Origin of the sequence: Streptomyces sp. NPDC050423 (assembly GCF_040655445.1) — a bacterium.
GTDB lineage: Bacteria > Actinomycetota > Actinomycetes > Streptomycetales > Streptomycetaceae > Streptomyces.
Genome location: NZ_JBFAJY010000003.1, coordinates 57,672 through 114,259, shown reverse-complemented (window position 1 = coordinate 114,259; position 56,588 = coordinate 57,672). Strand labels below are relative to the sequence as shown.

Here is a 56,588-nt window from a genome sequence, read left to right as displayed (position 1 = left end):
CGGCTCCGACGCGGTGGCGGTCGCCGCGGGTACGGCGAGCAGCAGGGCGGCGAGTACGGCCGTGACCGACAGCCGTCGGGGCCTGACTCTTCGGTTGCGCATGAGGTCCTCCCGGGGCGGGGGGTGGGGGTTCCAAGGAGCGCGTCCGGACGCTGCCGAGGAGCATCAACCGTTGTCGGGAACGGGTCAACACGCTTCAATGCGGGGGAACACCGCGGTGTGAACGCCAGGGGCGGACGCGTGAACGCCTCCCCCTGGCCACCTGCGGACCGGCATCCGTCGGCGCGGCCCCGCTCCCGCACGACGTGAACGTTCACCTGGAGGACCCATGCAGCACACCGAGGCCGAACTGGCGCAGGTGCTGCACACCGGCCCGTTCCACCTGGCGCTGCGCACCGCGCTCTCGGTGCGCGGACTGCCGCTCCAGCGGGTGCAGCACCATCTGGCGCACCTCGGGGTCAAGGTCGGTGTGACCAGCCTGAGTTACTGGCAGCAGGGGGCCAGGCGCCCGCAGCGCCCCGAGTCCCTGCGGGCCGTGAAGGCGCTGGAGGAGGTGCTGGGGCTGCCGGGGAACTCGCTGCTCGGGCTGCTGGGGGCCGGGGAGCCCCGCACCGAGGCCGACCGTCCGCCGGCCCGCTCGTACCGTTCCCTGGTGGACGCGTCCGGCGCGGTCGAGCGGCTGCTCACCACGATGGAGTCACCCGCGGACGGCGGGCTGCACACGGTGGGGCACCAGGAGCGGGTACGGATCGGGCCCGGCCGCCGGATGCAGCGCCGGAGCTCCCAGCACGTGGTGCGCGCCCACCGCGACGGGATCGACCGCTATCTCGCCGTGTACCGCGGCGATCCGGGCTGCGATCCGGCCCGGGTCGGGGTGAGCGCCCGGGAGAACTGCCGGACGGGGCGGATCCGCTGGGACGCGGAGACGGGGGTGCTGGTCGCCGAGCTGCTCTTCGACACCCGGCTGCGGGCGGGCGAGACGTACCTCTTCGGCTACGGCTTCGAGGACGGTACGGGAGGGCCGTGCGGCGAGTACGTGCGCGGCTTCAGCTTCGGCGGCGGGCAGTACGTGCTCCAGGTCCGGTTCGACGAGGAGGCGCTGCCGGTACGGTGCCGGCGCTTCGCCCAGGTGTCCACGGGCGCGCCGCGCGGCGCCCGGACGGACCTCACCCTCACCGGCCGGCACCGGACGGTCCATCTGGTGGAGCAGGGGGTGCGGCCCGGTCTGGTCGGCATCGACTGGGACTGGGAGTGAGACGGGCCGCCGCCGCTGCCGGGCCGGCCGGTTCAGGCCTTGGGGCCCACGACCAGCCGGCCGCCCTCGACCCGGACCGGGACGGAGGGCAGCGGCACGGTCGCCGGACCGTGCACGGCCTTGCCGGTGGTGGTGTCGAAGAGGCTGCCGTGGCAGGGGCAGTGCCCCTCGTTCTCCTCGACCTTGTCCAGCAGGCAGCCCGCGTGGGTGCACTGGGCGCTGAACGCCTTGTACTCGCCCTTGGCCGGGCAGCTGACGATGACGCGCTGCTCGCGGTAGAGCTTGGACTGGCCGACCTGGATCTCGTCCGGGGCGCCGAGCTCGACAGGTGCGGTGGGGGTCGGCGTCTGGGCGTGCCCGAGCTTCGAGTCGGTCGAGCAGGCGGCCGCTCCCAGCCCGGCGACGCCCGCGAGAGCGGCGCCCTTCAGCACGGTACGGCGGGCGGCGGGCAGGCCGGGCATGCGGTCTCCACTGGTCGGAGGGGATTTCGGTGCGCCAGAGGTGCCCGGGACAGCAGAGCCAGCGGAGGCATCGGTGACGTAACCGACGATACCGGCGGAGACCGACGCCCCTGCGCCCGGCCCGGTCACACCCGGTCGTGCCTGGTCAGAGCCGTGGCCGTCGGGCCGGGGCCCCGTGGCGGGCCGGCCGGCTCCGGGCACACGGCGAGGCGGTGGCTCCCGGTGCCGGGAACCACCGCCTCGCCGGCCGTCAGGCCTTGCGCGCGCCGGCCGCCTTCTTCGCGGCCGTCTTCTTCGCCGCGGGCTTCTTCGCCGCGGCCGTTCCGGCGGCCTTCGCCGTGGTGCTCCGGGCCGTCTTCGCTGTCGCCGTCTTCCTGGCGGGGGCGGAGGTCGCGGCGACCGCCTTCTTCGCGGCCGTCCTGCGGGCCGGCTTACGGGCCGGGGGAACGGCCGCCTCGCTGACCCGGTCCGCGTCCAGGATGCCCTGGAGGAACTTTCCGGTGTGGCTGGCGGGGACACCGGCCACGTACTCCGGGGTGCCCTCGGCGATGACCAGACCGCCGCCGTTGCCCCCTTCGGGACCCATGTCGATGACCCAGTCGGCGGTCTTGACGACATCGAGGTTGTGCTCGATGACGATCACCGTGTTGCCCTTGTCGACCAGCCCGGAGAGCACCTTGATGAGCTTGGAGATGTCCTCGAAGTGCAGACCGGTGGTCGGCTCGTCGAGCACGTACACCGTGCGGCCGGTCGAGCGCTTCTGGAGCTCGCTCGCCAGCTTGACCCGCTGTGCCTCACCGCCGGAGAGCGTCGGCGCGGACTGGCCGAGCCTGACGTATCCGAGCCCGACCTCGTTGAGCGTCCGCAGATGCCGCGCGATGGTCGGCACGGCCTCGAAGAACGCGAGGCCCTCCTCGATCGGCATGTCCAGCACCTCGGCGATGGACTTGCCCTTGTAGTGGACCTCCAGGGTCTCCCGGTTGTAGCGCGCTCCGTGGCAGACCTCGCACGGAACGTACACGTCCGGCAGGAAGTTCATCTCGATCTTGATGGTGCCGTCGCCGGAGCAGTTCTCGCAGCGGCCGCCCTTGACGTTGAAGGAGAACCGGCCCGGCAGGTAGCCGCGGACCTTGGCCTCCATCGTCTCCGCGAACAGCCTGCGGACGTGGTCGAAGACACCGGTGTACGTGGCCGGGTTGGACCGGGGCGTACGGCCGATGGGCGACTGGTCGACGTGCACCACCTTGTCGACGAGATCGTCCCCGTCGACCCGGGTGTGCCGGCCGGGGACCGACTTGGCGCCGTTCAGCTCGCGCGCCAGGTGGGTGTAGAGGATGTCGTTGACCAGCGTCGACTTCCCGGAGCCGGAGACACCGGTCACGGCGGTCAGCAGACCGAGCGGGAAGGAGACGTCGATGTCCTGGAGGTTGTTCTCCCGGGCGCCGTGCACCGTGAGCAGGCGCGAGGGGTCGACGGGACGCCGGACGTCGGGCATCGCGATCGACCTCTTGCCGGTCAGGTACTGACCGGTGATCGACTTGTCGTTGGCCAGCAGTTCCTTGAGCGATCCGGAGTGGACCACCTTGCCGCCGTGCTCACCGGCGCCGGGGCCGATGTCGACGATCCAGTCGGCGACCTTGATGGTGTCCTCGTCGTGCTCGACGACGATGAGGGTGTTGCCCATGTCGCGGAGCCGGACCAGGGTCTCGATCAGCCGGTGGTTGTCGCGCTGGTGCAGGCCGATGGACGGCTCGTCCAGCACGTAGAGCACGCCGACCAGGCCGGAGCCGATCTGGGTGGCGAGCCGGATGCGCTGGGCCTCGCCACCGGACAGGGTGCCGGCCGCGCGGTTCAGCGAGAGGTAGTCCAGGCCGACGTCGACCAGGAACTTCAGCCGTTCGTTGACCTCCTTGAGCACCCGCTCGGCGATCTTCTTGTCCCGGGCGTTCAGCTTCATCCGGCCGAGGAACTCGGCGCACTCGCTGATCGACATCGCCGCGACCTGGGCGATGGACTTCTCCATCACCGTCACCGCGAGGACGATCGGCTTGAGCCTGGTGCCCTCACAGGTGGGGCAGGGCACCTCGCGCATGTAGCCCTCGAAGCGCTCCCGGCTGGAGTCGCTCTCCGCCTCGGAGTGCCGCCTCTTGACGAACTGCACCGCGCCCTCGAAGGAGGGGGTGGTGTAGGCGCGCTCGCGCCCGTACCGGTTGCGGTAGCGGACCTCGGTCTGGATCTTGTGGCCGTGCAGCAGGGCCTTCTTGGCGCGCTGCGGCAGCCCGGCCCAGGGGATGTCCGTACGGAATCCGAGGGCTTCGGCGAGCGCGTTGATCTGCCGCCCGAAGTACTCCTTGGTGTGGCCGTGCGACCAGGGGTGGATCGCGCCCTCGTCGAGGGACTTCTCCTCGTCCGGGACGATCAGCTCCGGGTCGACCTCCATCCTCGTACCGATGCCCGTGCAGTCGGGGCAGGCGCCGAAGGGCGAGTTGAAGGAGAAGGAGCGCGGCTCCAGCTCCTCGAAGGAGAGGTCGTCGTACGGGCAGTAGAGGTGTTCGGAGTACATCCGCTCACGCTCGGGGTCGTCCTCGGGGAGGTCGACGAAGTCGAGCACGACCATGCCGCCGGAGAGGCCCAGCGCGGTCTCGACCGAGTCGGTCAGCCGGCGCTTGGCGCTGTCCTTGACGGTGAGGCGGTCGATGACCACCTCGATGGTGTGCTTCTCCTGCTTCTTGAGCGCGGGCGGCTCGGAGAGCTGGATGGTCTCGCCGTCGACCCTGGCCCGGCTGTAGCCCTTGGTCTGCAGATCCGCGAAGAGGTCGACGAACTCGCCCTTGCGCTCGCGCACCAGCGGCGAGAGGACCTGGAAACGGCTCCCCTCGGGCAGGCCGAGCACCTTGTCCACGATGGCCTGCGGCGACTGGCGCGAGATCGGCCGGCGGCACTCGGGACAGTGCGGCTTGCCGATCCTGGCGAAGAGCAGCCGGAGGTAGTCGTAGACCTCGGTGATGGTGCCGACCGTCGAGCGCGGGTTGCGCGAGGTCGACTTCTGGTCGATGGAGACGGCGGGCGACAGACCCTCGATGAAGTCGACGTCCGGCTTGTCCATCTGGCCGAGGAACTGCCGGGCGTACGAGGAGAGCGACTCCACGTAACGGCGCTGCCCCTCGGCGAAGATCGTGTCGAACGCGAGCGACGACTTGCCCGATCCGGAGAGCCCGGTGAAGACGATGAGGGAGTCGCGGGGAAGGTCGAGCGAGACGTTCTTGAGGTTGTGCTCGCGAGCGCCACGGACGATGAGACGGTCGGCCACGCCGGTCCGCACCTTTCTAGAGAGAAGCGGGGGAACTGAGCCCCTGCCCCAGGGTATGGGGGGTGCCACAGCGTTGTACGGAGCTTTCGACTCCGAGCGTATAGCACGCGCATTCGATTTACGGACGGCTGATAACTCCTTCACCCAAATGAGTGGCGGGGGGCTACGCTCGGCCCCATGATTGATCACGTGCACGACCTGGACGCCCTACGTGAAGCGACCGGACGGCTGCTCAGCGCCACGGAGAAACTGGACGACTCCGCGCTCGCCTCGCCGTCGCGACTGCCGGGCTGGAGCCGGGGTCATGTCGTCGCGCACCTCTCACGTAACGCCGACGCGCTCGTAAATGTTCTCCAGGGCCGGCCGATGTACGCAGACAGCGAAACCCGCGACCGCGACATCGAGCGCGACGCCCCCCGGCCGCGGGCCGAACAGCTGGCCGACCTGTCGGAGAGCGCGGCCCGCTTCGTGGCCGCCGCTTCGGCCCCGGCCGACTGGTCACGCACTGTCGCGCTGCGCAACGGTGTGACGGACTCCGCCTCCCTCATTCCCTTCCGCCGCCGCATCGAGGTCGAGATGCACCATGTCGACCTGGGGGTGGGGTACGAGCTGGAGGATCTGCCCGACGACTTCATCGCCCGGGAGATCGACTTCCTGGCCGAGCGGTTCGCCGGGCACCCGGACGTCGTGTCCACAAGCGTGGCCGACGACAAGGGCCGGTCCTGGACGACAGGCGGCGGAGCGGAGGGCGGCCCCGTCACGGTCCGCGGTACGGCCCCCGAGCTGCTCGGCTGGCTCAGCGGGCGCCGCGACGGGTCGGCACTGACCGTCGAGGGCGGGCACTCCCTGCCCGCGCTGCTCCCGCTATAGGCTGAGAGGCATGACGTACAGCGGAGCGGTCAAGGTCGGCGGGCGGGCGGACGTGCACGAGCTGACGGATCTGATGATCTCCAAGGTCGCCGTCGGCCCGATGAACAACAACGCCTATCTGCTGCGCTGCCGGGCCACCGGCGAGCAGCTCCTGATCGACGCGGCCAACGACGCCGGCACCCTGCTGGGGCTGATCGGTGACGACTCGATCGCCTCGGTCGTCACCACGCACCGGCACGGTGACCACTGGCAGGCGCTGGGCGAGGTCGTGGCGGCCACGGGCGCGCGTACGTACGCCGGGCGGTACGACGCCGAGGGGATTCCGGTCCCGACCGATGTGCTCGTCGAGGACAACGACACCATCCGGGTCGGGCGGGTCGCCCTGACCGCCCGCCATCTGGCCGGGCACACACCGGGGTCGATCGCGCTCATCTACGACGACCCGCAGGGCGCTCCGCACCTGTTCACCGGGGACTGCCTCTTCCCGGGCGGGATCGGCAACACGTTCGAGGACCCCGAGGCGTTCGTGAGCCTGCTGCACGATGTGGAGACCAAGCTCTTCGCCCCGCTGCCGGACGAGACCTGGGTCTACCCGGGCCACGGCAGCGACACCACGCTGGGCGACGAGCGTCCGAGGCTGCCCGAGTGGCGCGCCCGCGGCTGGTGAAACGACCCCGGTGACGTCCGCGCAGCGGACGTCACCGGGGTCGCACCGCAGGCGTCACCGGGCCTGACGGCCGGTTCAGGCGTTGATTCCGGCGTCCTTGTCCGCGCTGCCCTCGGCCTTCCGTGCCTCCGCCTCGGCCGTCTTCTTGTTGGCGAGGAGGCTGGTGATCGTGGTGATCACCAGCACGCCGCAGATGACACCGAGCGAGACCGGGATGGAGATCTCGGGGACGTGCACTCCGGACTCATGCAGGGCGTGCAGCACCAGCTTGACGCCGATGAACCCGAGGATGACCGAGAGCCCGTAGCTGAGGTGGACCAGCTTCTTCAGCAGACCGCCGATCAGGAAGTACAGCTGCCGCAGCCCCATCAGGGCGAAGGCGTTGGCGGTGAAGACGATGTACGGGTCCTGGGTCAGCCCGAAGATCGCCGGGATCGAGTCCAGCGCGAAGAGCACATCGGTGGTGCCGATGGCGAGCATGACGACCATCAGGGGCGTCAGGACGCGCTTGCCGTTGTTGCGGATGAAGAGCTTGGTGCCGTGGTACCTGTCGGCGACACCGAAGCGGCGCTCGATCGTCTTCAGGAGCCGGTTCTCCTCGAACTCCTCTTCCTCCTCGTCGGCCCGCGCCTCCTGGATGAGCTTCCAGGCGGTGAAGATCAGGAACGCGCCGAAGATGTAGAAGACCCACGAGAAGTTGGCGATGACCGCGGCGCCCGCGGCGATGAAGACCGCCCGCAGCACCAGTGCGATCAGTACACCGAAGAGCAGCACCCGCTGCTGGAGGTGGGAGGGCACGGAGAACTTCGCCATGATCAGCACGAAGACGAAGAGGTTGTCGACACTCAGCGATTTCTCGGTGATGAAGCCGGCGAAGAACTCGCCCGAGGCCTGAGTCTCGCCGAAGACGAGCAGGCCGAGCCCGAAGAGGGCGGCCAGCGCGATCCAGACGACCGTCCAGATTCCGGCTTCCTTCGTCGACACGTCATGGGGCTTGCGCCCGATGAAGAAGTCGACGGCGATGAGGGCGCTCAGACCAAGAATGGTCAGCGCCCAGAGGGTCCATGAAACGTCCACTGCGCCTCCGGCAGTTCGCTACGGCTACTGATCAGCGTCGTCGCTGCCGGAGGTCTCTTCCACCTGGGCGCGCGGGCTGCGCGCCTGGCCGGCGCCCCGGGACCGGTCACAGTCCGTACTGACGGGAACGCCGCGATCGGGAGTACTCCCCTCCGCTCAAGAAACAGTACAGGAATCACCAAGAGAAGGTAAAGAGGAGACCAAATAGACCCCAAAAGCCCAGGTCAGAGCAGTGGTGGGTGGACGGGGACGAGACAGGTCAGCGGGGTCCCGTGCGGCGGGCGGCCGCCACGCGGGCGAGCACCAGCTCGAGAACGCTGCTGCCGGGAGGCGTGCGCAGCGGCTCGTACGTCCAGGCGTGACCCACCCAGGGGTCGGCCAGATGGTTGTCGGCGACCGGGGTGATCCGGAGCAGCGAGCGCCACAGCGGATCGAGCACCGGCCCGAACCCGGCGGCGTCCTGCCGGTCCGCGACCATCAGGAGATGGACGCCGACGGACGGTCCCTCGTCCGCGAGGTAGCGCAGCTGGGTGACGGCCCGGTCGTCGAAGCCGTGCGGGAAGTCGTTGACGATCAGCAGCTGCTCGGCCGGGTCCAGATCGGGCGGCAGCGAATCCGCGGCGCCGGCCCGGACCGCCATCTGCACCAGATCGACCCGCCGGGTGAGCTGGGCGAGGACCGAGGACACTCCCCCGGGACCGGAAGCGGGCGGGCCCGCGAGCACCCCGGAGCGGACCAGCGGGGCGAGCGCGGCCGCGGCGGAGCCCGCCGGGTCGATGACGTGGACCGAGAACTCGCCCGCCGGGTAGACGGCGAGCAGCCGGGCCGCGTGCAGGACCGCGCTCTCCATGGCCAGCCGGTGCAACTGGTCGCTGTCCGTCAGGGCGGCGGCCTCGGAGGCCGGGCGCCCGCTGTCGATCCAGATCCCGCGCTCCAGCGGCAGCCGTACGAGCAGCGGGATGCGCAGGGCGGCGCTCTCCGGCAGGTGCAGATCACCGATCCGCAGCGCCATCGGGATCTCCATCGGAACCCGGTAGGCGTGCCAGACGGGGTTGTCCCAGCCCGCGTAGGGGGCGGGGAGCGCGGGTTCCACCACGGCGGACTCGGCGGCCAGCTGGGCGAGGTCGCGGTCCAGCGCCTCGCGGGCCCGGCCGGTCAGCTCGTCGCGTTTGGCGCGGGCCTGCTCACGGGCCAGGTCGCCCGCACCGCCTATCCGGCTGCGCGGGTCGGACAGGGTGCGCTCCAGCTCCTGGTCCATCCGGGACTCGGCGAAGTCGACGGCGCTGCGGTACGCGGCGGTGGCCCTGGCCAGGTCCTCGAACATCCCCCAGATCTGGTTGTAGAGGCGCTCGTCCATGGACCATCCGGTCGCGTCCCCGGCAACGGGCCGCGCCGGCTCTCCGGGCCCGGCGGGCGGCGCGGCGGGAGGGGGCGGCGGGGGCGCGGCCGACTGGCGGCGCGGGTGCGCGTAGTCGATGGGGCCGGACGGGACGGCGGCCGGGGGCTCGGGCTGCGGGGCGGCCGGGGGCCGGACAGGGGGCTGCCCGCCGTCCGGGGCGGGTGCGGGGCCCTCCGCGTGCCGTACCCGGTCGCCCTCCGGGCTGCGGGGCGGGGGCGGTGACACGGAGCGGGCCAGGCCGCGGGCGACCGCCTCCTGGATCGAACCGGCCAGTTCGGCCGCCCGGTCCACGCCCTGATCCGCGAGCATCGCGGCGAGACCCCCCGCATAGCCCTGGCCGACCGCACGGACCTTCCAGCCGCCCTGACGGCGGTAGAGCTCCAGGGCGGCGACCGCGGACTCGGTGTCCAGGCCGGTCAGCGTGAAGGTGGCGATCTCGGTGCCTTCGAGTCCGGTGACGGCGACGAAGGGCGCGGCCACGGCTCCGAACCGGGTCGGGCCGCCCGCCTCCAGCGGCAGGGCGAGCAGCACGGTGACCCGGTGCACCCCGTCGGGCAGGGCGTCGAGGTCGACGGCGAGGCGGTGGTCGGCCGCCGCCTGCCTGGACACTTCGAGCCCCGGCAGGTGCGGCGAGCCGGGGTGGGCGATCCGCTCGACGCCGTGCACGGTGCCGTGCTCGTCGCCGAGCGTGGCCCCGGCCACGACGGGCGCCCCTGCCGAAATCCGGATCTCCAGACGCGTCTGGGGCAAGGTGTGGTTCTGCCCCCGGACCAGCTCGGCCGTCATTGCCCTGTCCCCTCGACGAGTTGCCACCGCGCGGCACGGTGCCGCGATGCGGTGCAGCTCCCGGCGGCCGATGCCTCCGGGAGCTGCGGTTACGAATACGGACCGGCTGGTCCGGCCCTGCCTACAGGTGCGGCAGGATCGCCGGCATGAGGTCCTGGAAGGTGCGGCCGTTGGCCGGGGTGCCGATGGCGGTCATCTGCCAGCCGTTCCCCGCGCGGTGCACCTTCGCCATGATCTGGGCGGTGTACTGCCCGCCGCCGTCCAGCGTGTAGCGGGCCAGCTCCTGGCCGTTGGTCTCGTCGACGATGCGGCAGAAGGCGTTCTGGACCTCCTGGAACGTCTGGCCGGTGAAGGAGTTCACCGTGAAGACGATCTGGTCGATGTGGACCGGCACCCGCTGGAGGTCGACCAGGATCGCCTCGTCGTCGCCGCCCGAGCCCGCGCCGCCGACCAGGTTGTCCCCGGTGTGCTTGACGGAGCCGTCGTCGCTGACGAGGTGCCGGAAGAAGACGACGTCGACCGGCTGCTTGTCGGCGAACAGGACCGCCGAGGCGTCCAGGTCGATCTCCCGGGTGCGCGAACCGAACAGCCCGCGACGCGGCGCCGCCTGCCAGCCGAGTCCCATCCGTACCGCGGTCAGGGTCCCCCCGTCGCTCTTCTGCAGGCTGATGGCCTGGCCCTTGGTCATGTTGACCGTCACGCGCTGTCCCCTCTCCGCTTCCCCGCAAACCGTCCTTGCGCGGTTTCCAGCACCCTACGCAGTCGCGCCACCGGCGCATCGGGTGCGGGCCGTTTTGTGTCGTTCCTGCAACACACCCCGCCCCGCGGGGTCAGGCCAGGCCGGCCTCCCGCATCTGGCGCAACTCCTTCTTCAACTCCCCTACCTCGTCCCGCAGTCGGGCGGCCACCTCGAACTGCAGATCCGCGGCGGCCGCGCGCATCCGGTCCGTCATCTCCTCGATGATCCCGGCGAGCTCGGTGGCCGGGCGGTCGGTGACCACCGCCCCGTCCCTCTTGGCCTTCGCGGAACCGGCCTTGACGCCCAGCGTGGGCACGGGCGCCTTGGCGCCCTTCGTCTGGCGGTAGCCGGTGCCGAGGAGCTGCTCGGTGTCGACCTCCTCGCGGGCGATCGTCGCGACGATGTCGTTGATCTTCTTGCGCAGCGGCTGCGGGTCGAGTCCGCGCTCGGTGTTGTAGGCGATCTGCTTCTCGCGGCGCCGGTTGGTCTCGTCGATGGCCTGCGCCATCGCCGGGGTGATCTTGTCCGCGTACATATGGACCTGCCCGGAGACGTTACGAGCCGCGCGGCCGATGGTCTGGATCAGTGAGGTGCCCGAGCGCAGGAAGCCCTGCTTGTCGGCGTCGAGGATCGCCACGAGCGACACCTCGGGCAGGTCGAGGCCCTCGCGCAGGAGGTTGATGCCGACCAGGACGTCGTACTCACCGGAGCGCAGTTCGCGCAGCAGCTCGATGCGGCGCAGGGTGTCGACGTCGCTGTGCAGGTAGCGGACCTGGATGCCGAGCTCCAGGAAGTAGTCGGTGAGGTCCTCCGACATCTTCTTGGTGAGGGTGGTGACCAGGACCCGCTCGTCCTTCTCGGTGCGCTTGCGGATCTCGTGCACCAGGTCGTCGATCTGGCCCTCGGTGGGCTTGACGACGATCTCCGGGTCGACGAGGCCGGTGGGGCGGATGATCTGCTCCACGAAGCCGTCGCCCCGGGAGAGCTCGTACTTGCCGGGGGTGGCGGAGAGGTAGACCGTCTGGTTGATCCGGCCGAGGAACTCCTCCCACTTCAGCGGGCGGTTGTCCAGGGCGGACGGCAGCCGGAAGCCGTGGTCGACGAGGGTCCGCTTGCGGGAGGCGTCACCCTCGTACATCGCGCCGATCTGCGGCACGGTGACATGCGACTCGTCGAGCACGAGGAGGAAGTCCTCGGGGAAGTAGTCGAGGAGGGTGTTGGGCGCGGTGCCCGGGGTGCGGTCGTCGAAGTGCATCGAGTAGTTCTCGACACCTGAGCAGGTGCCGATCTGGCGCAGCATCTCGATGTCGTACGTGGTGCGCATCCGCAGCCGCTGGGCCTCCAGCATCTTGCCCTGCTTGTCCAGCTCGGCCAGCCGCTGCTCCAGCTCCTTCTCGATGCCGCCGACCGCCTTCTCCAGGCGCTCCGGTCCCGCCACGTAGTGGCTGGCGGGGAAGACGTGGAGGGACTCGTCCTCGCTGATGACCTCGCCGGTGAGCGGGTGGAGGGTGGAGAGCGCCTCGATCTCGTCGCCGAACATCTCGATGCGGACGGCGAGCTCCTCGTAGACCGGGAAGATCTCGATGGTGTCGCCACGCACCCGGAAGGTGCCGCGGGCGAACGCCAGGTCGTTGCGGCTGTACTGGATCTCGACGAAGCGGCGCAGCAGCTGGTCGCGGTCGATCTCGTCGCCCACCTTGAGCTGGACCATCCGGTCGACGTACTCCTGCGGGGTACCGAGGCCGTAGATGCAGGAGACGGAGGCGACCACGATGACGTCACGTCGGGTGAGCAGGGAGTTCGTCGCGGAGTGGCGCAGCCGCTCGACCTCCTCGTTGATCGAGGAGTCCTTCTCGATGTAGGTGTCCGACTGCGGGACGTACGCCTCGGGCTGGTAGTAGTCGTAGTACGAGACGAAGTACTCGACGGCGTTGTTGGGCAGGAGCTCGCGGAACTCGTTGGCCAGCTGGGCGGCGAGGGTCTTGTTCGGCGCCATCACCAGGGTGGGGCGCTGCAGCTTCTCGATCATCCAGGCGGTGGTCGCCGACTTTCCGGTGCCGGTCGCGCCGAGGAGCACGACATCCTTCTCACCTGCCCTGACGCGCCGCTCCAGCTCGGCGATGGCCGTCGGCTGGTCGCCGCTGGGCTGGTAGGGACTGACGACCTCGAAAGGCGCCACCGAACGTTCGATCTTCGAAACGGGCCGCATGCATCCACCGTACGACCCCCCACTGACAACGGGGCGGGTCAGCGATCGTCGTGCCGCACGGGGTCGCGCCACTGCGAGTGGAAGGACGCCGGGTCGGCGTGCGTGCCGAACCGGGGGACCTGGCGCTGGGCGGGGATGCCGAGGGCCCGTCCGGCCGCGGCGTCGCCCCAGTCCGGGGTGCCCATGACGACCAGGGGGTCGAACATCACGACGATCCCGGCGAGCAGCAGGAAGCAGGCCGGGCCGATCAGCATGGGCACGAGGAAGCCGGTCGGGGTGTCGCCCGCGGTGGTGCCGGTCAGCGTGGCGGGGTGCAGGTGGACCCGGAGTGCGGCCATGCTCGTGTAGTGCATTCCGCTGACCGCGACGCCCATCACGACGGCGGCACCGAGGCTCGGCAGGAAGCCGTGGATCGAGACGGCGGCCCAGAGCGCGGCGGTCGAGGCCACCACGGCGATGACCACGGAGAGCGTCACGGTGATCGTGTCGTACTCGAACCGCCCATCAAGTCGCATCCCGGCCATGCCGAGGTAATGCATGGTGGCCACGCCGAGCCCGGTGATCGTGCCGCCCGTCACCAGAGCCATCGGGGTGGCGCCCCGGTACCCGACGAGGAAGATCCCGACACCGACCATGACGATCGCGACGGCGAGGCTGGCGAACGTGATCGGCTTGTCGTAGCCGATCGGTACCTCCTCGACGGAGAAACCCATCATCGCGATGAAGTGCATCGTCCAGATGCCCGAGCCTATGGAGGCCGCACCGAGAGCCAGCCAGCCGGCCTTGAAGGAACGTTCCGTGCGCAGTGACCGGGTGGTGCAGCGCAGCCCCAGCGCAGCGCCGAGGCAGGCCATGAGGAACGCCGCGACGGGGGTCACCGCCCCATAGCTGAAACCGTCGATTGTGCCCTGCATACACACGCCCTTCGCAGAAGCCCGGGTGCGGACGACCCTAAGGCGCAAGGCCCGGCAAACAAACAGAAGAACTGCATTTTATCGACAGGGGCACCAACCCATGACGCGGTCCCCGGGGTGCGTTCACACCGTGGCCATCCTTCGCCCGTCCCTTGTTCGGCGGCGGCTGCGAGCCTCGGGCCGTCCGCAACTCTGACGCAAGGAGTCCACGTGTACGCAGGCACCGCAACCGCCTCCGTCGCTGCCGCCGCGCTGCTGGGCGCCGGCACGTTCCTCTTGTCGAACACCGGCACACCGGTCACGGACACCACCGCGGCCGGGCACACCGTGGCGGGGACCCACGCCGCCACCGCCCGGCGCACGGCAGCGGCCACCGGTTCCGGGGTCCGGACGGCGGGCGACCCCGCCCCGGCCCGGACCGGCGGCCCGCTCGTCATCGCCCACCGGGGCGCGTCGGTCCACGCCCCCGAGAACACCCTGGCGGCCGTGGACAAGGCCGACGAGCTCGGCTTCGACTGGGTGGAGAACGACGTCCAGTTGACCAAGGACGGCGTACTCGTCGTCATCCACGACACCGATCTGAAGCGGACCACCGACGCCGAGAAGGTCTTCCCGGACCGCGCGCCGTGGGCGGTCAAGGACTTCACGGCGGCCGAGATCGCCCGGCTGGACGCGGGCAGCTGGTTCGGGCCGCAGTACGCCGGCACCCGGGTGCCCACGCTCCGGCAGTACCTGGACCGGATCGGGCACAACCGCCAGAACCTGCTCCTGGAGATCAAGAGCCCCGAGATCTACCCGGGGATCGAGCAGGCGACCCTGCGAGTGCTGAACCAGGAGGGGTGGCTCGACAGCGGGCATGTCCGCGACCGCCTCGTGATCCAGAGCTTCGGCGCGGACAGTGTGCGCAAGGTGCACGAGCAGCGCCCGGACGTCGTCACGGGCTTCCTGGGCACCCCGGCCGTCGCCGAGCTGCCCGAGTACGCCGAGTTCGCCGACCAGATCAACCCGGCGTACACCTCGGTTTCGGGCGACTACGTGGCGGCGGTGCACGCGCTGAAGGGGCCGCACCACAAGACGCTCCGGGTCAACACGTGGACAGTCAACGACGCGGCGCACGCGCGCCAGGTGTCCGGCTACGGCGTGGACGGCATCATCACCAACACGCCGGACGTGGTGCGCACGGCCACCGGGGTGCGTGAGGCCGTCGGGGCAGGCAAGGCCGTCGGGGTGCGTGAGGCCGTCGGCTGACCGTCCCGGGACCGCCGTCGCGGCCGGCCGGCGACCGTTGATGCTCCTATTGGTGGTCAAGCGGTCTGGAGTCGGTCGCGGTATGCGTGGGCGAGGTTGTCGAGTCGGCGGATTCCGCGTTTCACGTCGGAGATTCTGGTCGGCCACACGCCGAGGTGTCGTGCGGCGGCGGTGAGCGTGATGTTCTTGGACTGCCGCGGGGGACGTAGGTCCGCGATCCCGGGAGCGTTGGGGGTTGCCGCCTGCTGTGATCAGCAGGTGCGCGGCGGTGTCGGGGCCGGCTCCGTAGGCGGCTCGCAGGCCGGGGTTGTCGGCGGTGACGACGGTGTCGATGGCCTGGGTGAGGGCCTCGTGTTCGGCGGTCAGCTCCTTGACGTGTCGGGCGAGGGTTTTGAGCGCGGTCAGGACCGCGACGTGGACTGCGTCTCCGGTCGGCCGTATCCGGGCCGGGGCATCGGCGCGGTCCTTGATTTCAGCGGGCCGTACTTGCCGCGGATGGCTTCGGGGGCGGTGATGAGGGTGCTGCCGGTCTGGTTGAGTGCGGCGGTGCGGGCTTTCACCGCGGAGCGGGCGGCGTCGTGCGGGGCGTGTATGCCGGTGACGGTGTCGTTCTTCAGTGCGCTGGAGGCCCGTCCGGACAGTGCGGCGCGGGCCGCGGTGTAGGCGTCGATGGGGTCGGACTTGCCGGTCCGGCGGCGCTCGGCCCGGTCCGGCCGGCTGGCCTCGATGACCCGGTGTCCGGCTGAGCAGGCGGCACGAGTGAAGCCGGCCCCGTAGGAGGAGGTGCCTTCCACACCGATCGCCATCACGTGGCCGTGGGCGTGGATGAACGCCAGTGCGGCGGCGTATCCGGCGGTGGTGGTGGTGAACTCGGCGTCGGCGAGGTGGCCGCCGTTGTCGCTGATGACAGCGATGTGGAGGGTGTCGGTATGGGAGTCGACGCCGGCGAACACGTTCTGGGTGGTGACTCCGATGCCTTCCCGGGCCGCTGCTGCCATGCTGGTGAACGCCTTCCTGACTGGAGGTGGCGTCGGCCGGGTGGCTCGGACAGGACATTGAAGGGGCTTCTGACCGAGCTCCTGTCAGGTCATGATCCGCCCGGCCGAAGCCTTGGGAAGCAGCTCCCGGAGGTCGGGCAGAACAACGCGAAGACAGCCCAGCAGGGCGTCAGTCAGTGGCTGAGCCACGACCACCGGAAGCTGCTTACGCGCATCAATGTCAGTGGCCGGCCGTACGGTGGTTGCCATGAACAGCAACGGGGTTGTCGAGTGGGCCGTCGTGGAGAGCGACATCGGCCCGCTGCTGCTGGCCGCGACGGACGCCGGGCTGGTGAGCGTGGTCTTCCACGCGCGTCCGGCGGTACGGGACAGGGCGCTGGCCCGGTTGCGCGACCGGCTCGGCGCGGAGCCGGTCGAATCACCCGGCTCCGTCCGGCTGGCCGAGCCGATACGCCAGTTCGCGGCGTACTTCGCGGGCACGCTGCGGGATTTCTCCCTCGATCTGGACTGGTCGCTGACGAGCGGCTTCAACCGTCAGGTGCTCCGTGAGCTGTCGGCGGGCGTGCCGTACGGCGCTGTCGCCGGTTACGGGGAGCTCGCCGAGCGGGTCGGGCAGCCCGGGGCGGCCCAGGCGGTCGGAGCGGCCATGGGGTCCAATCCGCTGCCGGTCGTGGTGCCCTGCCACCGGGTGGTGGAGCGCGACGGCGGGATCGGCGGCTTCGGCGGCGGGCTTGAGACGAAGCGGCGGCTGCTGGCGCTGGAGGGCGTGCTGCCCTCACCGCTGTTCTGACCGCCCCACCGCTGGCACACTGCGTCGGTGACCAACACCCTCGACGCATCCGACACCCCCGGCGAGCCCGCTTCCACCGGGCGGGTCACCGCGGCCGACCTCCCCGGGCTCCGGCGCAGGACGACAGGTGTCCTCGTCGCCGGCCAGATACTCGGCGGCCTCGGCGTGCCCGTCGGCATCACCCTGGCCCCCGTACTGGCGACACAGGTCAGCGGCTCCGAGGCGCTGTCGGGCCTCGCGCCCACCGCGTCGGTGACCGGCACCGCCCTGCTGTCGTTGCCGCTGGCCGCGCTGATGACCTCGCGCGGCCGCCGCCCCGGCCTCGTACTGGCGTATCTGATCGGTGCGCTCGGCGCCGGCCTCGTGGTGCTGGCCACCGTGGTGGAGAGCTTCCCCCTGCTGCTCCTCGGCATGGCCGCATTCGGCGCGGGCTCCTCCGCCAATCTGCAGGCACGGTTCGCCGCGGCGGATCTGGCCGAGCCCGAGCGGCGCGGCCGGGCGATCTCGACCGTCATCTGGGCCACCACCATCGGCTCGGTGCTCGGGCCCAATATCGCGGCTCCGGCGGGCCGGGTCTTCCGCGGCACCGCCGTGTCCGAGACGGCCGGGCCGTTCGTCTGGGCGGCCGGCATCTTCCTCCTCGCCGCACTCGTGGTCGCGGCGCTGCTGCGGCCCGACCCGCTGCTCACGGCGCGCGCGCTGGCCCCGCAGGAGAACGCGTCGGCCGGGAGCCGTTCGCTGCGTGCGGGCATCGCAGCCGTGCGGGCTTCGCCGATGGCCCGGCTGGCGCTGGTGACCGTGACCGTCTCGCACACCGCGATGGTCTCGATCATGGTGATGACCCCGGTCGCCCTCGGCCACCACGGCGCGGACCTCCAGCTGATCGGCCTGGTGATCAGCGGCCACATCGCGGGGATGTACGCGTTCTCGCCGGTGATGGGCTGGCTGTCGGACCGCTTCGGCCGGCTCACGGTCATCGGCCTGGCGGTCGGGCTGCTCTCCCTGGCCGCGCTGCTGGCGGGGACCGCGGGCGCCGCTCACGGCAGGACCGCGGCCGGCCTGTTCGTGCTCGGGCTCGGCTGGTCCGCGGGGCTGGTCGCCGGTTCGGCGCTGCTCACCGACTCCGTACCGCAGCCCGCCCGCGCCGCCGTGCAGGGCCTGTCGGACCTGACCATGAACGCGTCGGCGGGCATCGGCGGCGCGGTCGCCGGGGTCATCGTCTCCCAAGCGAGCTACGGCTGGCTGAACCTCACCGGCGCGTGTCTGCTGCTGCCGATGGCCGCGCTGGCGCTGCGCCGGTCCCTCACCCGCCCCTCCCCGGCCTGAGCCGGGCGGGGCGCGCCCCTCAGGGGCTTCAGAGGCTGATGTGGTAGGCCTTGCGCAGCGTCTCGTGCACGGTCCACGTCGTACGGTCGCCCTCGCGCAGCACGCAGGCGTCGCCCGGTCCGATCTCCAGCGTCGCGCCGCCCTCGACCGCCACGGTCGCGCGCCCGCTGACGACCACGAACAGCTCGTTGGCCTCGGTGTCCGTGACCACTCCGGGCGTGATCTGCCAGATCCCGCGCAGCTGCTTGCCGTCGGCCGACTCCCACAGCACCTTGCCGGTGACCTGCGGATCACCCGACACGATCTGTGCGGGATCGAGCGGTTCCGGTTCGAGCACGGCGTCCGGGATGTGCACGGCGAAAGAGGCGGGAACTTGATCAATTGCGGTCATGGGCGGTCACTCTAGCGACCGCTCCGGAGCGTCCGGCAGGGCCCCGGCCGAGTCCGCGAAGCGTCCGGCCCGGTCTCGCCCAGGGCAGCGCTACCTCCGCGGGCCCGGGGCGGCGGAGCCGACCGCGGCGAGCCAGGCGTCGGCGATCAGCCGGTGCCCGAGACGGCTCGGGTGGACGCCGTCAGGGGCCAGCTCCGCCGGCTCCCGGTCCCGTGCCGCGCGGGTCACGACGAGGTCGGCGCGGACCACCTGGGCTCCGTTGTTCCGGGCCGCCCGCAGAACGGCGTCGGTACGGGGGGACAGGTCATCGAACCAGCTCTCCTGGTCCGGCCCGGCCGGGAGCAGGAACGGGGTGATGACGACGAGCCGTGCGGACAGCTCGCGCGCCGTGTCCGCGAGCAGCCGGTCGAGGCACGCCTCGAACACGTCGACCGGGCTGAGCAGTCCCCGGTCGTAGCGCCGCCAGGTGTCGTTGATGCCGATCTTGACCGTGACCACGGTGGGCCGGTGGTCGATGACATCGGTGGTCCAGCGGGTTTCGAGGTCGTACACGCGGTTGCCGTTGATCCCCTTGTTGATGACGCGGGGTCCGGGCCCACGGTCCGCGCGGTCGCGCAGGGTCCGCGCGATCTCGCGGACGTAACCCGTGCCGAGCGACGCGGAATCCGTACGGTCGCGGCCCGCGTCGGTGATGGAGTCACCGATGAACAGAAGCGTGTCGTCGTTCTTGATGTGCATGTCTGCCGTCCTGACGTCGGGGGCGCTGGAACGTCCCTGGTGACCTGCGGGAGTTCGGTCGGCTACGGGCGGCCGGCGGAGGTTCGGCCCGCGCATCCCCTCAGTGTCGCGGCCTCCCGCGCCAGCACCGCGGGGTCGTCGCCCGGCACGAACTCCAGGAGCGCCTCGACACCCCGGCCGTCCAACAGGCCGAGGGCGGCCGCCCACAGGTCCGAACGGTCCGCCAGCGGCAGCCGGTTGTTGCCCGGCCACCACGAGAACGCGTGCACGGCGCAGACCCGGCCGGCGAGCGACGCGAGCCCCGCCAGCGCCTCTTCACGAGGTGTGTCGAGCGGCGGCTGCCAGTACGTGCGGACGTTGTCCGCGTCCACCTCGTCCAGCAGCCGGGCGGTCGAGGCGACGGTGTCGGTGAGCGTTCCCCCGTGGAACTCGGGGGCGAGCAGCAGCCCGTGGTCCGCGGCGATCCGTGCCGCCTCCCGCAGACAGCTCACGGTCTCGTGCCGCTCATCGGGCAGGGCGGACCGCGATCCGGTCGCGCCCGCCCACACCCGTATCCGCGGCGCCCCGAGAAGCACCGCGGCGCGGGCGACGGCAGGGAACCCGGCCAGTTCGCCCGGGGTGGCGCGGAAGTACGAGCCGTACGAACAACAGGCCAGCCCGTACCGGTCGGTGGCCTCACGGACCGCGCCGACGGTGCCGGGCTCTCCCGGGGGCGCGTGCACGTCCGCCCCCCACTCGATCACCTCCAGGCCCGCGTCCGCGGCGCGGCGCGCGACCTCGGCGGCGGGCATCCTGCGGAAGGTGACCGAGCACAGGCCCGGCCTGAGCCTTCCCGCTTCCGGGCCGGCCGGGGGTCGGAGCGGGGCACGGCCCGCCGCGTTCCGGCTGCTCTCCTCGGTCATGACACTGCCTTCCTGCGGTCGGGCCTTCGGGCGCTCTCGTGCGGTCCGCCCGGACGGGGCGGGCGGACCGGGCCGGCTGGGCGGTGCCCCGTCACCGCGGTCGCTCAGGCGGCGTTCGGACCCACGTCCGCCGCCGTGAGGGGGTGCCGGAGCACGGGAGCCGTCGCGTACTCGTCGGCGCCGATGTCCCGTACGCTGCCGCGCTGGTCGCCGTCGATGTCATCGGCGACGGCGGCGCTGCTCAGCGTCGCGGCGCCGATCGCCGGGCTGCCCGACGACAGCCGCAGCACACCGTCCGTGCCCTGGCTGAGCAGCGGGTCGGCCCGGGTGAAGCCCCCGGAGGGGATGTTGCCGTCTCCGGCCGCGCCCCACAGCAGGTTGGTCTGCCAGGTGAAGCCGGAGGTGGCTCCCATCGCGACGAGGCTGCCCGAGTCGCCGACCAGCAGGTTGTCGGCGACGGTCACGTCCTGCGGCTCGTACGTCCGGGTCTCGCCCGAGAGCATGCCGGTGTTGTTGATGAGGGAGTTGTGCACGATCACCGCGCGGTCGCAGGCGTCGTTGCCCCGCCGCTCGTCCTCCGTCTCACCGGTGTTGTGGTCGCGGGTGGTGCCGCTGCCGATCACCAGGGCCCTCCCGGACAGCCCGCTGAGGTAGTTGTTGACGATTCTGTGGTCGTTGCCGTAGACGCGTACCCCGTCCGTGCCTCCGATCAGGTGGTTGCTCTCCACCACGGAGCGGTTGCCGTGGCGCAGCACGATGCCGCCGCGGCTGTCGCGGATGGTGTTGTACCGGATGGTGTTGTCCGAGGACTTCACCGAGATGGCCTCGGGGTCGCCGTCACAGCGCTCGAACAGGTTGTACTCCACGACCGCGTGGGCGCCGGACAGTGCCCGGCTGCTGACGCCGAGGCGGATGGGCTCGCCTCCGTTGGCCCCGGTGAAGCTGTGGTCGGAGAAGTGGTTGCGGAAGATGTGCAGGTTCTGGGCCATGGCGGTCGGTCCGGAGCCGTCGACGACGATGAAGATGCCCGCGGTGGTCTTGTCGTGGAAGTGGTTCCGGTCGATCTTCGTGTCGTCCGCCCGCACGACGAGCCAGTACGGGTCGCCGGTGTCCGCGAGCTGGAAGTCGTTGCGGGTCAGCCGGATCGCCGAGCAGTTCGCGGGGATCTCCATCGTGGTGCTCTGCCGGAAGGAGAAGCCGCTGATGGTGATGTTGCTCGAACCGCTGAGCACGAAGCCGCGTTCGCCGCGCAGCACGGCGCCGCCGCGGCTCTTCGAGACGATGGTGATCTGCGCGGCGGCGGTGCCGTTCTTGCCGGTGATGTTGATCGCGCTGCCCGACGGGACCGTGTAGGTGCCGTCGGCGACGACGATCCGGTCACCGGGCGCGGCGCTGTTGATGGCGCTCTGGAGCTGGGCCAGGGTGGCGACCGGGATGTCGGCCGCCGACGCGCTCCCCGACAGCGAGGTGGTGAGCGGTACGGCGGCGAGTGCGGCCACCGCTGTGCTCCGGAGGAACGTGCGTCGTTGCATGGTGTCTCCTGCGTCGAAGTGGGCGGGTGCGCTCAGCGGGCCAGGGGGCCGACATCGGCCGGGGTCAGGGGTCCGCGCCTCGGTGTCCTGCGGGAGTGTTCGTCCGCGCCCACGTCCCGGGCCCGGCCGCGCGGCTGCCCGTCGATGTCGTGGGTGACGGGCGGCCACCGGAGGGTGCCCGCGTCGATCGCCGGGCTGTCGGCGGCCGGCCGTGCGATGCCGTGCGGGTCCTTCTCCAGCCTCGGGTCGACGCGGGTGCCGCCACCGGCGGGGATGTTGCCGTCGGCGGCGGCGCCCCACAGCAGGTTGCCCGACCAGGTGAAGCGCACGGTGTTCGCCATGTCGACAAGCCGGCCCGTGTCCGCGACGAGCAGGTTGTCGGCGACGGTGACGTCCCGCGGCTCGTGCGGGCGCTGGCTCTCGCCGGAGAGCGTGCCGTTGTTGTCGACCAGGGTGTTGTACGCGACGAGGAGCCGGTCGGGGGCGTCGTTGCCGCGGCGCGACTCGGGCGTCTCGCCGGGCAGGTGGTCGCGCTCGGAACCGCTGCCGATCACCAGGGCGCGCCCCGACAGGCCGGCGAGGTAGTTGTTGACGATCACATGGTCGTTGCCGTAGATCCGCACGCCTTCCTGGCCGTCGACGAGGTGGTTGCCCTCGACCCGGTTGCGGTTGCCGTGCCGCAGGACGATGCCGCCCAGGCTGTCGCGGATGGTGTTGTACCGGATGGTGTTGTCCGAGCTCTTCACCGAGATCGCCTCGGGGTCCCCGTCGGCGCGCTCGAACAGGTTGTACTCCACGACCGCGTGGGCTCCGGACAGTGCCCGGGGGCTGACGCCGAGCCGGATCGGCTCGCCGCCGTTGGAACCGGCGAAGGTGTGGTCGGAGAAGTAGTTGCGGTACACGTGGACGCGCTGGGCCATCTCGTCCGTGCCCGCGCCCTCGATGCCGAGGTAGATGCCGAGCGTGCTCTTGCCGTGGAAGTGGTTGTGGTCGACGGTGCTGTCGTCCGCGCGCACCATCAGCCAGTGCAGGCCCTCGATGTCGGCCAGTTGGAAGTCGTTGCGGGTGAGCCTGATGTGCGAGCAGTCCGGGGGGATGTCCAGGGTGCTGCTCTGGCGGAAGGAGAAGCCGCTGAGGGTGATGTGGCTGGACGCCTCCAGGAGGAAGCTGTGTTCGCCCTCCAGGACGACACCGCCCGGGGTCCGGGCGGCGATGGTCACGGGTGCCCGCTCGGTGCCCCGCTTGTTCCGGATGGTGAGGGGGCTGTCCGGCGGGACGCTGTAGGTTCCGTCGGCGACGACGATCCGGTCGCCGGGCCGCGCCCGGTCGATCGCGGCCTGGAGCTCGGCCGGTGTGCGCACGGCCGCCGGGACCGTGGCCGCGCTCGCGGCCGGCGCCGCGGCGACGGGGACGGCGGCCAGCGCCGCTCCTGCCGCGGTGCTCGTGAGGAACGTGCGGCGTTGCATGGTGCCTCCGTGAGTGTGTGTGGTGGACGGAGCCTGTTCCGGCTTCCGGTCGGCCGACGGCCGGAACAGCTGTCGGCCGGGTCAGCCGTCGGCCGGGTCGTCCGGGGTGTCGAGGAACAGTTCGATGACGGGGACGGGGGTGTCGGGGCGGCGGACCGGGATCTGGAGCGTGAGCGTTCCGGCGGGCCGGCCGCCCATCTCGGTGTTGACCGCGGGCCGGTCCGGGTCGATGTGGACCGGGATGATCTCGGACGCGTCGTTCAGCAGCTGGGCGTACCGCACCCGGCCGGCGAGGCCCGGCAGGTGCAGGTGGCGCAGTGGCCAGGCGAACAGGTGGACGTAGAGCCGGTCGCCGCGCTGGGTGTACCGGCATTCGGCGGGGGGTGTGTACGGGGACGGGCCGCAGCCCTGGACCGACCGCTCGTGCAGCTCCGTCCAGCGGCCGATCTCGCCGAGGATCGCGCAATCGCGCGGGTCGAGGTCGCCGCGGCCGGTGGGGCCCACGTTGAGCAGCAGGTTGCCGCCCTTGGACACCCCGTCGACGAGCATGCGGATCAGCAGGTCGGCGCTCTTGTGGTCGAGGTTGTCGCGGTCGTAGCCCCAGCTTCCGTTGAGCGTCTGGCAGGCCTCCCAGAGCACGGGACGCCCGTTCTCGGTCATCGGGCCGGAGGGCTGGTACTGCTCGGGGGTCACGAAGTCCCCGGGAAGGCCGGTCCGGTCGTTGACGAGGACGTGCGGCTGGAGTTCCCGGATCGTCTCCAGGAGCTTCGGGGAATCCCAGTCGTCGGGGCCCTTGCCTCCCCACCAGGTGCGCCCGGCGTAGGAGAAGTCGAAGAACAGGTAGTCGACGCGTCCGAACGACGTCAGCAGTTCACGGACCTGGCCGTGCAGATAGCGCTGGTAGTCGCGGATGTCGCGGTCCGCGTTGGCGGCCTTGAACTCCTCGTCGTCGCGCTGCGGGTGGGTGCCGTCCACCGGGAAGGACGGGTGGTGCCAGTCGATCAGCGAGTAGTAGAGGCCGACCTTGAGCCCTTCGGCGCGGCACGCCTCGACGAACGGGGCGACGAGGTCGCGGCCGTGCGGGGTGTTGGTGACCTTGTACTCGGTGAGGGCGCTGTCCCACAGGCAGAAGCCGTCGTGGTGCTTGGTGGTGAGGACGACGTAGCGCATGCCGGCCGCCTTGGCCGCCCTGGCCCACTGGACCGGGTCGTAGCGGTCGGGGTCGAAGTGGTCGAAGTAGACCTGGTACTGCTCGTCGGTCAGCTTCTCCCGGTTCTTGACCCACTCGTGCCGCGCGGCGAGGGAGTACAGCCCCCAGTGGACGAACATGCCGAACCGGGCGGCGGTGAACCAGGCCGTCTCCGGGGCTCCTTGGGGAGCCCGGTTGCCGGACGGGCCGGCCTGCGGGGTGTCGGGGCTCGTGGTCATGGGGGGATCGCTCCTTCTCTTCGGCGTCCGGTGGGTGCGCGGTGCGCGTCGGGGACGGTCGTACGGGGACGGTGGCCGGCGGACGGGTACGTCACGGTGGCGTGCGAGGGCGGGGCGCGGGGTCAGCCCTTCAGCGCGCCGGAGGACAGCCCGCTGACGAAGGAGCGCTGGAAGAACAGGAAGACGACCACGGAGGGCAGCAGGGCCAGCAGCGAGGCGGCCATCACCACTCCGGGGGTGACCGCGGGGTCGATCCGCAGGGTCCGCAGCGCCAGCGGGAGCGTGTACGAGGAGGAGTCGGTGGAGACGAGCAGCGGCAGCAGGTACTGGTCCCAGATCATGGTGAAGCCGAAGACCCCGATGACGCCGAGGGCGGGCTTGCACATCGGCAGGATGATCTGGGCGAAGATCCGCAAGTCTCCCGCGCCGTCGATGCGGGCGGCCTCTTCGAGTTCGCGCGGCACGTCCTTCATGAACTCGGTCATCACCAGGATGGAGAACCCCCAGGCACCCAGCGGGACGATCATTCCGGCCAGGGTGCCGATGAGGTTGAAGTGGATGACCGGCAGGTCGGAGAGGATCAGGGACAGCGGGAGCGCCAGGATCTCCTCGGGCAGCATCAGCGTCGCCAGGACGGCGACGAGCACCAGCGTCATCCCGGGGAAGACCTTCCTGGCCAGCGCGTACCCGGCGAGGACGGAGACGGCCACCTGGAGCAGCAGCCCGAAGCCGACCACGAAGAACGAGTTCAGCAGGTACGTGAGCACCCCCTGGTCGAAGGCGATCCTGAAGTTGTCCAGGGTGATGCCCGAGGGGATGACGCTCAGCTGTGTCGGGTCCTTGACGTGTCCGAAGGCGCTGACGAGCAGGGCCAGCAGGGGCCCCGCAAAGACGATCAGGACCAGCAGGTAGATGACAGCCCTCAGGATCCGTCCGCCGGCGCTCCGGCTCTCGGTCAGGCCCAGCGCGGTCTCGGTCTGCGCACTCACTTGCTCTCCCTCCGCCGCAGCAGTTGGACGACGACGGTAAGGATCAGCGTCGCGACGAACAGCAGGACCGCTCCCGCCGCTCCGACGCCGAGCCGGTTCTGCTCAAGCCCGAGCTTGTAGATGAGGGTCATGACGACCTCGGTGGAACCGTCGGGTCCGCCGTTGGTCAGCAGGAACACCTCGGTGAACACCCGAAGTCCGCGGATCGCGGCGAGGATGAACAGGATCGAGAACACCGACCGCAGTCCGGGCACCGTCACGTGCCACACCCGCTGCCGCCTGGACGCGCCGTCGACCTTCGCGGCCTCGTACAGACCGCGGTCCACGCTCGTCAGACCGGCGAGGATGATCATCATGTCGTAGGGGGCGCCCCGCCAGATGCCGGTGAGCATGATGGAGGCCATCGAGGTGTCGGGGTCGTTGATGAATCCCGACGGGCCCATCCCCACCAGGCCGAGGAGGGAGTTGAGCATGCCGTCCCCGGTCGGGTGGTACATGATCCGCCACAGTTCGGCGACGACCGCGATCGGCACCACCACCGGGAGGAACGCCGCGGAACGCACGACCTTGAGCCGACGGCTCTGCCCCTCCATCAGCAGGGCGAGGGCGAGGCCGAGCGCCATCGAGCCGGCCGTCTGCCCGGCGGCGAGGACGAGCGTGTGCCAGGCGGCCTCGCGGAATCCGTGGGACTGGAGCGCCGTGGCGTAGTTCTCGGTGCCGACCCACTTGTTTCCCAGGTAGGGCTGAACCTCCTGGAAGGACATGGTCAGCGCGTTCGCCATGGGGATGAACTTGAAGTACAGGAAGAGGAGCAGAGCGGGGGCGAGGAACAGCCAGGGCGTCCACCACCGGCCCGATCTGCGGCTGCGCCCCAGGAAACCGGTGGCCCCGCCGTCCTGGCGCCCCGTCTTGCGGGGGGAGGGTCCGGCCGCCGGAGGGGCGGCCGGTTCCGCCTGGTCGAGGCTCATGACGCGGCGATCCCCTGCTCCTTGAGGATGTCGGCGAGCTGCTTGTCGAGCTCACCCAGCTTGGCCTCGGTGTCGAGACCGCAGTCCGCCATGAGCGCGTTCACGGTGTCCGCCGTCGCCTGCCGCACCGGGGTCCAGTTCGGGATGGACGGCGCGTACCGCCCGGAGTCCTGGTACGCCTGGGCGTACGTCTTCCAGCGGGGGTCGGAACGCACCTGGGAGATGTCCACCGTCTTGTTGACGGGAAGCTGCACGATGTAGCCGCTGGCACCCTCCATCCCCGTCTTCTGGCCCTCGGCGGAGACGGCGTAGCCGGCGAAGGCGTCCTGGCCGGCCTGGTTGTCGGAGCCGGCCATCAGGTAGACGGAGCCGCCCTCGGCGAGGACGGTGGCGTCCTTCGGTCCCTTGGGCATCGGCACGACCTCGTACTTGTCCTTGCCGAGGGTCTCGTCGAAGCGGGGCAGCAGATACGGGCCTACGACGAACATGCCGGCCCGGCCCGCCTCGAACGACTCGTTCGTCGGCGGGGTGTCCATGGTCACGGCACCGGGCTGGACGGCCTTGGCCTTGCAGCCCAGGTCGCGGAACCACTGCATGGCCTCGACCGATGCCTTCGTGGTCATCGCCGGCTTGTACGTGCCCTTCCCGGTCTCGGTGATGAAGTCGCCGCCCGCGGCCCAGAGGAAGTTGGAGAAGTACCAGGAGGCGTAGCCGCGCTTGGTGGACAGCGGGGCGGCGAGGCCGGCGGTGTTCTGCTTGCCGTCGCCGTCGGGGTCCCGGTTGGTGAAGGCCTCGGCCATCGTGGCGAAGTCGTCCCAGTTCCGCGGGACGTCGAGCTTCAGCCTCTGCCGCCAGTCCTTGCGGATGAGCAGCGCGGACGCCTGCGCCGAGTACGGCAGTCCGTACTGCTTGCCGTCCACGCCTTTCCCGGAGTCCAGCCCCTGGCCGACGATCTGCCCGCTGTCCTTGATCTTGTCCAGGTCGATCTCCCGGAGCAGGCCCTGGCTGTGCATGGCTCCGAGCTGCGTCACGTCGTTCATGACGATGTCGGGGAGGTTCTTCTGGGCGGCCCGCTGCTGCAGCTTGGTCTCGAAGTCGTCGAAGATGGCCGTGACCTTGACCTTGTAGCCCGTGGCCTTCTCGAAGCCGGTGGCTACCTTGAGCGCGCCCTGCTCCCCCGGTCCGCCCGGTGTCGTCCTGGTCCACAGCTCCAGGGTCGCCTTGGGATTCTGCTTGGCATCCACTCCCGCAGGCCCGGATGAACAGCTGGTGAGGACCAGTGCCGAAGCGAGGACACCCGCACCGATCCAACGCGATCTCTGCATCACAACTCCCGTTTTCGCCGCCTCACAGTTGGCCTGGAAAGCGCTTTCTGGGACCGTAACGGGGTCGGAATCAGCGGTCAATAGTCCGATGAATACAAAAAGTTTCCACCGACCGGCACACCCTTCCACCGAACCCCTCTCGGGCGCGGCCCCGGCAATCCGGAACGCGCGAGGCAGGCACCACCTCCATAAATCGCCTGATAGCTGACCAGTTCAGCTATCCGCACGAATGACCACCTCCATCCGCCCGGGTGTGGATCATGACAGCCGTCACCCGGGCTACGAGGACTGGACATCCGAGCTGTACGCGAGGACATTCCAGTGATCCGATGTATCGTCCCTGCGAACCATCCGGCCTGAAGAGCAAACAGGCCACACCAATTCACGACACCCAGTCCGACATCCGCCCACAGACCCGAGCAGGGACCGACCGGCCGTCCGGCCGCCGGTCCAGCACCGGACAGGCCGAGGAGACAGACCCGACATGAACGAGCCGGCCACCGCACACACAGCCCTGCTGGTCATGGAGGAAGAACGCCGGGCGGACGTCTACCCGCCCGAGGTGCTGGCCGGGATCGGCCGGCTCGTCCACTGGCAGGGACCGCCCCTCACCCGGCAGGAGCTCGACGAGGACCCCGAGGTGCTGAGGGGCGTCGACATCCTGCTCACGGGCTGGGGTGCGCCCGTCCTCGACACCGCCTTCCTGTCGCACGCCCCCCGGCTGCGGGCCGTTCTCGTCGCGGCGGGGTCCGTCCGGCACCTGACCACGCCCGCCTTCTGGGAGCGCGGCATCCCGATCGTCTCCGCAGCCGCGGCCAACGCGGTCCCGGTCGCGGAGTTCACCCTCGCCCAGGTCCTCCTCGGGCTGAAGCAGGCACACCGCATCGCGCGGGAGGTCGCGAGCAGCCGCCGCTTCCCGAGCGATCCCGACGTACCGGGCGCCTACCGGTCACGGGTGGGCCTGCTGGGGCTCGGGCACATCGGCCGGCTCGTCGCCGGCCACCTCGCCCGCTTCGACGTCGAGGTCCTCGCCACCGATCCCGTCGCCTCCCCCGACGCCGCCCGGCAGGCGGGCGTCCGACTCGTCTCCGTCGAGGAACTCTTCGCCACCTGCCACGTCGTCAGCCTCCACGCACCGCTCCTGCCCGAGACCCGCGGCACGATCGGGGCGCGGCTGCTGAACTCCCTGGGACCCGGCGCGACGCTGATCAACACCGCGCGGGGCGCGCTGATCGACGAGACGGCCGCCGCTCAGGTCCTGCGTGCCAGGCCCGACCTCACCGCCGTGCTCGACGTAACGCATCCCGAGCCCCCGGCTCATGATTCGCCACTCTTCACCCTCCCCAACGTCGTCCTGACACCGCACCTCGGCGGCGCCCTGGGCGCCGAACGCCACCGCCTGGGAAAGCTCGTGCTCGACGAACTGCGCCGGTTCGCACAGGACCTGCCGCTCCGGCATGCCATCGATCCCGCCCGCGCGGCTTCGCTGGCCTGACGCCACCATGATCCGCCGACAAGGCTCCCTTCCTCGGGGGAATTCCGGTCGCGACGTCACGCGAGGCGGCCATGCTGTACCGAATGCCCGGGGCCGGGCAAGCCCGATCGGCACCCGATTCCGCAAGCGCGCAGCCCAGGGGCGTCACGTCAGCAAAACGTTAGTGAAACGCTAGTGAAACGTAAGTGCGAGGAGCGATAGTTCGGGGCAGGATACGGCCCTGGCCCGGAATGTTGCGCCGCATGTCCATTCGGTTGTTCATTCGGCCCGGCCGCCGCGTGAGCAAAGGAGCAGGCCATGAACCCGAAAGGGACAGAGGCCGAATTCCTCTCGGCTGTCGGCATTTTCACGCCTGCCGACGGACCCGCCGAGAATATGTGTGCACGGCCGGTCATCGCGGCTACCCGGAAATGCCACGGCGAATAGCAGGTCCCTGCTTTCCCGAAAGCGCCACCCACGGGCTCCGTAAGCCGGGGCAGCCGTACGCCCTCCCGGCTATCCGTCCCGTCGCAGCCCCGTCCAGGCGGGATGGCGCGGATCGTCGGCCCGGACGACCGCGTCGGCGCTCCCGGCGGGCGCCACCTCGTCCTCGTACCGCGCGAAAGCGGGCAGCGTCCACTGCTCCCCCTCCTCGGTGCGCCGCCGCAGCGCACCCGATGACAGCCGCAGGTGGACACTCAGGTCGAACGGGAACCAGTGCCCCAGCAGCAACGGCCCGTGCATCACCAGCACCCCGCCCTCCGGCAGGAGCCGGTACGGGCTCCTGGTGGCCCGGTCCGTCGCCGGATCCCAGAGATCGGGCAGCACCCGCCCGCTGCCGCCCGCCTCCAGCGGCCCGAACACCTCACGCCACAGCGCTCCGGTGTCGAACCAGCTGCCGTAGTACGAGTCGGGGTCCTGTCTGCCGTACTCGAACCGCAGACTGGCGGGCCGCAGGAACCCCGCGGTGGACACGGGGAGCACGCCCCGGCCGCGGAGCCGCAGCGCCTGTGCGACCGCCTCGGCCAGCTCGCCCGTCCGGGCGGCCGGGGCCCCGTCGACGGCGACCTTGAGCCAGGGCCCGCCGTCGGACGGCTTCAGCGCGTCGACGTGCGCGGCAAGGGCGTCCGCCAGCCGTTCCCAGGTGATCGCTTCATATCGCACGCATCCATCATCACCCCGCCGCCGCGAGGCCGGCCCCGCATCACCCGGGGCGGCGGGCGGGGCCCGTCGGCGGAGGTCCGCCCGATGGTCCGCCGCCAGCCGCACGACGCGCTCGGCGAGCGGGCCCCGGGCCGGCTCGATCGCGGCAGCGGCCTCGGCGAGGCGGGTGATGTCGGCGAACCAGTCACCGGTGGCGGTGCCCACCGCCCCGATGCGGGCGAAGCCGCGCTCCAGCAGGCCCCGGGCGGCCTGCGGCCGGCCGCGCAGCACCGCCTTCACCGCGGCGACCGCATTGGCGAGCGCGCCGGCGGCCCTCGACCAGTCGTCGCTGCGCGCCGCCGGATTGTCCTGGTCGTAGCCGGGCCGGCCGGCGCCGGACAGCGCGACGATCTCCAGGTCCAGCCGCCAGAAGAGGGGCAGCCGGTCGAAGTCGACGAAGAGCAGCCGCCTCTTGCCGGAGTTCCCCAGCTCGGGGTCGACCCGCAGGGAGGCGACGCCGCGAACCGTGCCGAGCAGATCCGGGACGGCGGCGACGCAGGCATCGAACCGCCCGTCGGGCACGGTCCACAGGAGGTCGATATCGCTGTACGCGTCGGCGGTCCCCCGCGCGGGCGAACCCCTCGGTTCGGCCCGCGAACCGGCGCAGTGGGAGCGGAGCGCGCACAGGAGCCCCTGCGCCAACGCGGCCCGGCGCGCCGGGTCGAGGCCCCCGGGTCCCTCTTCACTCACGGCCTGCCACCCCGTCGCCCCCGCCTCGTACGCTCTTCCTCATGGACCTCGCATTCGCCCGCACGTTCGCCGCGCGGTGGCAGGACGGGTGAGTGTCGACACCCTGGTGATCGACTACCGCAACCAGATCGGCGGCCGGGTCTACGAGGTGCTGACGTTCCGGGACGGACTGGTGATCGGCGGCCTGGGCGCTTACGGGGAGACGCTCGCCCGCTGACGGTCGGCACCCGCCGGCGATGGCCGGACGGGACGACAGGGGGCGGGCCTCAGCCCTGCTTCACTTCTTCCCGCCGCCCTTCCCGCCGCAGTCCACGGCGTCGGCGTCGTCGGAGAGTTCACTGCCCTTGGGCAGCAGATAGGTCACCCAGAGGACGACGGGCTCGGTCCCCAGATTGCGTCCGATGTGGCGGTGCTTGACGCCGGACGGCTCGATGAAGGACGTTCCGGCGGGTGTCACCTCGACCGAGCAGTCGTCCAGGGTGCGCGTCAGCGTCCCCTGCTCGACTACCGCGATCAGCTGACCGCGATGGGTGTGCCAGCCGGTGGAGCCGCCGGGCTCGACGGTGATCTTCCGGAAGGTGACGTCGGTACGGCCCTTCGGCGTCTTCACCTTCAGCTTGCCCGGCGATGTGCCCTCCGCGACGACGGTGCCGGCCACACCACTGCCCGGGGTGGCGACGGCCGCCGACGGCACGAAGCCGAGCGCCGCCACGCAGCCCCCGATGACGAGCGCCTTGCCCAGCCGCCCCCGGGAAGCCGGTTTGCCCGCCGGCTCTTGCCGTCCCGGCCGTGCCTGCTGTCTGCCAGACCTCATGGGCAACTCCTCTGCGTCAGTGTCACGGGCATCATCTGTCCCTGACATCCCAAATGCCCCGACGCTACCCAGGAGTCGGCGGCGCGAACCGTCCCGCCGCCGTCGTCATGCGCCGCGCAGCTCCGCGGCCAGCGGCCCCTCGCCCGACACCTCGATCCGCCCGTCCTTCACCGCCTCCGCGAACGTCGCCTCGCCGCGCCCCAGCGCGAGGCAGAGCTCGGCGTCGAGCGCGATGCGCGCATCGGCACGGGCGGCCGGACCGTCCCCGTAGACAGCGCTGCCGGACGCCCGCGCTCCCGTACGGACATGGAACTCGCCCTCGTCGAGGTGCACATCGAGCACCCCGTCACCGACCGGCCCGCCGGGTCCGTCCAGCGCGCGCAGCAGCGGGAGCGCGAACCAGTGCGCCCGGACCGCGTCCGTGGGCCGCCGCTCCGCGAGTGCCGGTGCGCCCCATTCGGCGAGTGCGGCGAGGACGGGCAGCAGTCCGTGACCGCGCTCGGTGAGTTCGTACACCGAGGCGGCGGCGGGCGGCGGCAGTCTGCGGCGGGTGGCCAGTCCACCCTGCTCCATGTCCTTGAGCCGGGAGGCGAGGACATCCGTGCTGACGCCGGGGAGGTCGGCGTGCAGATCGGTGTACCGGCGTGGACCGGCCAGCAGTTCACGGACGATCAGCAGGGTCCACCGGTCGCCGACGGCATCCAGCGCACGGGCGCCGGCACAGAACTGGTCGTAACTCCGGCGGCGGGCCGGTCGGGTCGCGGGCTGTTGCTGACGTGGCATACGACGCAGTCTAGACATGTTGTTGGACTTTCCAAGCTCAAGCTTGGTAAAACCAAGTATCACAGTCGGGTCGGGGAGGCACCGCATGGAATTCCGCCAGTCCAGCAAGCTCAACGAGGTCTGTTACGAGATCCGGGGTCCGGTCATCGAGCACGCCAACGCCCTGGAGGAGGCGGGCCACAGCGTGCTCCGCCTCAACACGGGCAACCCGGCGCTGTTCGGTTTCGAGGCGCCCGAGGAGATCGTCCAGGACATGATCCGGATGCTCCCGCAGGCCCACGGCTACACCGATTCACGCGGCATCCTCTCCGCCCGCAGGGCCGTGGCGCAGCGCTACCAGGCGATGGGGCTCACCGAGGTCGACGTGGACGACATCTTTCTCGGCAACGGGGTCTCCGAGCTGATCTCCATGGCGGTGCAGGGCCTGCTGGAGGACGGTGACGAGGTGCTGATCCCGTCCCCGGACTACCCGCTGTGGACCGCGGTGACGACCCTGGCCGGCGGGAAGGCCGTGCACTACATGTGCGACGAGGCCTCGGACTGGAACCCCGACCTGGCCGACATGGCATCGAAGATCACCGACCGGACCAGGGCCGTCGTGATCATCAACCCGAACAATCCGACCGGCGCCGTCTACCCCCGCGAGGTCCTCGAATCCATCCTCGACCTGGCCCGCAGGCACGGCCTGATGGTGTTCGCCGACGAGATCTACGACCAGATCCTCTACGACGACGCCGAGCACCACAGCGTGGCGGTCCTCGCCCCCGACCTGGTCTGTCTCACGTTCAGTGGTCTCTCCAAGACGTACCGCGTGGCCGGCTTCCGGTCGGGCTGGATGGTGGTGTCAGGGCCGAAGCAGCACGCGCGCAGCTATCTGGAGGGGCTGACCATGCTCGCCTCCATGCGGCTGTGCCCCAACGCCCCGGCGCAGTACGCGATCCAGGCCGCGCTGGGCGGCCGGCAGTCGATCCGGGAGCTGGTGGCGCCCGGGGGCAGGCTGTACGAGCAGCGCGACCGCGCCTGGGAGAAGCTGAACGAGATCCCCGGAGTGTCCTGCGTGAAGCCGAGGGGCGCGCTGTACGCCTTCCCGCGCATCGACCCGAAGGTTCATCCCCTCGTCGACGACGAGAAGTTCGTCCTCGACCTGCTGCTGCGCGAGAAGATCCAGGTCGTGCAGGGGACCGGTTTCAACTGGCCGCGGCCCGACCACTTCCGGATCCTGACCCTCCCGTACGCTGACGACCTCGACGCGGCGATCAGCCGGATCGGCCGCTTCCTGACCGGGTACCGGCAGTGACCGGATGCCGGGGATGAGCGGACGCCCGGGACGAACGAAGGCCCGGGAATGAACGGATACCGATGGTGAGTCACCCCATGTACCCCACCTGCCCCACCTGCCCGGTCCCGGTGCACACCCAGTTCGCCTCGTTCGATCTCGTCGGGGCGATCGTCGAGGGCGGGCTCGACCCGGCCGCCGACCCCGCGTGGGCGGACTCGGGCGCCAAGTCGCCCGCGGAGTACGCGCGCTGGGCGGGCCATCTGTGCGGGATGACCTGTCTGCGCATGGCACTCGGCGCCGACGCCCCGCCCCTCTTCGCGCTGCGCGACGGAGCGCTCGGGTACGGCGCTTACACCGAGGACCCGGACGGTGCGATCCGCGGCCTGGTCTACGCCCCCTTCGCCGCATACGTACGGGAGCGGCACGGCCTCGACGCCACGGTCCACCGGCACCTCTCGCCCGCGGAGATCCCGGCCCTGCTGGACGAGGGCCGGTCCGTCATGGCCTCCGTGCACTACGCGATCCGCCACCCGAGGCAGCCCGCGCCGGGACGGGGCGGGCACCTGGTGCTCCTGACGTCCCGTACGGCCGACGGCACGGGCGTCCACTTCCACAACCCGTCGGGCACGACGGCCGCGACCCGGTCGGCGGAGCTTCCGCTGGCGGAGTTCGAGCACTTCTTCGCCGGACGCGGGGTCTCGCTGCGCGCGCAGGCATGACGCACCGGCCCCGGACGGGAGCGGGCCCGGGGGCGTAGCCGACCCCCGAGCCCTGTGATGCCACCTGTACGGCACGCCGACACTTTTAAGGTCCCGTGTCAGTTTTATGTCGTCGCGTCCTGCCTTTGGACCACCGCGGACCGAAGCTCCACGGGCCGGAGTCGAACCGGCATCTCGACGCACACGGGCACGGGCCCGGTCGATTCGGCGATAGGTGGCGCATGCTGAGTCTGGAGCAAGAGTCTGAGATTGATCGCGGCCTGCCTCTGCCAGTTGGGCCACCCCGGCCCGCCTCCGTAAGAAGTACGGAAGTGCCGGGGGGAGGACTCGAACCTCCACCGGAACCGCGTCGTCACGACAAACTTCAGTTTCAGCTTTGCGCTCCTCGCGCACCCCGGCGGCTTCGACCGCCGCCGGGGATTCCATGGCCGGTCACCCGAAGAGGTAACCGAAGACCGCATCACCCACCCGCTGGTCCGTGACGTCCACGCCGTTGGCCTCCTCGCGGGCGAACTTGACGGCCTGCTGGAGCTTCTCGACCCGGTCGGTCAGTTCGTTGATCCGCCGTGCGGGCAGCGCCCCGGAGAACTTCACGGTCGTCCAGTAGCCGACCGGAACGTCCTCGTAGTACACCTCGACCTGCGCCGGGTGCTTCTCGGTGACCTCCGCCTTCACGTGGTTGCGGGGCACCTTCTTCGTGCGCAGGGTCCGCACCGGCTCGGTCTTCCAGGAGTCGGTGGACGGGTCCTGGGCCCAGGCCTCCGAGGCTTCGAGCACCGGCAGTCTGCGGATGAAGGTGGTGATGTCGGTGAGCTGCTTCTCCAGGAAGAGCAGATACGACACCGGCACGCCGGCCACCAGCACCCGGCCGTCGACCGAGATGTCGGCGCGGGCCGCGCAGTTCGCCCAGTCCTTGGTGGCGGTCACGTCGAAGAGCCGGGTGAGGGTCGTCGCCGTCGCGCGCAGCACGTCCTCGGCCTTGATCTGCACCGGCGTCGACTCGGGCGGCAACTGCTCGCCCTCCTCGTCCTTCGGCTGGTAGGTCCGGGAGATCCCGGCCAGCAGACCGGCCTTCTGGAGGCCGTGATGCGCCGCCGTCAGGTCCTGGTGAGCCTTGGACTTGACGCCCTTCTCCACTGCGATGATCTGATTGAGTTTCGCCACGTCCAGGAAGCTAGCAACAACAACACGGCCTGCACCAGCGGTTTTTACCGCACCGGAGGCGCTGGACGCACCGGGGTGCGCGCGTCCGCGCTTCCGCACACGGGGTCTCCCGTCAGCCGCCGCTCAGCTCCAGGAGCGCGCCCACCGGGTCGGAGTCGGGTACGGCACGCGGCCACCACTCGTCCTGCCCCGGGTCGGACTCGTAGCCGTACCAGCGGCCGTCGTGGCCGAAGCGGAGCTGGAGTGTGCCGCCGGGGTGGGTGAGGTGGTTGCGCCGGGGCTGGAAGCGGGGGAAGCCGGCGGCCGCGAGGGCCGGGCGGGCCCGGTCGAACGGGCCGGCCGGGGGGTCCCACTGCGTTTCCAGGACGTCCAGCCCCTCGGCCCCGCCCTGGCGCCAGGCGGCGACGGCGCGGGCCAGGTCGGTGGTGTTGCGGCCGGTGGCGGACGCCAGTTCGCGGTAGAGGGCGCGGGTGGTGGCGGTGAGCCCCGCGGTGGGCCGGGCGGCTGCCAGCCGGACCGCGTCCTGCCAGGGGGTGAGCCCGGCGAGCGGGTCGAGGCCGGTGGTGAGCAGGGCATGGGCTCGGGCAGCCGCGTCCGTCGCGAGCTGGTCGAGGGCGAGGGGGTCGCGGCTGCCGGGCAGGCTCGGGTACGCGGGCGGCTGCCCGGGGTGCGGCTCCACCGGGAACGGGGCGGGCAGCGGAGGCAGGAAGCGGTCGGAGAGCGCGTCCTGCGCCGGCACGGAGGGGGCGGCGGGGGCCTCGGGCCGCTCCCGTGCGGAGTGCGCGGCGTTGCGGTGGCCCAGGTCCTCCAGGAGTTCGCGCTCGCCCCGGCCGCGCAAGAGCAGCAGGACGAACGGATCGGCGTCCAGGAGCCGGGCCATCTGGTAGCAGAGCGCCGACACGTGCTTGCAGGGCCAGCCGTGGTCGGGGCAGGAACAGCTGGGGTCGAGGTCGTCGGCCGCGGGGAGCAGCGCGACCCCGGACGCGGCCGCCGTGTCGGCCAGGGAGTGCGGCATCTCCTTGGTGAGCAGTGCGACGAGGTGGCCGGGGCCGGCGGCGACCGCGGCGAGGAAGGTGTCCCAGTCGGCGTCGGTGAAGGTGCGCAGCCGCAGTTCGGCACGGTAGGGCCGGGGGCGGCTGCCGTGCACATAGGCGACGACGCGGCCGGGGGTGACGGTGACCGCGGCGACGTGCCCGCCGTCCGCGTACGCACGGCCGCGGGCGAGCCTCGCCGCGTCCATCGAGAGGGCTTCCAGCGCCGCCACCCAGGCCCGGCCCCACCAGGTGTCCGCGAACGGCTCGTCGTCGCCGGACGTCCGCGCCGGTACCGCCTCGAAGGTCCGCCGCAGGTCGTCGGGGCCCGGCCGGGACCGGGCGACGGGCCGGGAAGCGCGGGCGGACGGCAGGGGCTGCGGGCGGGGGCTCATGACGGCCTCCGGAGGGAGACGAGATCGGCCAGGTCACGGTCGCTGAGCTCGGTCAGCGCGGTCTCGCCGGCGCCCAGCACGGCGTCGGCCAGGGCGCGCTTGGCCAGCAGCATCTCGCCGATCCGGTCCTCGACGGTGCCCTCGGCGATCAGCCGGTGCACCTGGACGGGCTGGGTCTGTCCGATGCGGTAGGCGCGGTCGGTGGCCTGTTCCTCGACGGCCGGGTTCCACCAGCGGTCGTAGTGGATGACATGGGCGGCCCTGGTGAGGTTCAGCCCGGTGCCCGCCGCCTTCAGGGAGAGCAGGAACACCGGGACCTCGCCGGACTGGAAGCGGTCCACCATCCGTTCCCGCTCGGGCACCGGCGTACCGCCGTGCAGGAGTTGGGAGGGGATCGCCCGCGAGGTGAGATGCGCGGAGAGCAGCCGGGCCATCGTCACGTACTGGGTGAAGACGAGGACGGAGCCGTCCTCGGCGAGGATCGTGTCGAGGAGTTCGTCGAGCAGGGCGAGCTTCCCGGAGCGGCCGACGAGCCGGGTCGGTTCCTCCTTCAGATACTGCGCGGGGTGGTTGCAGATCTGCTTGAGCGAGGCCAGCAGCTTCATGATGAGGCCGCGCCGGGCGATGCCCTCCGAGGCCTCGATGTACGCCATGGTCTCGCGCACCGTGGCCTCGTAGAGAGTGGCCTGTTCGCGGGTGAGGAAGACGGGGTGGTCGGTCTCCGTCTTGGGCGGCAGCTCGGGTGCGATGCCCGGGTCCGACTTCTTGCGGCGCAGCAGGAAGGGGCGGACCAGCCTGGAGAGCCGCTCGACCGCTTCGTCGTTGCCGATCCCGGCGGCCGTGCCGGTGTTCTCCACGATCCGGGCGTGCCGGGCCCGGAACGCCTTGAGGGGGCCGAGCAGTCCGGGCGTGGTCCAGTCGAGCAGCGCCCAGAGCTCGGAGAGGTTGTTCTCGACGGGGGTTCCGGTCAGGGCGACCCGGGCCGGGGACGGAATCGTGCGCAGCGCCTTCGCCGTCGAGGAGTGCGGATTCTTCACGTGCTGCGCCTCGTCGGCGACGACCAGCCCCCAGCTGTGCGCGGCCAGTTCGGCCGCGCTGGAGCGCATCGTGCCGTACGTGGTGAGGACGAAGCCGGCGTCGGGTTCCGCGAGGGTGCGGTCGGTGCCGTGGAACCGGCGCACGGGTACGCCGGGGGCGAAGCGGTTGATCTCCCGGTGCCAGTTGCCCAGCAGCGAGGCGGGGCAGATCACCAGGGTGGGCGCGGGGTGGGCACGGTGCAGATGCAGGGCGATGAGGGTGATCGTCTTGCCGAGGCCCATGTCGTCGGCGAGGCAGCCGCCGAGGCCCAGCGAGGTCATCCGGTCCAGCCAGGACAGCCCGCGCAACTGGTAGTCGCGGAGCGTGGCGTCGAGGCCGGGCGGCGGTGCGATGGTGGTCCCGTCGTCGATGATGCGAGTGCGGAGCGCGGCGAGCGCACCGACCGGCACGGCGTCGACCTGTTCGCCGTCCACCTCGGCGCTGCCGGTCAGGGCGACGGCGAGGGCGTCCACCGGGTCGAGCAGACCCAGCTCCCGCTTGCGCGCCTTGCGGACGAGCGCGGGGTCGACGACGACCCATTGGTCCCGCAGCCGCACCACGGGCCGGTGGGCCTCGGCCAGCACGTCCATCTCGGCCTCGGTGAGCTGCTGGTCCCCCAGCGAGAGCTGCCAGTTGAAGGCGAAGAGCTGTTCGGCGTCGAAGAACGACGTCCCGTCGGTGGCGGTGCCCGGCGCGGGCCGCACCACGGCGGCCGCGGTGAGGGAACGGGCCAGCTCCCGGGGCCAGTGCACGCTCACCCCGGCGGCCGAGAGCCGGGCCCCGGCATCGCTCAGCAGCTCGTACAACTCGTCCTCGGTGAGGGCCAGTACGTCGGGGACGGGCTGGTCGAGCAGCCGTTCCAGCGGGGCCCAGACACGGGCGGCACGGCGCAGCGCGAGCACGGCATCGATCCGGGCCCGCGGGCCGAAGGGCTCGCCCGCCCCGCCGGTCCACAGCGCGGCGGCGTCGACGACATGGGTCGGGTCGGCGAGGCTGTGCACCTGGGTGACGGCCGCGGCGGCATGCCGCGCGGCGGCGGGACCGTCGGAACCGGACCCCACCTCGCCGGAGACGCCGGCCGCGTCGTCGGAGCCGGAGTCGGAGTCCGTCGCGCCGTCGGAGCCGGCCGTGCCGCCGGAGTCCGTCGTGTCGAAGAGTTCGTACGCGGAGAGGTCAAGGCGCAGCGACACCCGTACGCCCGCGTCCAGCCCGGCCGCGACCGCCACGGCCCACTCCCGGGCGCCGGGCAGGTGCTGGGCCTCCCTGGCGGCGAAGGGCGCCCCCATGGCGAACGCCGCCGCCGGGGTACGGGGCAGCGTGTCGGCCACCGCGTCGAGGAAGGAGGCGATGAGCGGCTCGGGGTCGGGAACCTGGAGGGGCGTGCGGTCGGGGAACGGCACCGCGTACCCCTCGGAAGGCATGGCCGCGGCGACCGCACGCAGATGGGCGACGTCCTCGGCGGCGCGCGGACCGGCCCGCCAGGCATCGTGATCGTCGGGCGTCAGCCCGGGAAGCATCCGGCCTCGGGCCACCAGATGGAGCGCGTGGAGCGTGGCGGCGCCCCAGCAGCGGGTGGCGGGGTGGGCGGACTGCTGGTGCCTGGCACGGGCCAGCAGGGGTACGGCGTCGGCCAGGGGCAGCACGAGGGCGGGCACGGTGTGCCGGCGGACGTCACCCTGACCGCCGTGCCGTCGGACGACCGTGATCTCGGAGACCCGGTCGCCGGTACCGGCCGCGAAATCCGTACCGGAAGCGGAGCCGCTGCCGGACGCTTCACCGAGGCCGGGGAGCGGGGCCCCTTCCGGGTCCCAGAACGCGATGCGGCCCTCCCTCGGCAGCGCTGCGGGAAGGAAGACGGCCGCGCAGCGCAGCAGGCGGCCGACGGCCGCGTCGTGCGGCGGTGATGCGATGGCCACCGGCCCCTCCCCTCATGCCCGAATCCCTGGTCACGGGCTCTGTGCCCGCAGTCCCCGGCACCTGATCGGCACCGGATCCCTCTGACTCGCGAGTCTAGGCGGGGGGTCTGACAGCCGACCACGGGCCCGCCGCCGACCCCTCGGTCCGGCGGGGTACGGCGGCGGGCCCGTGGGCCGGTGGGCCTCAGTGCCTGGCGAGCGGCTTCGACCCGGTGCGGCGCGGCCGGGGCCTCGCGGCAGGCGGGGCGGGCTTGGGTGCGGAAGCCGCTGTCCGCGCCGGATCCTGTGACGGAGACGGCGATACGGACGAGGGCTCGGACTCGGACTCGGACTCCGTGGACTGCGTCTCGGCCGGTGAGGACGCCGACGAGGACTCGGGCGAGGACTCAGGCGAAGACGCCGACGCGGGCTCCACGGGCGGCGCTGTACCGGCCGCCGGGTCCTGCGGCATCTGCGTACCGGGCTGCGGCGGCGCTGTCGGCTGCTGTGCCCGCTCCAGGAAGCGGAGCAACTCCACCGGGAACGGCAGTACCAGTGTGGAGTTCTTCTCCGCGGCCACCGCCACCACGGTCTGGAGCAGCCTCAGCTGCAGTGCCGCAGGCTGGGTGGACATCTCCGCGGCTGCCTGGGACAGCTTCTTCGACGCCTGGAGTTCCGCGTCCGCGTTGATGACCCGGGCGCGCCTCTCACGGTCCGCCTCGGCCTGACGCGCCATGGAGCGTTTCATCGTCTCCGGCAGCGAGACGTCCTTGATCTCCACCCGGTCGATCTGTACGCCCCAGCCGACCGCGGGGCTGTCGATCATCAGCTCCAGGCCCTGGTTCAGCTTCTCCCGGTTGGAGAGCAGATCATCCAGATCGCTCTTGCCGATGATCGAACGCAGCGATGTCTGCGCCATCTGCGAGACGGCGAACCGGTAGTCCTCCACCGCGATGACGGCACTCGCGGCATCGACCACCTTGAAGTAGATGACCGCGTCCACCCGTACCGTGACGTTGTCCCGGGTGATCCCGTCCTGGGCCGGCACAGGCATCGTCACGATCTGCATGTTGACCTTGCGCAGCCGCTCCGCACCGGGGAGCACCATGGTGAATCCGGGCCCTCGTATGTCGTCCCGGAGCCGGCCGAACCTCAGAACCACGCCCCGCTCGTACTGCTTGACGACCCGGGCGGCGGCCATGGTGTACGCGGCACCCGCCAGGATCACCACCACCAAAGCGATCAAGAGCTCCTGGACCATGACGGCCCCCTGCCAGCCGGAAACATCTGAACACTCACTCCACGCCACATGAGGCGCTATGACCACGATATGCCCCGTTTGGGCGCCAGTCGAACCCCTGTCCGCGCATTCCGCGCACCCGTAGCCCGCCCGGCCGCCTCCCGGATGCCGGGCGGGCGGCGAGCGGGCAAGGTGACCAGCGTCAGCACGTACCCCCGTGGCGCACGGGGGCTATGTGACGGAGTGCGTACGGATGAGCCGGACGAGACAGACGAGGACCTGCCCATGCCCGTGATCGACAACCGACGCCGCCGTCTCGGCATCGCAGCCGGGACCGCCCTCCTGACCCTCACCGTCGCGGGCTGTTCGGGCCTCGGCCGGACCGCGGTCGGTCCGGTCACCTACACGACCGAACGGGATGCCGTGATCATGGTGAACAGCCCCTCGGTGCGGGGCTGCCACCCGCTCGCCCCCGCGGGTGCCAAGGAAGTGGACAACGGGACCCTGATCGACATCATCCTGTACCGCACACGGGACTGCACCGGACCGGGCACGACCTACCTCGCCACCACGCTCTCCGACGTGCGAGCGCCCGATTCGCTGCCCTGGCGCAGCTTCAGCACGGTGCACTGACCCGGGCCACCGCCCCGGCCGGCCCCCGCCCCGCGCCACTACCGGGGCACGGCCCGCACCCAGACGCCGTCATCCGTGAGATAGCGGTCCACGCCCAGGCCGGCCGCCGCCAGACACCCCTCGAACTGTTCCTTCGACAGCGGCCGTGACAGGAACGTCTGCGACCACCGGGCGTCGTCGAACTCGTACTCGGCGCACACCGAGTGCACCCCGTCCCCGACCGGCTGCGAGGAGACGATGCGCACGGTGTACCCGGCCGGATCGGCGCGCTCCTTCGGCAGTCCGGTGTGGTAGTCCGGTCCCTCGCGCTGGATGAGCACCACCCCGCCGTCGCGCACGTACCTCCGGCAGGTCCGCAGCAGTCCGTCCCGCACCCGGTGGTCGCCCGAGTGCACCAGGAACGACGCCAGCATCACCACGTCGAACGTCTCGTCACCGAGCTCCAGGGCCTCGATGGGGCTCTGGACCGTACGCGCGCCGCGCACCTTCTCCAGCATCTGCGCCGACTCGTCCACCGCGGTGACGTCGAACCCGCGGCGGATCAGCGGATGCGTCACCCGGCCCGCGCCACAGCCCAGTTCCAGGATCCTCGACCCGGCGGGGACGGCCCCGGCGATCACATCCGGTTCGCTGCCGACCGACAGCCGGGTGTACAGCTCCACCGCGCAGCCGTCCGGGGTGATCGCGCCGGGACCGGTCCCTGAATAGCCCCCACGTACCAGTTGTCCGCTCATGTACGCCGAACGAACCGTCACCGGAGGCCGTTCCCGACCCGTACCGAAACCGTCCCGGTGCAGCTTCTTCGGCCCTTGGCTCAAGCGTTCCTTACGAATCTCGAAGTCCATCGCATCCTCTGAGCCGGGGTGTTGCGACGACCACTGGACCGGAAGCGGACGGGCTGGGGCGCAGCCGTCCTGCTCACCCTGCTCGGCGTCCCACGGGCCACGGTCGAGGCGGACTTCCTCGCCGGCAGCCCCGGTTCACATCAGCACCCCGGGTAGCGGCCGGACGGCCAGTCGACCGCGTGCTCGAACTCCAGGGAGAGGTCGTCGGCCACCTCGGCGATCACGGCCCGCCCTTCCGTGCGCACCAGCCAGGCCGGCGGAAGGTGCACGTCGCCGTGGTGGGCACCGAGCAGGTTGCCGCAGACGGCACCGGTGGAGTCGCTGTCGCCCGAGTGGTTGACGGAGAGCAGCAGGGCCTCGTCCACCTGACCGGCGCCCGGCAGAACCAGTGCGCAGTACACGGCGATGGCGAGCGCCTCCTCGGCCACCCAGCCGGCGCCGAGCGACTCCGCCTTCTCCGCGCTCGGGGCCCCCTGGGCGGCCAGCTCGAAGGCCGCCCGGAGCGCGGCCGTGGTCTCCTCGTGTCCGGGGTGGCGGGCCAGCAGCTCCATGGCCCGCAGCACGGAACCGGGCAGGGAGTCCCCGTCCAGGAGATGGGCGACGATCGCCGCGAGCGCGCCGGCCGCGTAGGCGCCGGTGGGGTGACCGTGGGTGATCTGCGCGCAGCGGGCGGCCAGTCCGAAGCTCGCACCCGCGGGCCCGCCGGTCAGGCCGAAGGGGGCGGAGCGCATCACCGTGCCGCACCCCTTGGAGCCGGTGTTGACCGGGCCGGGCTCACCGAGCGGGGCCCTCGGGTCGGGGGTGTACCCGGCCGCGAGCCCGGTCAGACAGGCGTTGCCCGGGGCCCGCCGTGCGTACAGCCAGGGCTGCTGCCTGAGCCAGCCGGTGCGGACGATGTCATCGCCTTCGGGGGCGGGCGGCGCGGGGTGGTTCTGGGTGTCCAGCCAGCGCAGATAGGCGTGCCTGACGACCGCGGTCTCGGCGCCGCCGATTCCCCTGGCCATGGCCCGGGAGTGGGCTCTGATCAGCCCCTCGGCCGTGAAGAGCGTCATCTGGGTGTCGTCCGTGACGCGCCCGGCCACCCCGTCCTCGTCGGCCGTGAGGCCTCGTACGCCCTGCTCTCCGTGGGCCCGCCGAATGCCCGCGAGCGACAGGAACTCCACCGGATTGCCCAGCGCGTCCCCGATCGCCCCGCCCAGCAGGCACCCCCGGACCCGGGCCCTTCGGACGGAGTCGTTCCCCCGTGCCGTGCCACTCATCGCCGCCCCCCTCTCTCACCGGTCCGCATCACTCGTCGGTCCGCCGCGTTCCGCGTCGCGGGTCCATGCTGGTAGAAGAGGCGATGGCCATGCGTACCGGTAGTGAACCGACGACTGCACGCAGTTCTCTGCGACTGCGGCTCTGGCTGAGTCTATGGGGCCTGGCCTGGGCCGTCCTCGGCCTGACCGCATTCACCCTGACCGACCGCCCGGGGTGGGCGGCCGCCTGCGGTGTGCTGCTCGTCCTGGTGCTGGTGGATCTGGCCGTGATCGTCCACCGCATCCGCCAGGGCCCGGGCTACCAGCCGGGCCGCGACGTCCCGCCGCACGGACCGGGCCGCGGGGGACGACGGTGGTACGGGGACTGACCGCGGGCCCGGCGTCGGGCGGGGCGGTATGCGGCGGCGGGCCTCGGAGGTCACTCGGCGGGGAGGTCACCCGGCGGCCGCTCAGCCCTCCGTGTCGAAGCGGGCGGCCCTCAGGTACTCCGGGTTGGGGTCGAGCGCCGCCGCCAGCCTGAAGTGGCGGGTCGCCCGTTCCGGATGGCCGGCCCGCTCGAAGGTCCGGGCCAGCGCGAAGTGCGCGAAGGCGTTGTCCGGCTCCCGCTCCAGGACGAGTTCGAATTCGAGCTCGGCGGGGCGCAGTTGGGCGGCCGCGAAGAAGGCGCGGGCGCGCAGCAGCCGGGCGGCGGTGTTCTCCGGGTGGGAGGCGATCACCGAGTCGAGCAGCTTCACGGCGCCCCGGGGATCGCGCGCCGCCAGCAGTTGCTCGGCCGCGCGGAAGTCTATGACGTGGGTCTCCGGGTTCCTCTCGGGCACAGTTGCATCCTTCCCTCGGCCACCTCGGTGTGAACGTCGCCCCGGGATCCGGTATTCCGGTCCGGGCCACGCCGCCCCGGCTCCGGGGTCAGCCCGCCGCGGCTCGCCGCACCAGCTCGGACCAGACCTCGCTGACCTGCGGCGCCAGGGCCTCGACCGGTCCGTCGTTGTCGATGACCAGGTCGGCGACGGCGAGCCGCTCCTCGCGGGTGGCCTGCGCGGCCATCCGGGCACGGGCGTCCCGCTCCGTCATCCCGCGCAGCCGCACGAGGCGGTCGAGCTGGGTCCCGGGAGCGGCATCGACGACGACGACCAGGTCGTACAGGGGCGCGAGGCCGTTCTCGGCGAGGAGGGGAACGTCGTGGACGACCACGGAGCCGGGGCCGGCGGCCCTTTCCAGCTCGGCGGAGCGGGCACCGACCAGCGGGTGGACGATCGCGTTGAGGGCGGCGAGCCGTTCGGCGTCGGAGAAGACGATCGAGCCGAGCTTCGGCCGGTCCAGGGTGCCGTCCGGGTTCAGGACCCCGGCGCCGAACGCCTCGACGAGCGCGGCGAGCCCGGGGGTGCCGGGTTCGACGACCTCGCGCGCGATCCGGTCGGCGTCGACGAGGACGGCTCCGTGGCCGACGAGCAGCCGTGACACTTCGCTCTTGCCGGCGCCGATTCCGCCGGTCAGGCCCACTTTCAGCATGGGCGGCAGCCTAGTGCCTGTGTGGAGTTGCCCCGCGGCGTCGCGGGACCACTCCACACAGGCACTGGTGCCAGGCCCGCGGGGGCCGGACCGGTGGAATCGGCGGTCGTCGTGCCGGAGGTCAGCTGTCGCCTTCCCGTTCGGCCAGGAAGCGCTCGAATTCGAGGCCGATCTCGTCGGCGGACGGCAGGTCCACCGGCTCGGCGACCAGGTTGCCCCGGGTCTCGGAGCCCGCCACCGCGTCGTACTGGTGCTCAAGGCCCTCGACCAGCGAGACGAGTTCCTCGTCGCCCTGCCCGATCTGGCGGTCGATCTCCGTCTGGGTGCGGTGCGCCTCGGTGCGCAGGGCGTGGGCGATGGCCGGCAGGACGAGTCCGGTCGCCGCCGTGATCGACTCCAGCGCGGTGAGCGCGGCGTCGGGGTAGGCGGAGCGGGCGACGTAGTGCGGCACATGGGCGGCGACACCGAGCACGTCGTGTCCGGCCTCCATCAGCCGGTACTCGACCAGGGCCTCGGCGGAGCCGGGCACCTGCGCCTCGTCGAAGGGGCTGCGGTGGCCGGGCATGAGGTCGGTGCGGTTGCCGTGCGGGGTGACGCCGACCGGGCGGGTGTGCGGGACTCCCATCGGAATGCCGTGGAAGTTGACCGCGAGACGCACGCCGAGCCGCTCGACGATCTGCTCGACGGCGGCGGCGAACCTCTCCCACTCCACGTCCGGTTCCGGCCCGGACAGCAGCAGGAACGGGGCCCCGGTCGCGTCCTGGACCACCCGGACGTCCAGCGTCGGGGTCTCGTACGCCGTCCAGCGGTCGCGCCGGAAGGTCAGCAGGGGGCGCCGTGCGCGGTAGTCGACGAGGCGGTCGTGGTCGAAGCGGGCCACCACCTGGTGCGGCAGCGATTCGAGCAGACCGTCGACGATCTGCTCACCGGTCTCACCCGCGTCGATGTATCCCTCGAAGTGGTAGAGCATGACCAGGCCGGCCGACTCCTGGGCAAGCGCCATGTCGACGACGGCCAGGCCCTTCGGCTCCCATTCGTACAAACTCTGCGGATCAGCCACGGTTACCGCTCCTCCTTGTGTTCCTGAAGAAGAACGCCCCGAGGGGCACGTGCATTCCCGGCCGCACCCCTTCACGAGGTGTTTACCCAGGTACCCGCGAGTGCAGTGCGGCGAGGCGTTGACGTTCAGGTCGATGAACACCTCAGCGGGGGCGCCGAGTTCGCGACGAGACCGTGTCACGAGCCGTCAGTTACTCGTGCGTCCCACGCGTTTCCCCCGCTCCCCCGTGCGCCACCCTCACCCAGAATGGTCCAGACCTTGACACGGCGTCACTCCATCCCTACGTTCACGGTCAGCAAGTTCAGAACCTCGCCCCACGTTCACGTACGAGAACGCTGAACCTAGAATCCTTCGACGGGAAGGCACCCCCCATGCGCACCCGCACGCTGCTCCCCGCCCTGCTGTCCACCGCCCTGGCCACCGGCGGCCTGGTCCTCGCCTCGGCCGCCACCGCCGGAGCCGCGACGGTCATCGAGGTGAGCACCGCGGCCCAGCTCAAGTCGGCCCTCACCGCGGCCGGCCCCGGCGACACGATCCATCTCGCGGACGGCACGTACACCGGCAACTTCAAGGCGACCGTCCCCGCCACCGCCTCCGCACGCATCACCCTGACCGGCTCCGCCGGGGCGGTCCTCACGGCCGGCGGCGGCTACGGGCTGCACCTCAACGGCGCCTCGTACTGGACCGTGCGGGGCATCACCGTCTCCGGCGGCCAGAAGGGAATCATGGCCGACAGCGCCAACGGTGTCGTCATCGACTCGGTGACCGTGCACGACCTCGACATGGAGGGCGTCCACTTCCGCAAGTCCAGCAGCGACGGCGTCATCAAGAACTCACGGATCTACGACACCGGGCACGACGGCCGCGGCATGGGCGAGGGCGTCTACGTCGGCACCGCGGGCGATCTCTCCGACAACAGCGACCGGGTCCAGATCCTGGACAACACGATCGGTCCGGACGTCGGCGGCGAGAACGTCGACGTCAAGGAGGGCACCACGGGGACCCGGATCGTCGGCAACACCTTCGACGGCAGCGGGCTGACCGGGGCCAACTACGACGACTCCTGGGTCGACGTGAAGGGCAACGACGTGCTGGTCGAGGGCAACCACGGCTCCCGTACGACCAACAACGGCTACGAGACGCACACCCAGCAGAGCGGCTGGGGCTGCGGGACCGTCTTCCGCGACAACACCTCGGACCTGTCCGGCTCGACGGGCGACAAGCAGCTCGCGTTCAACGTCACCAACTACAGCACGGGCTGTGTCACCACGGTCCGCAGCAGCAACACGGTGACCGGCGGCAAGGGCCTGACCAACATCTCCGTCACCCCGTAAGCCGCATCCGCACGCCCGTCGCGGACATGAGTGAGGCCCGCCCCCCGAGGGGAGCGGGCCTCACCTTCATCTACTGCAGCCGATGACCGGCCGGAGGGTCAGAGCGTCAGCTCTGGCCGCCCGCCAGCTTCTCGCGCAGGGCAGCCAGGGCCTCGTCCGACGCCAGGGCGCCGGAGTTGTCCGCGGACTCCGAGGAGTACGAACCGCCACCGCCGCCACCGCCGCCGCTGGAGGCAGCCGGAGCGCTGCCGGCCGGGGCGGCAGCGCCCTCGGCAGCAGCGGCCTCGTCGGCCTCGCGGGACTTGATGACCTGGGCCTGGTGCTGCTCGAAGCGCGACTGCGCCTCGGCGTACTGGGTCTCCCAGACCTCGCGCTGAGCCTCGAAGCCCTCGAGCCAGTCGTTGGTCTCGGGGTCGAAGCCCTCGGGGTAGATGTAGTTGCCCTGGTCGTCGTACGACGCGGCCATGCCGTACAGCGTCGGGTCGAACTCGACCGAGGCCGGGTCGCCACCGAAGGACTCGTTGGCCTGCTTCAGCGAGAGGCTGATGCGACGACGCTCGAGGTCGATGTCGATGACCTTGACGAAGATCTCGTCGTTGACCTGGACGACCTGCTCCGGGATCTCCACGTGGCGCTCGGCCAGCTCGGAGATGTGGACCAGGCCCTCGATGCCCTCGTCGACGCGCACGAACGCACCGAACGGAACGAGCTTGGTGACCTTACCGGGAACAACCTGCCCGATCTGGTGCGTCCGGGCGAACTGCTGCCACGGGTCTTCCTGCGTCGCCTTGAGCGACAGGGAGACACGCTCGCGGTCCATGTCCACGTCGAGAACCTCGACGGTGACCTCCTGGCCGACCTCGACAACCTCGGAGGGGTGGTCGATGTGCTTCCAGGACAGCTCGGAGACGTGCACGAGACCGTCGACGCCGCCCAGGTCCACGAAGGCACCGAAGTTGACGATCGAGGAGACGACGCCGGAGCGGACCTGACCCTTCTGGAGGGTCGTGAGGAACGTCTGGCGGACCTCGGACTGGGTCTGCTCGAGCCAGGCACGGCGGGACAGGACCACGTTGTTGCGGTTCTTGTCCAGCTCGATGATCTTGGCCTCGAGCTCCTTGCCCACGTACGGCTGGAGGTCGCGGACGCGGCGCATCTCGACGAGCGACGCCGGCAGGAAGCCCCGGAGGCCGATGTCGAGGATGAGACCACCCTTGACGACCTCGATGACGGTACCGGTGACGATGCCGTCTTCTTCCTTGATCTTCTCGATGGTGCCCCAGGCACGCTCGTACTGAGCGCGCTTCTTCGAGAGGATCAGGCGGCCTTCCTTGTCCTCCTTCTGGAGAACCAGGGCCTCGATCTCGTCGCCGACCTTGACGACCTCGTTCGGGTCGACGTCGTGCTTGATCGAGAGCTCGCGGCTCGGGATGACACCTTCGGTCTTGTAACCGATGTCGAGGAGAACCTCGTCGCGGTCAACCTTGACGATGACGCCATCAACGATGTCGCCGTCGTTGAAGTACTTGATCGTCTCGTCGATCGCCGCGAGGAACGCGTCCGCGTCGCCGATGTCGTTGACCGCAACCTGCGGAGTGGTGGCGGTGGTCTCGGTGCTGCTCGTCATGTGGGAAAGGGCTCCGGTACGGACAGTGAGTCGAAGTTACTGCTACGCCGTGAGCCCGTATCGCCTCTGCAGAAGCCGGACAGCCTGGGAAGCGCCCATCCCGCGAACGGGAGGCGCCTCGTGAACCGAGGGGACATACAACAGATGCGAGCGCGGCCTGCTAGGTCTGAGGCGCGCAGGCTCGCAGCGCAACTTGTAGCATACGGGGGCAGCAGGGCACGGTCAATGCGCGAAGGCGCACACCAGGGGCGGAACGCCCCATACCTGGCACAACTCGTGTTCACCGAGGCCACATCGGCCCCGATGATGTCCGGACACACGGGTTCCGTACTCACGGATCCCCCTTGGTACGTACCGCGTACGACGGGGTGAAGGCAAACTACAGCGACGGGCACGATGAGCCAAGAGATCCACCAGACCGAACCCGAGGCGACACGCCGCAGCGCGGACGAGGCCGAGAGCAGCCGGGCCAGCCGCGGCTGGTGGGACCGCAACGCCGACGAGTACCAGAGCGACCACGGCGGCTTCCTCGGCGACGACCGGTTCGTCTGGGGCCCCGAGGGCATCGACGAGACGGAGGCCGGACTCCTGGGCCCCCTGGACGACCTGGCGGGCCTGGACATCCTGGAGATCGGGGCGGGCGCGGCGCAGTGCTCGCGCTGGCTGGCCGCCCAGGGCGCCCGCCCGGTCGCCCTCGACCTCTCGCACCGCCAGCTCCAGCACGCCCTGCGGATCGGCGACGGCATCCCCCTGGTCCAGGCCGACGCCGGGGTGCTGCCCTTCCGCGACGGCAGCTTCGACCTGGCCTGCTCCGCCTACGGCGCGGTGCCGTTCGTCGCGGACCCGGTCCAGGTGTTCCGCGAGGTGCACCGGGTGCTGCGCCCCGGCGGCCGCTGGATCTTCTCCGTCACGCATCCGGTCCGCTGGGCGTTCCCGGACGAACCGGGGCCCGAGGGCCTGTCCGTCACCGCCTCCTACTTCGACCGCACCCCCTACGTCGAGCAGAACGAGAACGGCGAGGCGGTGTACGTCGAGCACCACCGGACGCTGGGTGACCGGGTACGGGACGTGGTGGCGGGCGGATTCCGCCTGGCCGACCTGGTGGAACCGGAGTGGCCCGCCTGGAACAGCCAGGAGTGGGGCGGCTGGTCGCCGCTGCGCGGCAACCTGATCCCGGGAACCGCGATCTTCGTCTGCGTACGGGACTGAGGCACCGCCCGGGGCGGGACGCGGGGACGGGCCGTACGACACTGGGGGCGTGATCCGCACCGACGCCCTGGACCGGCTGCCCGTCCGCACCGCCGTGCCCGCACTGCGGCGGGCCCTCGACGACCGCGGCGTCGCCGTGCTGTGCGCGCCCCCCGGCACCGGCAAGACCACCCTCGTCCCCCTGGTCCTGGCCGGGCTGACCGGTGACGGACCGCCCCGCCGGGTGGTGGTCGCCGAACCCCGGCGGATCGCGGCCCGTGCGGCGGCGCGGCGGATGGCCTGGCTGCTCGGTGAGCGGGCCGGCGAGCGGGTCGGGTTCACCGTGCGCGGGGAGCGGGTGGTGGGGCCGGACACCGTGGTGGAGGTGGTCACCACCGGGGTGCTGCTCCAGCGGCTCCAGCGCGACCAGGAGCTGTCCGGAATCGATGCGGTGATCATCGACGAGTGCCACGAGCGCCATCTGGACGCGGACACGGTGGCCGCGTTCCTCCTCGACGTGCGGGCGGCGATCCGGCCCGATCTGCGGCTGGTCGCCGCGTCGGCGACGACGGACGCGCAGGGCTGGGCGCGGCTGCTCGGCGACGCACCGGTGGTCGAGGCACAGGGCGTCTCCTACCCGGTGGAGGTGGTGTGGGCGCCGCCCGTCCGTCCGGTGCGGCCGCCGCACGGGATGAGGGTCGATCCCGCGCTGCTGACCCATGTGGCCTCGGTGGTGCGGCGGGCGCTGGCCGAACGGGACGGCGACGTGCTGTGCTTCCTGCCCGGGGTCGGCGAGATCGGCCGGGTGGCGGGGCAGCTGTCCGGCGTCGCGGCCGAGGTGCTCCAGGTGCACGGGCGGGCCCCCGCGGCGGTGCAGGACGCGGTGCTGGCCGGTTCGTCCGAGGGGCGGCGGGTGGTCCTGGCGACCTCGGTGGCGGAGTCGTCGCTGACCGTACCGGGGGTGCGGACCGTCGTCGACTCGGGGCTGGCCAGGGAGCCGCGCACCGATCACGCCCGCGGCCTGAGCGCGCTGACGACGGTACGGGCCTCGCAGGCGTCCGGCCGCCAGCGGGCGGGCCGGGCCGGCCGCGAGGCGCCCGGCGCGGTCTACCGCTGCTGGGAGCAGGCCGAGGACGGCCGGCTCGCACGGTTCCCCTCCCCGGAGATCAAGGTGGCCGACCTTGCCGCGTTCGCTCTCCAGGCGGCCTGCTGGGGCGATCCGCAGGCCACCGGGCTCGCGCTGCTCGACGCTCCTCCGGCCGGTGCGATGGGCGCCGCCCACGAGGTGCTGACGGCCGTCGGCGCGGTGGGTCCGGACGGGCGGGTGACCGAGCGGGGCGTACGGATGTCGCGGCTGGGGCTGCATCCCCGGCTGGCCAGGGCGCTGCTGGACGGGGCGGCCTCGGTCGGCGGGCGCCGGGCCGCGGAGGTCGTGGCGCTGCTGAGCGAGGAACCGCCCCGGGAGTACGGGGACGACCTGGCGGCCGCGTTGCGCACCGCACGCCAGGGCAAGGACTCCTACGCGGCCCGCTGGCGCCAGGAGGTGCGGCGGCTGTCCTCCTCGTCCAAAGGCACGGGCGGTGGCGGATCAGGCCCGGACGATGCCGCCGTCGGCCTGGTGGCGGCCCTGGCCTTCCCGGAGCGGGTGGCGCGGGCCCGGGGCGAGGGTGCGTTCCTGATGGCGTCCGGCACGGGGGCGGAGCTGCGGGACGGCTCACGGCTGCGCAGTGCGGCGTGGCTGGCGGTCGCGGTCGCGGACCGTCCGGCCCAGTCGGCGTCCGCGCGGGTCCGGCTCGCCGCGGTGATCGACGAGGACACGGCGCGGCTGGCCGCCGGGCATCTGCGGTTCGCGGGCGAGGAGGTCCGCTGGGACGGCAGCGACGTGGTGGCCCGCCGGGTGGAACGCCTCGGCGCCATCGAACTGTCGGCGCGCCCGCTGAAGCAGCCGGACCCCGCCCTGGTCCGCGAGGCGCTGGTGGAGGGCCTGCGGCGGGAGGGGCTCGGCCTGCTGCGCTGGACCCGGGACACCGGACAGCTCCGGGAGCGGCTGGCCTTCCTGCACCGGGAGCTGGGCGAGCCCTGGCCGGACGTGTCGGACGAGGCGCTGCTGAACCGTACCGGGGAGTGGCTGGAGCCCGAGCTGTCGCGGGCCCGGCGCCGCTCGGCGCTCGCCGGGATCGACGCCGGACAGGCGCTGCGCCGGCTCCTGCCGTGGGCGGGCGGTGAGGGGGCCCGGCTGGACGAGCTGGCGCCGGAGCGGATCGAGGTGCCGAGCGGTTCGCGGATCAGGGTGGAGTACGGCGGGGCGCAGCCGGTGCTCGCGGTGAAGCTCCAGGAGCTGTTCGGCCTCCAGGAGACCCCGCGGGTGGCCGGGGTTCCGGTCCTGGTGCACCTGCTCTCCCCGGCCGGCCGGCCGGCGGCGGTGACAGCCGATCTGGCGTCGTTCTGGCGGGAGGGCTACAAGGCGGTGCGCGCGGAGCTGCGCGGCCGCTATCCGAAGCACCCGTGGCCCGAGGACCCGACGACGGTGGAGGCGACCCGGTTCACGAAGGCCCGGCTCAAGCGGGAGTAGGTTCCGGGTCGGGGACGGGTTCCGGTGCGGTGTGCGGCCTCGGTGTGCCCGGCCGCCGGGAGCGGGCCTCCAGCCAGAGCGAGAGCGCCAGGAGCGCGGCGCCGAGGAAGAGGAAGCCCCAGGGCAGGTACGAGGTCAGCAGCAGCACCAGCACGCGCTGGGACTTGACCTGGTCGACGATCGAGACGATGTAGTCCTCGCGCATCTTCACGTCCCCGGCGAACACGGTGACGGTGTCCTTGGGCATGCCCATCGCCTTCGCGTTCCGCATCTCCTCCCGGTGGATCTCCTCGCCGTTGACGGGCGCCCCGGTGACGGGGTCGACCCAGAACATCCGCTTGGTGGTGTACCAGCGGGTCATTCCGGTCTTGGCGATCTGCTGCGGGGTGATCCCCTTGATGGGCATCGTCTTCGGCATGGGGACCTTGGTCCACGGGATGGTCTGCTCGAAGTAGTAGACCTCCAGACCGCGGAAGGTCTGGGTGCCCTTGTAGTGGATGGGCGAGCTGGTGCGGGTCTGTGCGTCGAAGTACTCGTAGTCGCGCTTCTCGGTGAGGAAGGGCCACTTGTACTCGATGCCCTCGCGGCTGACCTGGTCGCCGTCGACCATTTCACCGGTGGCGTGGACCGGGGCCTGGCTGTGCGCGTCGAAGATGTAGCGCTCGGGGATCTTGGAGACCATCTTGCCGTCCGGGCCCTGGACGTAGGAGAGGGTGTCCCAGACGACGACGTCGCGGCCGGCGCTGCGTTCGATCTTCTCGGACTCCTCCACATTGCCCTTGAGGGTCTGCACGATGGTGAGCTTGTCGACCTTCTTGGCCGTGAGGGTGCTGTAGTCGAGCAGGGTCGCGGGCTTCGCCTCCAGCACGGTCTCCTGGTACTGGTTGGGCGGGATCTTCGCCAGCCGCGGGAAGGCGTACCAGCGCAGCAGCGGCGACAGCGCGGCGAAGAAGACGGCGAAGGCCAGGAGTACGAGGCTGGCTCGGCGGCGCATGGGGTGTCCTCCCTCTGCATTCCGTGGTGCGGACGGGCGTTGTGCGGTGTGGACGACGTCGTGCGGTGCGGACGGCTAGTTCTTGGGGCCCGGGACGGTGGTCAGCAGGGGTTTGGGCGAGGTCTCACCGGGCGGTGCGCCCACCGCGCTGATGGTGAGCACGAGGGCGAGGGCGGCGGCCAGTCCGATGGCGGCGGCGACGAGGGCACGCATGCTCGGCCTCCCGGGAGCGTGTAGCTGATGGGTCGTCAGGGCTGGGGCACCGTAGCAACCGGGGCGCGAGATGAGAACACGTAGAACAGCCCCTTGGCCGGGTGTCGGCAAAGGGGCTGTTCCGGGTGCTGTTCGGTCAGGCGGCGGCCTCGACCGTGAGCTCGATGACGACGGTGGCGCCACCCTCGGTGGTGAGGCGCAGCTTGTACGTGCCCGCCGTGTCGTCGGCGTGGATCTCCGGGAGGACGAGCTTGCCGTCGGCGTCGGTGCTCAGGTCCGTGAGGGTGCGGACCGGCTTGCCGTCCTCGTCCTCGAAGTACGGGCCCTTGTCGTTCTCGGCCGGCTTCTCGTCGCCGGTGATCATGGTGGCGGTCACGGCGACGCCGTGGGCGGCCGCGTCCTTGTACGTGGCCTCGACCTCGATGTCGGCGAAGGTGGCGCCGGCCTCGGCGGTCAGCTTCTCGGCGCCGGTCCTGGCGATCGTGTCGGCCTGCCGGGCGGTGACCGTCGCGGAGTAGCTGACGGCGGGCAGCGAGGTACCGGTGGCCGTCGCCCGTACGGCGAACTCGCCCGTCTTCTCGCCCGCCTTCAGCACCGGCGCGGTGGCCGTGCCGTCGGCGCCGGTGGTGAGGATGACGGTGCGCTTCCCACCGGCGAACGCGGCGTCCGTGTCACCGACGACGGTGAAGGTCACCGACGCCTTGGCGAACGGACCGCCGAAGCCGTTGTGTGCCCGTACCTTGATCCGCTCGGCGAAGGCGTCACCCGCGGTGGCGGTCAGGGTGCCGGCGCCCGCGTTCTTCAGCCCGGCGAGGGTCTGGGAGGGCGTGGGGTCGGGAGTCGGCGGCGGGTACGTCGGCTTGCCGGCCGGGCCGCCCGGGTCCGTCGGGGTGGGGCTGGGCTTCGACGGAGGCTTCGGGGCCGGCTTCGACGGAGGCTTGGGGGCCGGCGAACCGTGCGGGGAAGGCGAGGCCGACGGAGACGGTGACGTGGTTGAGCCGGTGCGGCCCGGATTCCTGCCGTTGCCGAGGTCGACGGGCAGGACGCCGCTGCCGTCCGGGACCTCGTGGGTGCCGCGCTTGTAGTACTCGAACCAGGAGCGGACGGTACGCAGGTACTCGTCCGAATGGTTGTAGCTCAGGACCGCCCGGTCCAGGTCCGCGGCGAGCGACAGGTCGCGGGAGCCGGCGCAGAGGTAGCGTCCGGCGGCGAGCGCCGCGTCGTAGATGTTGTTGGGGTCCTTGCGGCCGTCGCCGTTGCCGTCCTGGCCCCAGGTCTCCCAGGTGGACGGGATGAACTGCATCGGGCCGACCGCGCGGTCGTGCGTCGAGTCCCCGTCGTAGGCACCGTTGTCGGTGTCCTTGATCAGGGCGAAGCCCTGGCCGTTGAGGGCCGGGCCGAGGATCGGGGAGAGCGTGGTGCCCTGCGCGTCGACGCGGCCGCCGCGGGCCTGGCCGGACTCGACCTTGCCGATCGCGGCGAGGAGCTGCCACGGCAGCCGGCAGGCGGCGTCCGTGCCCGCGACGGTCTGCTGGGTCTTCTTGTACGCCGCCAGGATCGAGGCCGGTATGCCCGATTCCGCACTGCCCGTCACCGGAAGATCGACGGAAGTGCCGGGCTTGTTGGGCGTGTTCAGCGGCGGCAGGTCCGTGTAGTAGGGCGAGTTGCCGGAGGCCGCGTTGTCGTCCGAGGACGTCGCGCCCGCGGCCGGCTGGTCGTCCTCGGCCGCGACCAGGGGCGAACCGGGGGCCTGCGAGGCGGAAAGCGCCGCGACAGCGGCGGCGGCCACAGCAGTGGTGGTC

General features: G+C 71.3%; 49 protein-coding genes, 1 tRNA gene and 1 pseudogene (2 of these 51 cut by a window edge). 16 read left to right on the top strand and 35 right to left on the bottom strand.

The window, feature by feature from the left end; translation table 11 throughout:
- Positions 1–102: the start of a papain-like cysteine protease family protein gene (locus AB0I52_RS03450; protein ID WP_363068478.1), read on the bottom strand. The gene continues 510 nt to the left of window position 1, outside the view; 102 of the gene's 612 nt are visible here — the first part of the coding sequence; it begins with the start codon at positions 100–102; the stop codon falls past the left edge of the window.
- A gap of 226 nt (positions 103–328) precedes the next feature.
- Here AB0I52_RS03450 and AB0I52_RS03445 point away from each other — a divergent pair, with 226 nt between their 5' ends.
- Positions 329–1,255 carry a hypothetical protein gene (locus tag AB0I52_RS03445; RefSeq protein ID WP_363068476.1) on the top strand — a complete coding sequence of 309 codons (927 nt, stop codon included), beginning with the start codon at positions 329–331 and terminating at the stop codon, positions 1,253–1,255.
- A gap of 32 nt (positions 1,256–1,287) precedes the next feature.
- Here AB0I52_RS03445 and AB0I52_RS03440 read toward each other — a convergent pair whose 3' ends face one another.
- Both AB0I52_RS03440 and uvrA read right to left on the bottom strand, forming a co-directional pair.
- The gene (locus AB0I52_RS03440) at positions 1,288–1,716 is read right to left on the bottom strand and encodes a Rieske (2Fe-2S) protein (protein ID WP_363068474.1); all 429 of its coding nucleotides are present in this window, start codon (positions 1,714–1,716) and stop codon (positions 1,288–1,290) included.
- Between the two features lie 250 nt (positions 1,717–1,966).
- Positions 1,967–5,026: an excinuclease ABC subunit UvrA gene (gene uvrA / locus AB0I52_RS03435; RefSeq protein ID WP_363068472.1), complete on the bottom strand. Its 3,060-nt coding sequence runs from the start codon at positions 5,024–5,026 to the stop codon at positions 1,967–1,969.
- Positions 5,027–5,203: 177 nt separating this feature from the next.
- Here uvrA and AB0I52_RS03430 point away from each other — a divergent pair, with 177 nt between their 5' ends.
- Together AB0I52_RS03430 and AB0I52_RS03425 are read left to right on the top strand one after the other, a co-directional pair.
- Positions 5,204–5,896: a maleylpyruvate isomerase family mycothiol-dependent enzyme gene (locus AB0I52_RS03430; RefSeq protein ID WP_363068470.1), complete on the top strand. Its 693-nt coding sequence runs from the start codon at positions 5,204–5,206 to the stop codon at positions 5,894–5,896.
- A gap of 10 nt (positions 5,897–5,906) precedes the next feature.
- Complete coding sequence (locus AB0I52_RS03425) at positions 5,907–6,563, top strand: MBL fold metallo-hydrolase (RefSeq protein ID WP_363068468.1); 657 nt, start codon at positions 5,907–5,909, stop codon at positions 6,561–6,563.
- Between the two features lie 75 nt (positions 6,564–6,638).
- Here the strand turns inward: AB0I52_RS03425 and AB0I52_RS03420 are convergent, their stop codons facing one another.
- The 5 genes from AB0I52_RS03420 to AB0I52_RS03400 form a co-directional block, all read right to left on the bottom strand.
- A complete protein-coding gene (locus tag AB0I52_RS03420; RefSeq protein WP_363068466.1) occupies positions 6,639–7,640 on the bottom strand; it encodes a TerC family protein in 1,002 nt (333 codons plus the stop codon).
- Positions 7,641–7,899: 259 nt separating this feature from the next.
- Positions 7,900–9,825, bottom strand: a complete 1,926-nt coding sequence (locus tag AB0I52_RS03415; RefSeq protein WP_363068464.1) for a TerD family protein — start codon at positions 9,823–9,825, stop codon at positions 7,900–7,902.
- 121 nt (positions 9,826–9,946) lie between these two features.
- A complete protein-coding gene (locus tag AB0I52_RS03410; protein ID WP_123469311.1) occupies positions 9,947–10,525 on the bottom strand; it encodes a TerD family protein in 579 nt (192 codons plus the stop codon).
- 130 nt (positions 10,526–10,655) lie between these two features.
- Positions 10,656–12,773 carry an excinuclease ABC subunit UvrB gene (gene uvrB, locus AB0I52_RS03405; protein ID WP_363068462.1) on the bottom strand — a complete coding sequence of 706 codons (2,118 nt, stop codon included), beginning with the start codon at positions 12,771–12,773 and terminating at the stop codon, positions 10,656–10,658.
- Positions 12,774–12,811: 38 nt separating this feature from the next.
- Entirely contained in the window at positions 12,812–13,687 is an 876-nt protein-coding gene (locus tag AB0I52_RS03400; RefSeq protein WP_363068460.1) for an MHYT domain-containing protein, read from the bottom strand.
- 210 nt (positions 13,688–13,897) lie between these two features.
- Between AB0I52_RS03400 and AB0I52_RS03395 the strand changes: the two genes are divergently transcribed.
- On the top strand, positions 13,898–14,935 hold the full coding sequence (locus AB0I52_RS03395; RefSeq protein WP_363068458.1) for a glycerophosphodiester phosphodiesterase family protein: 1,038 nt from the start codon (positions 13,898–13,900) through the stop codon (positions 14,933–14,935).
- A gap of 401 nt (positions 14,936–15,336) precedes the next feature.
- On the opposite strand, the gene AB0I52_RS03390 is transcribed toward AB0I52_RS03395, so the two are convergent.
- Entirely contained in the window at positions 15,337–15,933 is a 597-nt protein-coding gene (locus AB0I52_RS03390; RefSeq protein ID WP_363068456.1) for a transposase, read from the bottom strand.
- Between the two features lie 247 nt (positions 15,934–16,180).
- On the opposite strand from AB0I52_RS03390, the gene AB0I52_RS03385 reads away from it, so the two are divergent.
- Together AB0I52_RS03385 and AB0I52_RS03380 are read left to right on the top strand one after the other, a co-directional pair.
- Positions 16,181–16,723, top strand: coding sequence for a methylated-DNA--[protein]-cysteine S-methyltransferase (locus tag AB0I52_RS03385; protein ID WP_363068454.1), 543 nt, complete (start codon positions 16,181–16,183; stop codon positions 16,721–16,723).
- Positions 16,724–16,750: 27 nt separating this feature from the next.
- Positions 16,751–18,049 (top strand): MFS transporter, encoded by a 1,299-nt coding sequence (locus AB0I52_RS03380; RefSeq protein ID WP_363068452.1) that lies wholly within the window; start codon positions 16,751–16,753, stop codon positions 18,047–18,049.
- A 28-nt stretch (positions 18,050–18,077) separates the two neighbouring features.
- On the opposite strand, the gene AB0I52_RS03375 is transcribed toward AB0I52_RS03380, so the two are convergent.
- The 9 genes from AB0I52_RS03375 to AB0I52_RS03335 all read right to left on the bottom strand — a co-directional run bounded on the left by AB0I52_RS03375 (position 18,078) and on the right by AB0I52_RS03335 (position 27,788).
- Positions 18,078–18,440: a cupin domain-containing protein gene (locus AB0I52_RS03375; RefSeq protein ID WP_363068450.1), complete on the bottom strand. Its 363-nt coding sequence runs from the start codon at positions 18,438–18,440 to the stop codon at positions 18,078–18,080.
- A gap of 90 nt (positions 18,441–18,530) precedes the next feature.
- Positions 18,531–19,178 carry an SGNH/GDSL hydrolase family protein gene (locus tag AB0I52_RS03370; RefSeq protein ID WP_363068448.1) on the bottom strand — a complete coding sequence of 216 codons (648 nt, stop codon included), beginning with the start codon at positions 19,176–19,178 and terminating at the stop codon, positions 18,531–18,533.
- Between the two features lie 62 nt (positions 19,179–19,240).
- The gene (locus tag AB0I52_RS03365) at positions 19,241–19,969 is read right to left on the bottom strand and encodes a TIM barrel protein (protein ID WP_363068446.1); all 729 of its coding nucleotides are present in this window, start codon (positions 19,967–19,969) and stop codon (positions 19,241–19,243) included.
- 215 nt (positions 19,970–20,184) lie between these two features.
- A complete protein-coding gene (locus tag AB0I52_RS03360; RefSeq protein WP_363068445.1) occupies positions 20,185–21,612 on the bottom strand; it encodes a polysaccharide lyase 6 family protein in 1,428 nt (475 codons plus the stop codon).
- Positions 21,613–21,644: 32 nt separating this feature from the next.
- Complete coding sequence (locus AB0I52_RS03355) at positions 21,645–23,078, bottom strand: polysaccharide lyase 6 family protein (RefSeq protein ID WP_363068443.1); 1,434 nt, start codon at positions 23,076–23,078, stop codon at positions 21,645–21,647.
- Positions 23,079–23,159: 81 nt separating this feature from the next.
- Positions 23,160–24,506, bottom strand: coding sequence for an alpha-L-fucosidase (locus tag AB0I52_RS03350; RefSeq protein ID WP_363068441.1), 1,347 nt, complete (start codon positions 24,504–24,506; stop codon positions 23,160–23,162).
- Between the two features lie 122 nt (positions 24,507–24,628).
- Complete coding sequence (locus AB0I52_RS03345) at positions 24,629–25,495, bottom strand: carbohydrate ABC transporter permease (RefSeq protein WP_363068439.1); 867 nt, start codon at positions 25,493–25,495, stop codon at positions 24,629–24,631.
- The gene (locus tag AB0I52_RS03340; RefSeq protein ID WP_363068437.1) at positions 25,492–26,463 is read right to left on the bottom strand and encodes a sugar ABC transporter permease; all 972 of its coding nucleotides are present in this window, start codon (positions 26,461–26,463) and stop codon (positions 25,492–25,494) included. Before AB0I52_RS03340 ends, AB0I52_RS03345 begins: the two co-directional genes overlap by 4 nt.
- Positions 26,460–27,788 carry a sugar ABC transporter substrate-binding protein gene (locus AB0I52_RS03335; RefSeq protein ID WP_363068435.1) on the bottom strand — a complete coding sequence of 443 codons (1,329 nt, stop codon included), beginning with the start codon at positions 27,786–27,788 and terminating at the stop codon, positions 26,460–26,462. Before AB0I52_RS03335 ends, AB0I52_RS03340 begins: the two co-directional genes overlap by 4 nt.
- 484 nt (positions 27,789–28,272) lie before the next feature.
- Here AB0I52_RS03335 and AB0I52_RS03330 point away from each other — a divergent pair, with 484 nt between their 5' ends.
- Positions 28,273–29,283 carry a hydroxyacid dehydrogenase gene (locus AB0I52_RS03330; protein WP_363068433.1) on the top strand — a complete coding sequence of 337 codons (1,011 nt, stop codon included), beginning with the start codon at positions 28,273–28,275 and terminating at the stop codon, positions 29,281–29,283.
- Positions 29,284–29,778: 495 nt separating this feature from the next.
- On the opposite strand, the gene AB0I52_RS03325 is transcribed toward AB0I52_RS03330, so the two are convergent.
- Positions 29,779–30,426: a uridine kinase gene (locus AB0I52_RS03325; RefSeq protein WP_363068781.1), complete on the bottom strand. Its 648-nt coding sequence runs from the start codon at positions 30,424–30,426 to the stop codon at positions 29,779–29,781.
- A gap of 817 nt (positions 30,427–31,243) precedes the next feature.
- Between AB0I52_RS03325 and AB0I52_RS03320 the strand changes: the two genes are divergently transcribed.
- Positions 31,244–31,372, top strand: coding sequence for a hypothetical protein (locus tag AB0I52_RS03320; RefSeq protein WP_363068431.1), 129 nt, complete (start codon positions 31,244–31,246; stop codon positions 31,370–31,372).
- A gap of 60 nt (positions 31,373–31,432) precedes the next feature.
- Here AB0I52_RS03320 and AB0I52_RS03315 read toward each other — a convergent pair whose 3' ends face one another.
- Together AB0I52_RS03315 and AB0I52_RS03310 are read right to left on the bottom strand one after the other, a co-directional pair.
- A complete protein-coding gene (locus AB0I52_RS03315; protein ID WP_363068429.1) occupies positions 31,433–31,969 on the bottom strand; it encodes a cupin domain-containing protein in 537 nt (178 codons plus the stop codon).
- A gap of 105 nt (positions 31,970–32,074) precedes the next feature.
- A complete protein-coding gene (locus tag AB0I52_RS03310; protein WP_363068427.1) occupies positions 32,075–32,752 on the bottom strand; it encodes a helix-turn-helix domain-containing protein in 678 nt (225 codons plus the stop codon).
- A gap of 85 nt (positions 32,753–32,837) precedes the next feature.
- Here AB0I52_RS03310 and AB0I52_RS03305 point away from each other — a divergent pair, with 85 nt between their 5' ends.
- Positions 32,838–34,049 (top strand): pyridoxal phosphate-dependent aminotransferase, encoded by a 1,212-nt coding sequence (locus AB0I52_RS03305; protein WP_363068425.1) that lies wholly within the window; start codon positions 32,838–32,840, stop codon positions 34,047–34,049.
- A 77-nt stretch (positions 34,050–34,126) separates the two neighbouring features.
- Positions 34,127–34,750 carry a peptidase gene (locus AB0I52_RS03300; RefSeq protein ID WP_363068423.1) on the top strand — a complete coding sequence of 208 codons (624 nt, stop codon included), beginning with the start codon at positions 34,127–34,129 and terminating at the stop codon, positions 34,748–34,750.
- Between the two features lie 312 nt (positions 34,751–35,062).
- Here AB0I52_RS03300 and AB0I52_RS03295 read toward each other — a convergent pair.
- From AB0I52_RS03295 to AB0I52_RS03275, 5 genes are all read right to left on the bottom strand, one after another.
- A tRNA-OTHER gene (locus tag AB0I52_RS03295) sits at positions 35,063–35,149 on the bottom strand.
- Between the two features lie 33 nt (positions 35,150–35,182).
- Positions 35,183–35,914, bottom strand: a complete 732-nt coding sequence (locus tag AB0I52_RS03290) for a hypothetical protein (RefSeq protein WP_363068421.1) — start codon at positions 35,912–35,914, stop codon at positions 35,183–35,185.
- Positions 35,915–36,026: 112 nt separating this feature from the next.
- Positions 36,027–37,340, bottom strand: coding sequence for an SWIM zinc finger family protein (locus AB0I52_RS03285; protein WP_363068419.1), 1,314 nt, complete (start codon positions 37,338–37,340; stop codon positions 36,027–36,029).
- Positions 37,337–40,333, bottom strand: coding sequence for a DEAD/DEAH box helicase (locus AB0I52_RS03280; protein ID WP_363068417.1), 2,997 nt, complete (start codon positions 40,331–40,333; stop codon positions 37,337–37,339). Before AB0I52_RS03280 ends, AB0I52_RS03285 begins: the two co-directional genes overlap by 4 nt.
- A gap of 184 nt (positions 40,334–40,517) precedes the next feature.
- Positions 40,518–41,573 (bottom strand): slipin family protein, encoded by a 1,056-nt coding sequence (locus AB0I52_RS03275; RefSeq protein WP_363068415.1) that lies wholly within the window; start codon positions 41,571–41,573, stop codon positions 40,518–40,520.
- 264 nt (positions 41,574–41,837) lie between these two features.
- Here AB0I52_RS03275 and AB0I52_RS03270 point away from each other — a divergent pair, with 264 nt between their 5' ends.
- Positions 41,838–42,185, top strand: coding sequence for a hypothetical protein (locus tag AB0I52_RS03270; protein ID WP_363068413.1), 348 nt, complete (start codon positions 41,838–41,840; stop codon positions 42,183–42,185).
- 38 nt (positions 42,186–42,223) lie between these two features.
- Here AB0I52_RS03270 and AB0I52_RS03265 read toward each other — a convergent pair whose 3' ends face one another.
- A complete protein-coding gene (locus tag AB0I52_RS03265; protein ID WP_363068411.1) occupies positions 42,224–42,919 on the bottom strand; it encodes a class I SAM-dependent methyltransferase in 696 nt (231 codons plus the stop codon).
- Positions 42,920–43,069: 150 nt separating this feature from the next.
- On the opposite strand from AB0I52_RS03265, the pseudogene AB0I52_RS03260 reads away from it, so the two are divergent.
- Positions 43,070–43,162, top strand: a pseudogene (locus AB0I52_RS03260) (tyrosine-protein phosphatase); the annotation flags it as partial.
- An 8-nt stretch (positions 43,163–43,170) separates the two neighbouring features.
- Here the strand turns inward: AB0I52_RS03260 and AB0I52_RS03255 are convergent.
- On the bottom strand, positions 43,171–44,289 hold the full coding sequence (locus AB0I52_RS03255) for an ADP-ribosylglycohydrolase family protein (RefSeq protein WP_363068409.1): 1,119 nt from the start codon (positions 44,287–44,289) through the stop codon (positions 43,171–43,173).
- Between the two features lie 65 nt (positions 44,290–44,354).
- On the opposite strand from AB0I52_RS03255, the gene AB0I52_RS03250 reads away from it, so the two are divergent.
- Positions 44,355–44,657: a DUF6343 family protein gene (locus AB0I52_RS03250; RefSeq protein WP_363068407.1), complete on the top strand. Its 303-nt coding sequence runs from the start codon at positions 44,355–44,357 to the stop codon at positions 44,655–44,657.
- Between the two features lie 81 nt (positions 44,658–44,738).
- Here AB0I52_RS03250 and AB0I52_RS03245 read toward each other — a convergent pair whose 3' ends face one another.
- The 3 genes from AB0I52_RS03245 to AB0I52_RS03235 all read right to left on the bottom strand — a co-directional run bounded on the left by AB0I52_RS03245 (position 44,739) and on the right by AB0I52_RS03235 (position 46,858).
- On the bottom strand, positions 44,739–45,107 hold the full coding sequence (locus tag AB0I52_RS03245) for a tetratricopeptide repeat protein (protein WP_362953781.1): 369 nt from the start codon (positions 45,105–45,107) through the stop codon (positions 44,739–44,741).
- Positions 45,108–45,195: 88 nt separating this feature from the next.
- A complete protein-coding gene (gene coaE / locus AB0I52_RS03240; RefSeq protein WP_363068405.1) occupies positions 45,196–45,798 on the bottom strand; it encodes a dephospho-CoA kinase in 603 nt (200 codons plus the stop codon).
- Between the two features lie 121 nt (positions 45,799–45,919).
- On the bottom strand, positions 45,920–46,858 hold the full coding sequence (locus AB0I52_RS03235) for a PAC2 family protein (protein WP_363068403.1): 939 nt from the start codon (positions 46,856–46,858) through the stop codon (positions 45,920–45,922).
- Positions 46,859–47,229: 371 nt separating this feature from the next.
- Between AB0I52_RS03235 and AB0I52_RS03230 the strand changes: the two genes are divergently transcribed.
- A complete protein-coding gene (locus AB0I52_RS03230; RefSeq protein WP_363068401.1) occupies positions 47,230–48,192 on the top strand; it encodes a right-handed parallel beta-helix repeat-containing protein in 963 nt (320 codons plus the stop codon).
- Positions 48,193–48,298: 106 nt separating this feature from the next.
- Here the strand turns inward: AB0I52_RS03230 and rpsA are convergent, their stop codons facing one another.
- A complete protein-coding gene (rpsA, locus tag AB0I52_RS03225; protein ID WP_362953774.1) occupies positions 48,299–49,819 on the bottom strand; it encodes a 30S ribosomal protein S1 in 1,521 nt (506 codons plus the stop codon).
- A 396-nt stretch (positions 49,820–50,215) separates the two neighbouring features.
- On the opposite strand from rpsA, the gene AB0I52_RS03220 reads away from it, so the two are divergent.
- Together AB0I52_RS03220 and hrpB are read left to right on the top strand one after the other, a co-directional pair.
- A complete protein-coding gene (locus AB0I52_RS03220; protein ID WP_363068399.1) occupies positions 50,216–51,028 on the top strand; it encodes a class I SAM-dependent methyltransferase in 813 nt (270 codons plus the stop codon).
- Between the two features lie 49 nt (positions 51,029–51,077).
- A complete protein-coding gene (gene hrpB, locus AB0I52_RS03215; protein WP_363068398.1) occupies positions 51,078–53,579 on the top strand; it encodes an ATP-dependent helicase HrpB in 2,502 nt (833 codons plus the stop codon).
- On the opposite strand, the gene AB0I52_RS03210 is transcribed toward hrpB, so the two are convergent.
- The 3 genes from AB0I52_RS03210 to AB0I52_RS03200 form a co-directional block, all read right to left on the bottom strand.
- Positions 53,566–54,573: a DUF3068 domain-containing protein gene (locus tag AB0I52_RS03210; RefSeq protein WP_363068396.1), complete on the bottom strand. Its 1,008-nt coding sequence runs from the start codon at positions 54,571–54,573 to the stop codon at positions 53,566–53,568. The genes hrpB and AB0I52_RS03210 overlap by 14 nt on opposite strands.
- A gap of 75 nt (positions 54,574–54,648) precedes the next feature.
- Positions 54,649–54,786, bottom strand: a complete 138-nt coding sequence (locus tag AB0I52_RS03205) for an SPW_0924 family protein (protein WP_123469382.1) — start codon at positions 54,784–54,786, stop codon at positions 54,649–54,651.
- A 136-nt stretch (positions 54,787–54,922) separates the two neighbouring features.
- Positions 54,923–56,588: the 3' portion of a lytic transglycosylase domain-containing protein gene (locus AB0I52_RS03200; protein WP_363068394.1), read on the bottom strand. 38 nt of this gene lie beyond the right edge of the window; 1,666 of the gene's 1,704 nt are visible here — the last part of the coding sequence; its start codon lies off the right edge, out of view; the stop codon is at positions 54,923–54,925.

Coding starts and splice junctions, on each gene's coding strand:
- AB0I52_RS03445 (WP_363068476.1), top strand. CDS start 329: ATGCAGCACACCGAGGCCGAACTGGCGCAGGTGCTGCACACCGGCCCG.
- AB0I52_RS03440 (WP_363068474.1), bottom strand. CDS start 1,716: ATGCCCGGCCTGCCCGCCGCCCGCCGTACCGTGCTGAAGGGCGCCGCT.
- AB0I52_RS03430 (WP_363068470.1), top strand. CDS start 5,204: ATGATTGATCACGTGCACGACCTGGACGCCCTACGTGAAGCGACCGGA.
- AB0I52_RS03425 (WP_363068468.1), top strand. CDS start 5,907: ATGACGTACAGCGGAGCGGTCAAGGTCGGCGGGCGGGCGGACGTGCAC.
- AB0I52_RS03415 (WP_363068464.1), bottom strand. CDS start 9,825: ATGACGGCCGAGCTGGTCCGGGGGCAGAACCACACCTTGCCCCAGACG.
- uvrB (WP_363068462.1), bottom strand. CDS start 12,773: ATGCGGCCCGTTTCGAAGATCGAACGTTCGGTGGCGCCTTTCGAGGTC.
- AB0I52_RS03400 (WP_363068460.1), bottom strand. CDS start 13,687: ATGCAGGGCACAATCGACGGTTTCAGCTATGGGGCGGTGACCCCCGTC.
- AB0I52_RS03390 (WP_363068456.1), bottom strand. CDS start 15,933: ATGGCAGCAGCGGCCCGGGAAGGCATCGGAGTCACCACCCAGAACGTG.
- AB0I52_RS03385 (WP_363068454.1), top strand. CDS start 16,181: ATGAACAGCAACGGGGTTGTCGAGTGGGCCGTCGTGGAGAGCGACATC.
- AB0I52_RS03375 (WP_363068450.1), bottom strand. CDS start 18,440: ATGACCGCAATTGATCAAGTTCCCGCCTCTTTCGCCGTGCACATCCCG.
- AB0I52_RS03370 (WP_363068448.1), bottom strand. CDS start 19,178: ATGCACATCAAGAACGACGACACGCTTCTGTTCATCGGTGACTCCATC.
- AB0I52_RS03365 (WP_363068446.1), bottom strand. CDS start 19,969: ATGCCCGCCGCCGAGGTCGCGCGCCGCGCCGCGGACGCGGGCCTGGAG.
- AB0I52_RS03360 (WP_363068445.1), bottom strand. CDS start 21,612: ATGCAACGACGCACGTTCCTCCGGAGCACAGCGGTGGCCGCACTCGCC.
- AB0I52_RS03355 (WP_363068443.1), bottom strand. CDS start 23,078: ATGCAACGCCGCACGTTCCTCACGAGCACCGCGGCAGGAGCGGCGCTG.
- AB0I52_RS03350 (WP_363068441.1), bottom strand. CDS start 24,506: ATGACCACGAGCCCCGACACCCCGCAGGCCGGCCCGTCCGGCAACCGG.
- AB0I52_RS03340 (WP_363068437.1), bottom strand. CDS start 26,463: ATGAGCCTCGACCAGGCGGAACCGGCCGCCCCTCCGGCGGCCGGACCC.
- AB0I52_RS03335 (WP_363068435.1), bottom strand. CDS start 27,788: ATGCAGAGATCGCGTTGGATCGGTGCGGGTGTCCTCGCTTCGGCACTG.
- AB0I52_RS03330 (WP_363068433.1), top strand. CDS start 28,273: ATGAACGAGCCGGCCACCGCACACACAGCCCTGCTGGTCATGGAGGAA.
- AB0I52_RS03315 (WP_363068429.1), bottom strand. CDS start 31,969: ATGAGGTCTGGCAGACAGCAGGCACGGCCGGGACGGCAAGAGCCGGCG.
- AB0I52_RS03310 (WP_363068427.1), bottom strand. CDS start 32,752: ATGCCACGTCAGCAACAGCCCGCGACCCGACCGGCCCGCCGCCGGAGT.
- AB0I52_RS03305 (WP_363068425.1), top strand. CDS start 32,838: ATGGAATTCCGCCAGTCCAGCAAGCTCAACGAGGTCTGTTACGAGATC.
- AB0I52_RS03300 (WP_363068423.1), top strand. CDS start 34,127: ATGTACCCCACCTGCCCCACCTGCCCGGTCCCGGTGCACACCCAGTTC.
- AB0I52_RS03285 (WP_363068419.1), bottom strand. CDS start 37,340: ATGAGCCCCCGCCCGCAGCCCCTGCCGTCCGCCCGCGCTTCCCGGCCC.
- AB0I52_RS03275 (WP_363068415.1), bottom strand. CDS start 41,573: ATGGTCCAGGAGCTCTTGATCGCTTTGGTGGTGGTGATCCTGGCGGGT.
- AB0I52_RS03270 (WP_363068413.1), top strand. CDS start 41,838: ATGCCCGTGATCGACAACCGACGCCGCCGTCTCGGCATCGCAGCCGGG.
- AB0I52_RS03265 (WP_363068411.1), bottom strand. CDS start 42,919: ATGAGCGGACAACTGGTACGTGGGGGCTATTCAGGGACCGGTCCCGGC.
- AB0I52_RS03255 (WP_363068409.1), bottom strand. CDS start 44,289: ATGAGTGGCACGGCACGGGGGAACGACTCCGTCCGAAGGGCCCGGGTC.
- AB0I52_RS03250 (WP_363068407.1), top strand. CDS start 44,355: ATGCTGGTAGAAGAGGCGATGGCCATGCGTACCGGTAGTGAACCGACG.
- coaE (WP_363068405.1), bottom strand. CDS start 45,798: ATGCTGAAAGTGGGCCTGACCGGCGGAATCGGCGCCGGCAAGAGCGAA.
- AB0I52_RS03230 (WP_363068401.1), top strand. CDS start 47,230: ATGCGCACCCGCACGCTGCTCCCCGCCCTGCTGTCCACCGCCCTGGCC.
- rpsA (WP_362953774.1), bottom strand. CDS start 49,819: ATGACGAGCAGCACCGAGACCACCGCCACCACTCCGCAGGTTGCGGTC.
- AB0I52_RS03220 (WP_363068399.1), top strand. CDS start 50,216: ATGAGCCAAGAGATCCACCAGACCGAACCCGAGGCGACACGCCGCAGC.
- AB0I52_RS03210 (WP_363068396.1), bottom strand. CDS start 54,573: ATGCGCCGCCGAGCCAGCCTCGTACTCCTGGCCTTCGCCGTCTTCTTC.
- AB0I52_RS03205 (WP_123469382.1), bottom strand. CDS start 54,786: ATGCGTGCCCTCGTCGCCGCCGCCATCGGACTGGCCGCCGCCCTCGCC.